At 65.5% G+C, this 56,317-nt stretch carries 55 protein-coding genes, 1 tRNA gene and 1 pseudogene (2 of these 57 running past the window's edge); 27 read left to right on the top strand and 30 right to left on the bottom strand.

Annotated features, from left to right (window positions below; genetic code table 11):
• The 5 genes in view from BMX67_RS01145 to BMX67_RS01125 are tightly spaced (at most 56 nt apart) and all read left to right on the top strand, a layout consistent with a single transcriptional unit that may run on beyond the window.
• Positions 1–157, top strand: partial view of a MarR family winged helix-turn-helix transcriptional regulator gene (locus tag BMX67_RS01145; protein WP_245739039.1) — the final stretch only. The gene continues 356 nt to the left of window position 1, outside the view; only the last 157 of its 513 coding nucleotides appear in the window; its start codon lies beyond the left edge, outside the window; the stop codon is at positions 155–157.
• Between the two features lie 7 nt (positions 158–164).
• Positions 165–872, top strand: coding sequence for a response regulator (locus BMX67_RS01140; protein ID WP_090731833.1), 708 nt, complete (start codon positions 165–167; stop codon positions 870–872).
• A 39-nt stretch (positions 873–911) separates the two neighbouring features.
• On the top strand, positions 912–1,733 hold the full coding sequence (locus BMX67_RS01135; protein WP_090731831.1) for a uracil-DNA glycosylase: 822 nt from the start codon (positions 912–914) through the stop codon (positions 1,731–1,733).
• A gap of 56 nt (positions 1,734–1,789) precedes the next feature.
• A complete protein-coding gene (locus BMX67_RS01130; RefSeq protein ID WP_090731830.1) occupies positions 1,790–3,124 on the top strand; it encodes an efflux RND transporter periplasmic adaptor subunit in 1,335 nt (444 codons plus the stop codon).
• Positions 3,117–6,512, top strand: a complete 3,396-nt coding sequence (locus BMX67_RS01125) for an efflux RND transporter permease subunit (RefSeq protein ID WP_090731829.1) — start codon at positions 3,117–3,119, stop codon at positions 6,510–6,512. Before BMX67_RS01130 ends, BMX67_RS01125 begins: the two co-directional genes overlap by 8 nt.
• On the opposite strand, the gene BMX67_RS01120 is transcribed toward BMX67_RS01125, so the two are convergent.
• Positions 6,454–7,227, bottom strand: coding sequence for a protein-disulfide reductase DsbD domain-containing protein (locus BMX67_RS01120; protein WP_245739037.1), 774 nt, complete (start codon positions 7,225–7,227; stop codon positions 6,454–6,456). The genes BMX67_RS01125 and BMX67_RS01120 overlap by 59 nt on opposite strands.
• 101 nt (positions 7,228–7,328) lie before the next feature.
• Here BMX67_RS01120 and BMX67_RS01115 point away from each other — a divergent pair, with 101 nt between their 5' ends.
• Positions 7,329–7,919, top strand: coding sequence for a YqgE/AlgH family protein (locus BMX67_RS01115; protein ID WP_090731827.1), 591 nt, complete (start codon positions 7,329–7,331; stop codon positions 7,917–7,919).
• A gap of 18 nt (positions 7,920–7,937) precedes the next feature.
• Here BMX67_RS01115 and map read toward each other — a convergent pair whose 3' ends face one another.
• On the bottom strand, positions 7,938–8,735 hold the full coding sequence (gene map / locus BMX67_RS01110; protein ID WP_090731825.1) for a type I methionyl aminopeptidase: 798 nt from the start codon (positions 8,733–8,735) through the stop codon (positions 7,938–7,940).
• A gap of 102 nt (positions 8,736–8,837) precedes the next feature.
• Between map and BMX67_RS01105 the strand changes: the two genes are divergently transcribed.
• Together BMX67_RS01105 and BMX67_RS01100 are read left to right on the top strand one after the other, a co-directional pair.
• Positions 8,838–9,578: a competence/damage-inducible protein A gene (locus tag BMX67_RS01105; RefSeq protein WP_090731823.1), complete on the top strand. Its 741-nt coding sequence runs from the start codon at positions 8,838–8,840 to the stop codon at positions 9,576–9,578.
• The gene (locus BMX67_RS01100; RefSeq protein ID WP_090731821.1) at positions 9,578–10,297 is read left to right on the top strand and encodes a GNAT family N-acetyltransferase; all 720 of its coding nucleotides are present in this window, start codon (positions 9,578–9,580) and stop codon (positions 10,295–10,297) included. Before BMX67_RS01105 ends, BMX67_RS01100 begins: the two co-directional genes overlap by 1 nt.
• On the opposite strand, the gene BMX67_RS01095 is transcribed toward BMX67_RS01100, so the two are convergent.
• The 13 genes from BMX67_RS01095 to BMX67_RS01035 form a co-directional block, all read right to left on the bottom strand.
• Complete coding sequence (locus BMX67_RS01095) at positions 10,294–10,743, bottom strand: cupin domain-containing protein (RefSeq protein WP_090731819.1); 450 nt, start codon at positions 10,741–10,743, stop codon at positions 10,294–10,296. The two genes, BMX67_RS01100 and BMX67_RS01095, sit on opposite strands and share 4 nt — an antisense overlap.
• 20 nt (positions 10,744–10,763) lie before the next feature.
• On the bottom strand, positions 10,764–11,591 hold the full coding sequence (gene kynA, locus BMX67_RS01090) for a tryptophan 2,3-dioxygenase (protein WP_090731818.1): 828 nt from the start codon (positions 11,589–11,591) through the stop codon (positions 10,764–10,766).
• A gap of 1 nt (position 11,592) precedes the next feature.
• The gene (locus tag BMX67_RS01085; RefSeq protein WP_090731816.1) at positions 11,593–13,221 is read right to left on the bottom strand and encodes an AMP-binding protein; all 1,629 of its coding nucleotides are present in this window, start codon (positions 13,219–13,221) and stop codon (positions 11,593–11,595) included.
• Between the two features lie 16 nt (positions 13,222–13,237).
• Entirely contained in the window at positions 13,238–13,633 is a 396-nt protein-coding gene (locus BMX67_RS01080; protein WP_090731815.1) for a RidA family protein, read from the bottom strand.
• Entirely contained in the window at positions 13,626–14,015 is a 390-nt protein-coding gene (locus BMX67_RS01075; RefSeq protein ID WP_090731813.1) for an acyl-CoA thioesterase, read from the bottom strand. Before BMX67_RS01075 ends, BMX67_RS01080 begins: the two co-directional genes overlap by 8 nt.
• Complete coding sequence (locus tag BMX67_RS01070; protein WP_090731812.1) at positions 14,012–15,142, bottom strand: acyl-CoA dehydrogenase family protein; 1,131 nt, start codon at positions 15,140–15,142, stop codon at positions 14,012–14,014. The genes BMX67_RS01075 and BMX67_RS01070 overlap by 4 nt, the downstream gene beginning before the upstream one ends.
• A gap of 34 nt (positions 15,143–15,176) precedes the next feature.
• Positions 15,177–15,974: an enoyl-CoA hydratase family protein gene (locus BMX67_RS01065; RefSeq protein WP_425438948.1), complete on the bottom strand. Its 798-nt coding sequence runs from the start codon at positions 15,972–15,974 to the stop codon at positions 15,177–15,179.
• Positions 15,975–15,985: 11 nt separating this feature from the next.
• On the bottom strand, positions 15,986–16,420 hold the full coding sequence (locus BMX67_RS01060; RefSeq protein WP_090731809.1) for a MarR family winged helix-turn-helix transcriptional regulator: 435 nt from the start codon (positions 16,418–16,420) through the stop codon (positions 15,986–15,988).
• Positions 16,417–17,142: an SDR family NAD(P)-dependent oxidoreductase gene (locus BMX67_RS01055; RefSeq protein WP_090731808.1), complete on the bottom strand. Its 726-nt coding sequence runs from the start codon at positions 17,140–17,142 to the stop codon at positions 16,417–16,419. Before BMX67_RS01055 ends, BMX67_RS01060 begins: the two co-directional genes overlap by 4 nt.
• Complete coding sequence (locus tag BMX67_RS01050) at positions 17,139–19,424, bottom strand: bifunctional salicylyl-CoA 5-hydroxylase/oxidoreductase (RefSeq protein ID WP_090731806.1); 2,286 nt, start codon at positions 19,422–19,424, stop codon at positions 17,139–17,141. Before BMX67_RS01050 ends, BMX67_RS01055 begins: the two co-directional genes overlap by 4 nt.
• 44 nt (positions 19,425–19,468) lie before the next feature.
• Entirely contained in the window at positions 19,469–20,158 is a 690-nt protein-coding gene (locus BMX67_RS01045; protein ID WP_245739035.1) for a CbiX/SirB N-terminal domain-containing protein, read from the bottom strand.
• Positions 20,158–20,724 (bottom strand): DUF4202 domain-containing protein, encoded by a 567-nt coding sequence (locus tag BMX67_RS01040; protein ID WP_090731803.1) that lies wholly within the window; start codon positions 20,722–20,724, stop codon positions 20,158–20,160. Before BMX67_RS01040 ends, BMX67_RS01045 begins: the two co-directional genes overlap by 1 nt.
• A gap of 129 nt (positions 20,725–20,853) precedes the next feature.
• Positions 20,854–21,918: an NAD(P)/FAD-dependent oxidoreductase gene (locus tag BMX67_RS01035; protein ID WP_090731802.1), complete on the bottom strand. Its 1,065-nt coding sequence runs from the start codon at positions 21,916–21,918 to the stop codon at positions 20,854–20,856.
• Here BMX67_RS01035 and mnmC2 point away from each other — a divergent pair.
• Positions 21,917–22,588 (top strand): tRNA (5-methylaminomethyl-2-thiouridine)(34)-methyltransferase MnmC2, encoded by a 672-nt coding sequence (mnmC2, locus tag BMX67_RS01030; protein WP_090731800.1) that lies wholly within the window; start codon positions 21,917–21,919, stop codon positions 22,586–22,588. The genes BMX67_RS01035 and mnmC2 overlap by 2 nt on opposite strands.
• Here the strand turns inward: mnmC2 and BMX67_RS01025 are convergent.
• Positions 22,585–23,310 carry a rhomboid family intramembrane serine protease gene (locus BMX67_RS01025; RefSeq protein ID WP_090731798.1) on the bottom strand — a complete coding sequence of 242 codons (726 nt, stop codon included), beginning with the start codon at positions 23,308–23,310 and terminating at the stop codon, positions 22,585–22,587. The genes mnmC2 and BMX67_RS01025 overlap by 4 nt on opposite strands.
• 132 nt (positions 23,311–23,442) lie before the next feature.
• Here BMX67_RS01025 and BMX67_RS01020 point away from each other — a divergent pair, with 132 nt between their 5' ends.
• From BMX67_RS01020 to BMX67_RS00980, 9 genes are all read left to right on the top strand, one after another.
• Positions 23,443–24,348 (top strand): DMT family transporter, encoded by a 906-nt coding sequence (locus tag BMX67_RS01020; protein ID WP_090731796.1) that lies wholly within the window; start codon positions 23,443–23,445, stop codon positions 24,346–24,348.
• A gap of 218 nt (positions 24,349–24,566) precedes the next feature.
• Entirely contained in the window at positions 24,567–25,160 is a 594-nt protein-coding gene (locus BMX67_RS01015; protein WP_090731795.1) for an NADPH-dependent FMN reductase, read from the top strand.
• On the top strand, positions 25,160–26,362 hold the full coding sequence (locus BMX67_RS01010) for an MFS transporter (protein WP_090731793.1): 1,203 nt from the start codon (positions 25,160–25,162) through the stop codon (positions 26,360–26,362). The genes BMX67_RS01015 and BMX67_RS01010 overlap by 1 nt, the downstream gene beginning before the upstream one ends.
• A gap of 26 nt (positions 26,363–26,388) precedes the next feature.
• Positions 26,389–27,330, top strand: coding sequence for an ABC transporter ATP-binding protein (locus BMX67_RS01005; RefSeq protein WP_090731791.1), 942 nt, complete (start codon positions 26,389–26,391; stop codon positions 27,328–27,330).
• A 5-nt stretch (positions 27,331–27,335) separates the two neighbouring features.
• Positions 27,336–28,097, top strand: coding sequence for an ABC transporter permease (locus tag BMX67_RS01000; protein WP_411958274.1), 762 nt, complete (start codon positions 27,336–27,338; stop codon positions 28,095–28,097).
• A 59-nt stretch (positions 28,098–28,156) separates the two neighbouring features.
• Positions 28,157–29,674, top strand: a complete 1,518-nt coding sequence (gene gpmI / locus BMX67_RS00995; RefSeq protein WP_090731786.1) for a 2,3-bisphosphoglycerate-independent phosphoglycerate mutase — start codon at positions 28,157–28,159, stop codon at positions 29,672–29,674.
• 2 nt (positions 29,675–29,676) lie between these two features.
• Positions 29,677–30,858 carry a murein hydrolase activator EnvC family protein gene (locus BMX67_RS00990; protein ID WP_175479783.1) on the top strand — a complete coding sequence of 394 codons (1,182 nt, stop codon included), beginning with the start codon at positions 29,677–29,679 and terminating at the stop codon, positions 30,856–30,858.
• 16 nt (positions 30,859–30,874) lie between these two features.
• Positions 30,875–32,296 carry a S41 family peptidase gene (locus BMX67_RS00985; RefSeq protein WP_090731779.1) on the top strand — a complete coding sequence of 474 codons (1,422 nt, stop codon included), beginning with the start codon at positions 30,875–30,877 and terminating at the stop codon, positions 32,294–32,296.
• Positions 32,293–32,778 (top strand): RNA pyrophosphohydrolase, encoded by a 486-nt coding sequence (locus BMX67_RS00980; RefSeq protein ID WP_090731777.1) that lies wholly within the window; start codon positions 32,293–32,295, stop codon positions 32,776–32,778. The genes BMX67_RS00985 and BMX67_RS00980 overlap by 4 nt, the downstream gene beginning before the upstream one ends.
• 36 nt (positions 32,779–32,814) lie before the next feature.
• Here the strand turns inward: BMX67_RS00980 and BMX67_RS00975 are convergent, their stop codons facing one another.
• The 6 genes from BMX67_RS00975 to BMX67_RS00950 all read right to left on the bottom strand — a co-directional run bounded on the left by BMX67_RS00975 (position 32,815) and on the right by BMX67_RS00950 (position 38,057).
• Positions 32,815–33,051, bottom strand: a complete 237-nt coding sequence (locus tag BMX67_RS00975) for a hypothetical protein (protein ID WP_090731775.1) — start codon at positions 33,049–33,051, stop codon at positions 32,815–32,817.
• 130 nt (positions 33,052–33,181) lie between these two features.
• On the bottom strand, positions 33,182–34,438 hold the full coding sequence (locus tag BMX67_RS00970; RefSeq protein WP_090731773.1) for a lytic murein transglycosylase: 1,257 nt from the start codon (positions 34,436–34,438) through the stop codon (positions 33,182–33,184).
• Positions 34,439–34,537: 99 nt separating this feature from the next.
• Positions 34,538–34,867, bottom strand: a complete 330-nt coding sequence (locus tag BMX67_RS00965) for a hypothetical protein (protein WP_090731771.1) — start codon at positions 34,865–34,867, stop codon at positions 34,538–34,540.
• Between the two features lie 67 nt (positions 34,868–34,934).
• Positions 34,935–36,680, bottom strand: a complete 1,746-nt coding sequence (recJ, locus tag BMX67_RS00960; RefSeq protein ID WP_090731769.1) for a single-stranded-DNA-specific exonuclease RecJ — start codon at positions 36,678–36,680, stop codon at positions 34,935–34,937.
• Positions 36,681–36,758: 78 nt separating this feature from the next.
• Positions 36,759–37,724 (bottom strand): class II fructose-bisphosphatase, encoded by a 966-nt coding sequence (gene glpX / locus BMX67_RS00955; RefSeq protein WP_090731767.1) that lies wholly within the window; start codon positions 37,722–37,724, stop codon positions 36,759–36,761.
• A gap of 81 nt (positions 37,725–37,805) precedes the next feature.
• Entirely contained in the window at positions 37,806–38,057 is a 252-nt protein-coding gene (locus tag BMX67_RS00950) for a BolA family protein (protein ID WP_090731766.1), read from the bottom strand.
• An 81-nt stretch (positions 38,058–38,138) separates the two neighbouring features.
• Here BMX67_RS00950 and BMX67_RS00945 point away from each other — a divergent pair, with 81 nt between their 5' ends.
• Positions 38,139–38,765 (top strand): J domain-containing protein, encoded by a 627-nt coding sequence (locus BMX67_RS00945; protein WP_090731764.1) that lies wholly within the window; start codon positions 38,139–38,141, stop codon positions 38,763–38,765.
• Positions 38,766–38,776: 11 nt separating this feature from the next.
• Here the strand turns inward: BMX67_RS00945 and lnt are convergent, their stop codons facing one another.
• Together lnt and BMX67_RS00935 are read right to left on the bottom strand one after the other, a co-directional pair.
• Entirely contained in the window at positions 38,777–40,342 is a 1,566-nt protein-coding gene (gene lnt / locus BMX67_RS00940) for an apolipoprotein N-acyltransferase (RefSeq protein WP_090731763.1), read from the bottom strand.
• 561 nt (positions 40,343–40,903) lie between these two features.
• Positions 40,904–42,523 (bottom strand): annotated as a pseudogene (locus BMX67_RS00935) (DEAD/DEAH box helicase); the annotation flags it as partial.
• A gap of 258 nt (positions 42,524–42,781) precedes the next feature.
• On the opposite strand from BMX67_RS00935, the gene BMX67_RS00930 reads away from it, so the two are divergent.
• The 8 genes from BMX67_RS00930 to BMX67_RS00900 all read left to right on the top strand — a co-directional run bounded on the left by BMX67_RS00930 (position 42,782) and on the right by BMX67_RS00900 (position 51,848).
• Entirely contained in the window at positions 42,782–44,911 is a 2,130-nt protein-coding gene (locus BMX67_RS00930) for a cation:proton antiporter (RefSeq protein WP_090731760.1), read from the top strand.
• A gap of 74 nt (positions 44,912–44,985) precedes the next feature.
• On the top strand, positions 44,986–46,728 hold the full coding sequence (gene argS / locus BMX67_RS00925; RefSeq protein WP_090731759.1) for an arginine--tRNA ligase: 1,743 nt from the start codon (positions 44,986–44,988) through the stop codon (positions 46,726–46,728).
• Positions 46,729–46,800: 72 nt separating this feature from the next.
• The gene (locus BMX67_RS19840) at positions 46,801–47,940 is read left to right on the top strand and encodes an SPOR domain-containing protein (RefSeq protein ID WP_245739033.1); all 1,140 of its coding nucleotides are present in this window, start codon (positions 46,801–46,803) and stop codon (positions 47,938–47,940) included.
• Complete coding sequence (gene nagZ / locus BMX67_RS00920; protein ID WP_245739031.1) at positions 47,937–48,932, top strand: beta-N-acetylhexosaminidase; 996 nt, start codon at positions 47,937–47,939, stop codon at positions 48,930–48,932. The genes BMX67_RS19840 and nagZ overlap by 4 nt, the downstream gene beginning before the upstream one ends.
• Positions 48,933–48,986: 54 nt before the next feature.
• Positions 48,987–49,829, top strand: a complete 843-nt coding sequence (locus BMX67_RS00915) for a segregation and condensation protein A (protein ID WP_425438947.1) — start codon at positions 48,987–48,989, stop codon at positions 49,827–49,829.
• Between the two features lie 71 nt (positions 49,830–49,900).
• Positions 49,901–50,497, top strand: a complete 597-nt coding sequence (gene scpB, locus BMX67_RS00910) for an SMC-Scp complex subunit ScpB (protein WP_090732183.1) — start codon at positions 49,901–49,903, stop codon at positions 50,495–50,497.
• Between the two features lie 9 nt (positions 50,498–50,506).
• On the top strand, positions 50,507–50,695 hold the full coding sequence (locus BMX67_RS00905; protein WP_090731756.1) for a hypothetical protein: 189 nt from the start codon (positions 50,507–50,509) through the stop codon (positions 50,693–50,695).
• A gap of 40 nt (positions 50,696–50,735) precedes the next feature.
• Complete coding sequence (locus tag BMX67_RS00900; protein ID WP_090731755.1) at positions 50,736–51,848, top strand: THUMP domain-containing class I SAM-dependent RNA methyltransferase; 1,113 nt, start codon at positions 50,736–50,738, stop codon at positions 51,846–51,848.
• 6 nt (positions 51,849–51,854) lie between these two features.
• On the opposite strand, the gene BMX67_RS00895 is transcribed toward BMX67_RS00900, so the two are convergent.
• From BMX67_RS00895 to BMX67_RS00870, 6 genes are all read right to left on the bottom strand, one after another.
• A complete protein-coding gene (locus tag BMX67_RS00895; protein ID WP_090731753.1) occupies positions 51,855–52,922 on the bottom strand; it encodes a 2'-deoxycytidine 5'-triphosphate deaminase in 1,068 nt (355 codons plus the stop codon).
• Between the two features lie 89 nt (positions 52,923–53,011).
• Positions 53,012–53,089, bottom strand: a tRNA-Pro gene (locus BMX67_RS00890).
• Between the two features lie 74 nt (positions 53,090–53,163).
• Positions 53,164–53,709, bottom strand: coding sequence for a MerR family transcriptional regulator (locus BMX67_RS00885; RefSeq protein ID WP_090731752.1), 546 nt, complete (start codon positions 53,707–53,709; stop codon positions 53,164–53,166).
• Between the two features lie 14 nt (positions 53,710–53,723).
• The gene (gene ihfA / locus BMX67_RS00880; RefSeq protein WP_090731750.1) at positions 53,724–54,026 is read right to left on the bottom strand and encodes an integration host factor subunit alpha; all 303 of its coding nucleotides are present in this window, start codon (positions 54,024–54,026) and stop codon (positions 53,724–53,726) included.
• 109 nt (positions 54,027–54,135) lie between these two features.
• Positions 54,136–55,221, bottom strand: coding sequence for a TRAP transporter substrate-binding protein DctP (gene dctP / locus BMX67_RS00875; protein WP_090731749.1), 1,086 nt, complete (start codon positions 55,219–55,221; stop codon positions 54,136–54,138).
• Between the two features lie 38 nt (positions 55,222–55,259).
• A protein-coding gene (locus BMX67_RS00870) for a TRAP transporter large permease (protein ID WP_175479769.1) crosses the window boundary here: on the bottom strand, positions 55,260–56,317 show its 3' portion. 268 nt of this gene lie beyond the right edge of the window; 1,058 of the gene's 1,326 nt are visible here — the last part of the coding sequence; the start codon falls outside the window, past its right edge; it ends in the stop codon at positions 55,260–55,262.

Genomic DNA, 56,317 nt, shown 5'->3' with positions numbered 1-56,317 from the left:
GGAACGTCGCCTGTCCGAGGCACAGCGCGCCCGCATGCGCACGGCCTATCGCAATGCGGGCCCGCAGGCGGTGGCGGGTTTCCGGCAGGTGCTGGAGGCGATGATGGACGCCGAGACCCGTGCGCAGTATCAGGCGATGAAGGATCTTTCGGACTAGCCCCCAGATGACCAGTCAAGACGCGCATATCCTGATCGTCGATGATGACGAACGCATCCGGTCCCTTCTGGGCCGATTCCTGCGCAAGAACGGCTTCATGGTGACGACGGCCCGCGATGCCGCCCATGCGCGGCGTCTGCTGGCGGGGCTGGATTTCGACCTGATCGTGCTGGATGTGATGATGCCGGGCGAGGATGGGATCAGCCTGACCCGCAGCCTGCGTCAGTCCCTGACGACGCCGATTCTGCTGCTGACCGCCAAGGGCGAGATCGAGGATCGCATTTCCGGTCTGGAAAGCGGTGCCGATGATTACTTGCCCAAACCCTTTGAGCCTCGCGAATTGCTGCTGCGCATCGGCGCGATCCTGCGCCGTGTGCCCACGATCGAGGTGGCGCAGCCGAAATTCCTGACGCTTGGCCTGCTGCGCTATGACACCGAAAAGGGCGAGCTTTGGCAGGGCGACACGCCCCTGCGACTGACCGGCACCGAACAGGCGCTGTTGCGCCGCATGGCCGCAAGCCCCGGTCAGCCGGTCAGCCGGACCGAGTTGATCGAGGATCTGGGACGCGGTGGCAATGGCGAGGAATCGGACAATTCCGAACGTGCCATCGACGTGCAGATCACCCGCCTGCGCCGCAAGATCGAACCGGACCCGAAAGAGCCGCGCTTTCTGCAGACCGTGCGCGGCGCGGGCTATATGCTTGTGACCGACTGATGGTTGCGGGTGACGGGCAGCGGGCATAGCCTTGGCGGCATGGACGGCGAACTGACATATCTGGGCCAGACGGTCGATGCGGCCACCGCCCTGGCGCTGCTGGAATGGCAGGCCGAACTGGGCGCGGACGAGGCGATTCTGGATGCCGGGATCGACCGCTATGAACTGGCGCAGCGGCCCAGACCCGCGATTCCCGCTGCTGCGGCGACGCCCGCAGCGCCGCCCGTTCAAACCGATCAGGCCGACCAATCCGCGCTGATCGCGCAGGCGCAGGCTTTGGCTGACGGGGCTGATACGCTGGCCGCGTTGGCGGCGGCGCAGGAAGGCTTCGACGGGTTGGAACTGAAGAAGGGTGCGCGGAATTTCTGCTTCGCCGACGGCAATCCCAAGGCGCGCGTGATGATCCTGGGCGAGGCGCCGGGCGACGAAGAGGATCGTCAGGGCCGCCCCTTCGTGGGCCGGGCGGGGCAACTGCTGGACAAGATGTTCGCCGCGATCGGGCTGTCACGCGATGCCGTCGATGCCGAGGCCGCGATCTATGTGGTGAACACGCTGCCGTGGCATCCGCCCGGCGATCGCGATCCGCTGGCCCATGAAATCGCGCTGTCGATGCCGTTTCTGCGTCGGCATGTCGAACTGGCCGCGCCCGATATCATCGTGCTGATGGGCAATATCGCCTGCGAGGCCGCCCTGGGCCGTCGGGGCGTGCTGCGCCTGCGCGGCCAGTGGGGCACAGCCTTTGACCGCCCGGTGCTGCCGATGACGCATCCCGCCTATCTGCTGCGCAACCCGCCCGCCAAACGCGCCGCGTGGGAGGATCTGTTGTCGCTGTCTGCGCGCCTGGACGGTGTTTCCGTTTAGATTTTGTTTCCGCAAGCCCGTATAGTGTCAGGCGCAGCAGGCAGGACGACCCACCCATGCGCTTTCTTTTTCGGGGCCTTAGCGGGCTTTTCATCACCGCACTGACCTTCGGCCTGCTGTTTCTGGCGGGCTTTCAGGTCTGGCAGGTCACCGCGGGGGCGGATGACCCGCAGGGCCGTGGGGCCGGTCGCGATGAACAGGTCTATACCGTTCGCCTGCAATTGCTGGAAAAGCAACGGATCGACCCCTTGTTGCAGGCCTATGGCGTGGTCGAATCGCGCCGCCGGCTGGAACTGCGCGCCAGTGCGGCGGGGCAGATCGTGGCGCTTGGTCCCAACATGTATGAAGGCGGCAGCGTCGGCGCGGGTGAATTGCTGGTGCGCGTCGATCCGGCCACTGCGCAGGCGGTGCTGGACAGCCGCATCGCCGCCCGCGACGATGCCGGCACGACCCTGACCGACGCGCGCCGGATGGTGCAGGTCGCGACCGAGGATCTGGTTTCGGCCGAACGTCAGGCCGATCTGCGCCGCGCCGCGGTTGCCCGCCAGAACGAACTTGCCGCCCGCGGGCTGGGGACCAGCAGTGATCGCGAGACGGCCGAGCTTGCCGCCTCGACCGCGGAACAGGCGGTGACGGCGGCCCGCTCGACCCTGGCCAGCAGCGAGGCAAGCGTGAACGCCGCCCAGAACGCGCTGCGCCGCGCCGAGATCGACCTGACGACCGCGCGCCGCGATCTGGCCGATACCGAAATCCGCGCCTCGTTCGATGGGCGCGTGACCGGCGTCACCGCCGTCGAAGGCGGGCTGGTCAGCCTGAATGAACAGCTGGGCGAATTGATCGACCCGGACCGGCTGGAGGTCAGCGTGCCGCTGTCGTTGCAACAGTTTTCGCGGCTTGTCGCGGATGGCCGTTCGCCCGCCGGAACGCCGGTGACGGTGATCCTTGACGGCTCGGCCGGACGGCTGTCGGCGCGGGCCGAAATTGACCGCGACGCGGCTTCGGTCGCCGAAGGGTCGGCAGGGCGCGTGGTCTATGCGCGGATCGTCGATGAGCGCGTCGCGATGCGCCCCGGCGATTTCGTCACCGTCGAGATCGACGAGCCCGCCCTGACGGATGTGGCGCTGATCCCCGCCGCTGCCGTCGGTGCCGATGGCGCGGTTCTGGTCGCGGGCGATCAGGGCCGCTTGCGCGCCCAGCCCGTGCGCGTGCTGCGCAGGCAGGGCGATGACGTGATCATCGCCGTGTCCGATATGCTGGATGGGGCGCGGATCGTATCGGAACGCGGCCCGCAACTGGGCGCGGGCATCCGTGTCCGCGATGCCGATGCACCGCCGGACGATCCGGTGCAGGATCAGCGTGCTCAATCCCGGCCCGGTGCCGAAAATGGCTGACAGGCAACAATCCTCGGGGGGGATTCTGGCGCTGTTCGTGCGCCACGCCACGCTGGCCAATCTGGTGTTGGTGGTGATGGTGGTGGCCGGTCTATACGCCGCCCCGCGCCTGCGGGCGCAGTTCTTCCCCGATACCGTGATCAACGAAATCGACGTCACCGTCAGATGGGATGGCGCCGGGGCCGAGGATGTGGATCAGGCCATCGTCGCGGTCCTGGAACCCGCGCTGATGTCGGTCGAGGGGGTCGATACGATCACCTCGCGCGCCGTGCAGGGCCGTGCGGCCATCGAGATCGAGTTCGAACCCGATGCCGACATGTCGCAGGCCAGTTCCGATGTCGAAACCGCGATATCCACGGCGGGCGATCTGCCTGACGGCGCCGAGGATCCCGAAATCACGCGCAGCGCCTGGCGCGACCGGGTCGCCGATGTCGTGATCACGGGACCGGCGGGTCTGGATCAGCTGGGCCGCATCGCAGATGAACTGGTCAACCTGCTATATGCCGAGGGCATCACCCGGTTGGGCGTGACCGGAATTTCCGCGCCCGAAACGGTGATCGAGGTGCAGATGCTGGACCTTGTGCGCCATGACCTGACCATGCAGGACATCGCCGGCGCCGCGGGGGCGGCTGCCGCGACCACGCCTGCGGGCGATGTATCCTCGGGTGCGGCGCGGGTCCGCACGGGCGGCGAGACGCGCGACCCTGCCGGTGTGGCGGCACTGCCGCTGAAGACGCTGTCGGACGGGACGGTGCTGACCATCGGCGATGTGGCCGAGGTCCGCAGTTCGGGTCTGGCCGAGAATGTGGCGTATTTCGTCGGCGAACATCCTGCGGTCATGGTCGGCGTTCAGCGCAGTGCACAGGGCGATGCCATCGGCATTCAGCGACAGCTGGAACAGGTCGTCGCAGGCATGGCCCCGCGCCTGCCCGAGGGGGTCCAGATGACCCTGGTTCGCGCCCGGGCCGAACTGATCGCGGGGCGATTGCAGCTGTTGCTGGACAATGCGTTGACCGGGCTGGCCTTGGTTCTTGGCCTGCTGTTCCTGTTTCTGAATGCACGCACCGCGCTGTGGGTCGCATTGGGGATCCCCGCCTCGCTGCTGACGGCGATTGCGTTGATGTATGCAGTGGGCATGAGCCTGAACATGATCTCGCTTTTCGCGCTGATCCTGACCTTGGGGATCATCGTCGACGATGCGATCGTGGTCGGTGAACATGCCGATTACCGCGCCCGGAAACTGGGCGAGCCCGCGGCGCTGGCGGCGGAACGCGCGGCGCGGCGCATGGCGGCGCCGGTGGTGTCATCGACCCTGACCACGGTCATCGCCTTTGCCGGGCTGCTGGCGATTGGCGGGCGCTTTGGCACATTGATCGTCGACATTCCGCAGACGGTGATCCTGGTCCTGATCGCGTCGCTGATCGAATGTTTTCTGGTTCTGCCCAGCCATATGGCGCATGCGCTGACCCGTTCGGCCCGGCGGAACTGGTATGATCGGCCCTCGAAGGTGGTCAATCGCGGGCTGGACTGGTTGGTCCGGCATGGGCTGCGGCCGCTGATGCGCGGGGTGATCGCGCTGCGCTATCCGGTTCTGGCGGCAACGATTGCCTGTTTTGGCTGGTCGGCGGCCACGTTGATGTCAGGCACCGTGCCGTGGCGGTTCTTCGATGCCCCCGAACGCGGCAGCGTGGCCGGAAATTTCGCCATGCTTCCGGGGGCCACGCGCGAGGACACGTTCCGCGTGATGACGCAGATGCAGGATGCGGTCGACCGCGTCGCCGCCGACTATCAGGCCGAATATGGCGTGAACCCGGTCACCCACGCGATGGCCATGGTGGGCAGCAATTCGGGCCGCCCCCTGCCGGGCGCCGATACCAAGGATCCCGACCTTCTGGGGGCAATCCAGCTGGAACTGATCGACAGCGATTTTCGTCCCTATTCCAGTTTCGAACTGGTCGCGGCACTGCAACAGGCCATGCCGCAGGATCCGCAGCTGGAAACCGTCAGCTTTCGCGGCTTTCGGTCCGGGCCCGGCGGCGACGCGATTTCGGTCCGCATGACCGGGGCCGATGCGCAGCGCCTGAAAGCCGCGTCCGAGGCGTTGATCGCAAGGCTGTCCGTGTTTCCCGAAGTCTCGGCGCTTGAAGACAGCATGCCCTATGACAAGGAGGAACTGGGACTGGAACTGACCGCGCAGGGGCGTGCGCTGGGGTTCACGACGCAGGGGCTTGCACAGGAACTGCGGCAGCGGCTTGGCGGGATCGAGGCGGCCACCTATGCCGTCGGCACGCGGACCGGCGCGATTCAGGTCGAATTGCCCGAGGAATGGCGCAGCGGCGATTTTCTGGACCGCATGATGATGCGCGCGGCTTCGGGCCAATGGGTGCCGCTGGCCGATATCGTAACGGTCGAGACGCGAGCCGGTTTTTCGACCGTGCGCCGCGAAAACGGCGAGCGGATGATCCTGGTCACCGGCGACATCTCGGACGACGATCCGGCGCGGGCGGCGCAGATCACCGCGCAGTTGCAGGATCAGATCGTGCCCGCGATCGCGTCGGAATATGGCATCAATTACAAGGTGACCGGCCTTGCCGAACAGGAAAGCGACTTTCTGGGCGAGGCGCTAAGCGGTTTCGTTCTTGCGCTGGTCGGCATCTATGCCGTGTTGGCCTGGATCTTTGCCAGCTGGACCCGCCCGCTTGTGGTGATGGCGGTCATTCCCTTCGGTCTGATCGGCGCGGTCTGGGGGCATTATCTGTGGAACCTGCCGATGTCGATGTTCTCGATCGTGGGGCTGATCGGCATGTCGGGGATCATCATCAACGATTCCATCGTCCTGATTTCCACGATCGACGAATATGCGCGCGACAGGGGGCTGCGCCCGGCGACCGTCGATGCCGTCTGCGACCGGTTCCGCCCGGTTCTGTTGACCACGTTGACCACGGTTCTGGGGCTGGCGCCGCTGCTGTATGAACGGTCGTCACAGGCGCTGTTCCTGAAGCCGACGGTGGTGACGCTGGCCTATGGTCTGGGCTTCGGGATGCTGGTCGTTTTGCTGGTGGTGCCCGCCGCGCTGTCGGTCGGCACCGATATCGCGCAGGCCCGGCGCGGGTTCCGCCGGGCCTGGCGCAGCGCGGTGTTGCGCCCGGCGATCGGGGCGGGTGTCGCGGTGTCGGTTCTTGCCTTCGCGGCGACGCTGCTGCCGGTGACCCTGTTGCCCGTGCTGGGAACAGGCTTGCCCGCATGGTGGCCGGTGGCCGGGTCTATCGGGCAGGCGCTGATCTGGTATGTGCTGGGCCTGTTGATCGCGGTTCTGGTTGCGCTGCTGGTCAGCTGGCGGACTGGCAGCCCGTCAGCTCTTCGGCACCGGAGTCACCGATCAGCGTGATCCGCACCTGATCGGTCTTCAGATCGAAGGGTTTGCCCGAGGGTGGCACGAAATCCGATACCGCCGCGCCATCGCTGATTTCCGCAAGCGATACCCAGACTTCTGGCTGGCCGACCAGTTCCATCGCGGCGACACGGGCCGCGCGGCCGGACAGATCGACCCGCAGCCGGACCCCGTCCTCGATGGGTTCGGCGCGGCAGCTGACCGGGCCGTCGCCTCGCCGCGGCTGGCTGTCCAGCGCCGCGGTGATGCGCGGGTCGGGTTCCTTCGCCGCCGCCATTGCCGTCAGGTCCAGATGCGCGGGCACGCAGATCCGTTCGCAGAGGCCCAGATCGACGGTGGCCTGCAGGGCGATGGGCTGGCCTGCCTTGGCGGGCGTCACGGTGAAGGGCAGGATCAGCCGGTCGTGATAACCAAGCGTGACCTCATCGCCCGAAGTGATCGCCTCGGGCGCGGGCCAGTGAAATGTCACGTCGCCCAGGTTTTCCGACCCTTGCCAGTCGAAATGCGGCGGCAGGCCGCTGTCGCCGGGATTGCGCCAATAGGTTTTCCAGCCGGGCTGCATGTCCAGTTCCAGCGCGGCAATGCGGTTGCCCTGTTCATCGGTCCATCCGGGCAGCAGCCGGGCCGAGTTCAGCCCCGGCGGCAGGTCCTGGGCCAGGGTCGGCAAAGCGGACAGGCACATCAGCGCCACGGGAAGAATTTTGTTCGACATGCCCGTGTTTTAACCATGAAAGCGCTGCGGCAGAAGTCACAAACGCGCGGGGGGCTTGCATCCTTGGTCCGCAGCCCCGATCTTGAGGTAAAGGAGGCCCGATGAGCAGCAGCCCCAGTGATACCCCCGATCCCCAAAACCTGACGGGCAAGGTGCTGATCGCCATGCCGGGGATGACCGATCCGCGCTTTCAGCGGTCGGTGGTGCTGATCTGCGCACATTCGGATGAAGGGGCGATGGGGCTGGTTCTGAACCGTCCCATGCCCGAGATCGATTTCGGCGAGTTGCTGGAACAGCTGGGCATCGAAACCGACGCCGCCCGTCCCATCGAGGTGCGCTTTGGCGGCCCGGTCGAGCCTGGGCGCGGCTTTGTCCTGCATACCGTGCCCGAACATGGCGACGATCCTGAAGGACGGCTGCGCATCGGGCAGGCGCTGGCCCTGACGACGACGCGCGATATTCTGGAAGATCTGGCCCATGGCAACGGTCCGGACAGCGCGGTTCTGGCGCTTGGCTATGCCGGATGGGGGCCGGGACAGCTGGAAGACGAGATGTTGCAGAATGGCTGGCTGACCGGCAACAGCGCGGATGAGCTGATCTTCGGGTCCGATCACGATGCCAAATGGCAGGCCGCGCTGCGTGCGCAGGGGATCGATCCGTCGATGCTGTCGGGGGCGGCGGGGCGCGCCTGAGGACGCGCCCGGCGCGTTTTACCAGTTTGGGAAGAACCGGTCGGAGGGGGTGAAGATCTCGCACCCGTCGGCGGTGACGCCGATCGAATGTTCGAACTGTGCCGACAGCGACTTGTCGCGGGTCACGGCGGTCCAGTCATCGGCCAGAACCTTGGTTTCCGGGCGGCCCAGATTGATCATGGGTTCGATGGTGAAGAACATGCCTTCTTCCAGAACCGGGCCTTTCCCCTCGCGTCCGAAATGCAGGACGTTGGGCGGGGCGTGGAACACGCGTCCGATGCCGTGGCCGCAGAAATCGCGCACGACCGACATCTTGCGCCCCTCGGCATAACGCTGAATCGCGGCGCCGATATCGCCGAAGGTTGCGCCGGGGCGCACGGCCTCGATCCCCTTCATCAGCGCGTCATGGGTGACCTGCACCAGCCGCTGTGCCTTGATCGACGGCTTGCCCGCCACATACATCCGGCTTGTATCGCCATACCAGCCATCGACGATCACGGTGACGTCGATATTCAGGATGTCGCCGTTCTGCAGCAGCTTGTCGCCGGGAATGCCGTGGCAGACGACATGATTGACGCTGATGCAGCTGGCATGCTGATAGCCGCGATAGCCGATCGTGGCCGAGGTGACGCCAAGCTCTTCGATCCGGCGGGTGATGAATGCATCCAGCGCGCCGGTGCTGACGCCGGGTTCGACCAGCGGTCCGACCTCGTCCAGGATCTGCGCGGCGACGGCACCTGCCTTGCGCATGCCCGCGAAATCCTCGGCCAGGTGAATGCGGATGCCTTCCTTGGTGATGTGGCTGTCGTTGTCCATCGCAGATCCTTTCAGTTGGTGCATAGATAGCCATGACGCGCCACTTGTTCCAGTGCCGCTGCACGGCATAGAACAGGGCGACGAACCGCAAAGGGGCCGGAAATGCAGTCAACCAATCCCACAGCCGCCATTCTGGTCATCGGAGACGAGATCCTGTCGGGCCGCACCCGCGAGGGAAACGCCCATCATCTGGCCAAGGTGCTGTCCGCCACGGGATTCGATCTGCGCGAAATTCGCGTGGTTGCCGATGATCACGCGCAGATCGTGGGCGCGGTTCAGGCCTTCGACAAGGCGCTGGGGGGCGCATATGATCTGCTGTTCACCTCGGGCGGGATCGGGCCGACCCATGACGACATCACCGCCGATGCGGTGGCTGCGGCCCATGGCACCACCCTTGAAATCAACGAAACCGCGCGTGCGGCGCTGCAGGCGCGCTGTGACCGGATGGGCACCGAACTAACCCCGAACCGCCTGCGCATGGCGCGCGCGCCCGTCGGGTCCACGCTGATCGACAACGCGGTATCGGCCGCGCCGGGTTTTTCTATCGGCAACACCCATGTCATGGCCGGCGTCCCCGAGGTGTTTCGCGGCATGGTCGACTGGCTGATCCCGCGCCTTCCGGGTGGCCGCCCCGTGCAGTCGCTGACTATCGAGGTCCGGCGCGGTGAAAGCGATGTGGCCGAGGATCTGCAGGCGATCGCGGGCGAGTTTCCCGATCTGTCGCTGGGATCCTATCCGTTCAATGACGATCAGGGCTGGGGCACCAATCTGGTGGTGCGCGGACTGGATGCCGACCGCGTGGCGACAGCGATGGACGCAGTGAAACAGCGGCTGAAGCTGTGATGGATCGCGATCTGGCCAACGCGTTCGAGGCGACCTGGCCCGCCGCCGAATATGCCCGCGCGGGCGGGTTTCTGGTGGGGCGCGGGCTGGGGGCCGGGGGGCGTGTCAGCTCGGCCCGGGTCGATGGCGACTGGGTGGGTGATGATATCGACCGCGCGGCGCAGATCCATGCGGGTTGGGGGCAGGTGCCCATGTTCCGCGCGCTGGATCAGGATCAGGACCTGATCGCGGCGCTTGAACAGCGCGGCTATCGGCGGGAGACCCCGACCGCAATTCTGGACATCGCCGCCGCCGATCTGACCGATTGCGCGATCCCGCCCGTGACCACCTTCTGTGTCTGGCCGCCCATGGCGATTCAGCGCGACATCTGGGCGGCGGGCAATATCACGCGGGCGCGTCAGGCCGTGATGGATCGCGTGCCCGCCCCGAAAACCGCGATTCTGGGCCGGGTCGAGGATCGCGCCGCCGCCGCCGCCTTTGTTGCCATTCAGGGTCCGGTGGCGATGCTGCACGGGATCGAGGTTCTGGACCGCTGGCGCAGGCGGGGGCTGGCCCGCTGGGTCGTTCGGCAGGCGGCCTTCTGGGCGCAGGAACAGGGCGCGTCGCGTCTGGGGTTGGCCGTAAGCCGCGCCAATACCGGGGCCCGCGCGCTGTATGATGCGATGGGATTTCGCGAAGCGGCGGGCTATGGCTATTACGCGCGGCGCGACAAGGACTAGTCCGCGTCGGGTGGGGGCAGGAACTCGACCTCGTGCAGGGCCGAGATGCGGGCAAGCTCGGCCGGGTCGGTGACGCCGTCAAGCGCCCCGAACAGCGCGAAGATCTTGCGCGACGGGGCGACCCCGAACACGCAGCTTGCCGTCCGCCCCGATCGGTTGAAGATGCCATGCGCGATGCCGCGCGGCATACGGACGGTGTCGCCGGGCCCCGCAATATGGACCTGATCGCCGAATTCCACCTGCAATTCGCCGTCCAGCATGACGATCCATTCGTCCTGTGTGGGGTGGATATGGGGCGGCACGAAGCTGTCCGCCGGAACCGTCGCATGCCAGATCATGACATTTTCGCTGTGCAGCTTGGGCGTGTAGGTCTGACCCACCACATTCCACGAGGTGCCGCCAAGTGCCTGTTCCGCGCCGGTGATGCCCGGTGTTTCATCGGTCATGATATGGTCCTTTCCCTGGGTCATAATTCGGTGCGCAATTCCCACAGATCGGGAAACAGCACCACGTCCAGCATCCGGCGCAGGTAGTTCACCCCCGATGTCCCGCCCGAGCCACGCTTGAAGCCGATGATGCGTTCCACCGTGGTCACATGGTTGAACCGCCAGCGGCGGAAATAGTCTTCGAAATCGACCAGCTTCTCGGCCAATTCGTACAGTTCCCAATAGCGGGCCGGATCGCGATAGATCGCGGCCCATGCCATGCGGGCGGCATCGTTCGGTTGATGCGGCTGGTCCAGCCGTTCGCGGGCGGGAATGTCGAACCCTGCCAGCCGCAATCGTTCCAGCACCGTATCGTAAAGGGAGGGGCGGGCGATTTCCTCGGTCAGGATGCGGGCCAGTTCGGGACGGTGTTCATGCGGGCGGATCATCGCCATGTTGCGGTTGCCGGCGACGAATTCGATCAGCCGGTACTGATGCGATTGAAAGCCGCTGCTTTCGCCCAGACTTTCGCGGAAATCGGTATATTCGCTGGGGGTCATGGTGCGCAGCACGTCCCATGCGCTGTTCAGCTGTTCCATGATCCGCGCCACGCGGGTCAGCATCTTGAAGGCCGGTTGCAGCTCGCCCGCCCCGATCCGGTCGCGCGCCGCGTTCATTTCATGCAGCGCCAGTTTCAGCCACAATTCGCTGGTCTGGTGCTGGATGATGAACAGCATCTCGTCATGGGCGGTCGAGAGCGGATGCTGCGCCGTCAGGATGCGGTCCAGCCCCAGATAGTCGCCATAGGACATCCGCCCGTCGAATGACATCTGTGCGCCTTCGGACGAGGGATCATAGCCGTCGCTCATCTTAATCCTTTTGATCTTTCAGTCTGAATCGTTGAATCTTGCCGGTCTGCGTCTTGGGCAGCGAGGTGCAGAACACGATGCTGCGCGGGTATTTGAAAGGCGCGATCGTGTCCTTCACATGCCGTTGCAGCCGGTCGATCGTGGCCTGATCGGCGCTGACACCCTCGGCAAGCACGACATGTGCCTGCACGATCTGTCCGCGTTCGGGATCGGGGGCGCCGATCACCGCGCATTCGGCCACATCGGCATGGGCCAGCAGCGCGGCCTCGACATCGGGGCCGGCGATATTATAGCCCGCCGACAGGATGATATCGTCCGACCGGGCGGCAAAGTGAAAGCGTCCGTCCTCGTCCTGCCAGAAGGTATCGCCGGTCAGGTTCCAGCCATTCTGGACATAATCGCCCTGCCGCGGGTCATCCAGATAGCGACAGCCGATCGGTCCGATCACCGCAAGGCGGCCCATCTCGCCGCGGGGCAGTTCCTGCCCGTCGGGTCCGACGATCCTGGCGCGATAACCGCCCACGGGCCGCCCGGTGCAGCCCGGATGGCTGTCGTCAAAGCGGTTGGTGATGAAGATATGCAGCATCTCGGTCGCGCCGATCCCGTCCAGCATCGGCTTGCCGGTCTTGTCGTGCCATTCCTGCCAGACCGGCGCAGGCAGGGTTTCGCCCGCGCTGACGGCGGCGCGCAGGCTGGAAAGGTCGGCCCCCTCATCCATCGCGCGCAGCATCACCCGATAGGCGGTGGGCGCGGTGAAACAGATCGTGGCGCGGTGGCGCTGAATGATCTCGATCATGTTGGGCGGCGAGGCGTTTTCCAGCAGCACCGCCGACGCCCCGAAGCGCAGCGGAAACACCGCCAGCCCGCCCAGCCCGAAGGTGAAGGCCAGGGGCGGGCTGCCGACAAAGACATCGTCGGGCGTGACGCCCAGCACCTCTTTGGCATAGCCGTCCGCGATGACCAGGATGTCGCGGTGGAAATGCATCGTCGCCTTCGGCTCGCCCGTGCTGCCGCTGGTGAAACCCAACAGCGCCACATCGTCGCGCCCGGTCCGGACCGCGTCGAATTTCACCGGCTTCGTCAGCGCGGCGCGATCCAGTTCGGCGTCGTGATTGGCGGTACCGTCAAAACCGACCACCGTTTCCAGAAACGGCGAATCCTTGGCGGCCGCGACCAGTTCGTCCATCAGCCGCGTGTCGCACAGCGCATGGGTGATCCGGGCCTTGTCGATGATCTGACCCAGTTCCTTGGCGCGCAGCATCGGCATCGAGTTCACGACGACCGCCCCCGCCTTGGTCGCGGCCAGCCAGCAGGCCACCATCGCCGGGTTGTTCGCCGACCGGATCAGCACCCGGTTGCCGGGCCGGATGCCGTAATCCTCGACCAGCGCATGGGCCAGCCGGTTGGTCCAGTCGGCCAGTTCCTTGTAGGTGCGCGCCCGGCCATTTCCGACCAGTGCATTGCGGTCGCCAAAGCCGCGATCGACCATGTGATCGGTCAGCTCGGCCCCGATATTGATCCAGTCGGGATAATCAAAACCCGACAGGTCGATCTCGGGCCAGGCCGCGGGCGGTGGAAGATTGTCGCGGGTAAAGCTGTCGGTATGTCCGCTTGGTCCCAGTTTCACCATCTTCCACTCCTGTTGATCAGTCCGGAACGACCGCTGTTGCCTCGATCTCGACCTTGGCGCGGTCCTCGACCAGCCCGGCGACCTGAACCAGCGCCATGGCCGGGAAATGACGGCCGATCACCTCGCGATAGGCGGAGCCGACCTCGCGCAGCGCGGACAGGTATTCCTGCTTGTCGGTGACATACCAGGTCAGCCGCACCAGATGTTCGGGCCCCGCGCCGCCCTCGGCCAGAACCGCGACGATATTTTCCAGAACCTGCCGGACCTGACCGGCGAAATCGTCGGTCCGGAACTGTTGATCGGCGTCCCAGCCGACCAGCCCGCCGGTAAAGATCATCCGGCCACGCGCGGCGATGCCATTGGCATAGCCGACAGCGCGTTTCCAGTTCGCGGGATGCAGGTGTTCATGCATGATGGGCCTCGAAACGGGGGCGAATATGGGCGGGCCAGGGGGCCGGGCGGAAATCGCGATCCATCCAGACGACGGTGGCGCGGGCCTCGATCCGGTCATCGGCGGTCACCAGGAACCGCGCACTCGTGCGGCCCAGATGCTCGACCCGCAAATGCCAGTCCAGCCGATCCCCAAGACGCGAGGGTTTGCGGAAATCCACTTCCAGCCGTGCGGTTGGCATGCCGTACCCCTCTGCGATCATCTGCGCGAAAGGATAGCCGACCTCTTCGGCCATGAAGTTCTCGACCACGGAATTCACCATCTCGGCGTAGCGGGGGTAGAACACGATCCCCGCCGGATCGCAGTGGCAGAACTCGATCGCGATGCTGCGCTGATAGCTCATGCGCCCTCCAGGATGTTGCGGGCGATGATCAGCTTCTGCACATCGCTGGCGCCTTCATAGATGCGCAGGGCGCGGATCTCGCGATACAGGCTTTCGACCATGGTGCCGCGCCGGACGCCGTCGCCGCCCCATAACTGCACCGCCTGATCGATCACCTGCTGCGCGGCCTCGGTCGCATACAGCTTGGCCATCGCCGCCTCGCGGGTGATGCGCGGCGCGCCCATGTCCTTGGTCCAGGCCGCGCGATAGACCAGCAGCGCGGCGGCATCGATCTTCAGCGCCATATCGGCGATATGCCCCTGAACCATCTGCAGTTCGGCCATCGGTGCGCCGAACAATTGCCGCTCGCGCACGCGGATCACGGCCTCGTCCAGCGCCCGCCGCGCAAAGCCAAGCGCGGCGGCCCCGACGGTCGGGCGGAAATGATCCAGAACTGTCATGGCGATACGAAACCCGGACCCCGCCTCGCCAATCAGCGCGTCCGCGGGCAGCCGCACCCCCTCCAGCCGCAGATGCGCCAGGGGATGCGGCGCCATGACCTCGATCCGCTCGACCACACGCAGCCCGGGCGTTTCGGCAGGCAGCAGAAAGGCCGACAGCCCCCTTGCCCCTTGGGCTTCACCCGTGCGGGCAAAGATCACATAGACATCCGCGATCCCGCCATTCGAAATATAGGTCTTCTCGCCATCCAGAACCCAGCCATCGCCCTCGCGCCGCGCGGTGGTGGCCGTTCGGGCCACATCCGATCCCGATCCCGGCTCGGTCAGCGCAAAGCCCGAAATCGCCGCGCCGGTCCGCGTGCGTTCCAGCCAGCCGCGCTGCGCAGCTGTGCCGAACAGGGACACGGCCCCCATTCCCAACCCTTGCATTGCAAAGGCGAAATCCGCCAGCCCGTCATGCCGGGCCAGCGTTTCGCGGATCAGGCACAGGCTGCGAATGTCCAGCACCTCACCGCCCGAGTGCCGCAGCCAGCCACCCGCGCCCAGATCACGCACCAATCCCCGGCAGGCCGCGTCCACGTCGCCGTGATCGACCGGCAGCGCCGCCCCGGCCCATTCGTCCAGCGCCGCCGCCAGCTCGCGGTGACGATCCTCGAAAAACGGCCAGTCCAGAAAGCTTCGGTCCATCTTCTTCTTTGTCCAAATACCCAAATGGCGCAGGTCAGTCGCCTTGAAACACCGGTTGTTCCTTCTTGACGAAGGCGCGGTAGGCACGTTCGAAATCGCGGGTCTTCATGCAGATCGCCTGGGCCTGCGCCTCGGCTTCGATCGCCTGATCCAGACCCATGTTCCACTCTTGGTTCAGCTGCGTCTTGGTGATGCCATGCGCCCAGACCGGCCCGGCCGCGATGGCGCGTGCCAGTTCCATGGCCGCGGCCTCGACATCCTCGTGCAGACTGTTCCAGAAGCCCCAGCGCTCGCCCTCTTCGGCGCGCAGGACGCGGCCGGTATACAGCAATTCGGCGGCGCGGCCCTGACCGATGATGCGGGGCAACATGGCGCAGGCGCCCATGTCGCAGCCGGCCAGACCGACGCGGGTGAACAGGAATGCCGCCTTGGCCGAGGGTGCCGCCAGCCGCAGATCGCTGGCCATGGCCATGATCGCGCCCGCGCCGACACAGATCCCTTCGACTGCGGCGATCACCGGCTTGCCGCAATGGATCATCGCCTTGACCAGCTCACCCGTCATGCGGGTAAAGGCCAGCAGTTCCGGCATTTCCATCGCGACCAGCGGGCCGATGATGTCATGGACATCGCCGCCGGAACAGAAATTGCCGCCATTGCTGGCCAGAACGACCACATCCACATCCTCGGCATGCGTCAGATCGCGAAAGGTGCGGCCCAGTTCGGCATAGCTGTCGAAGGTCAGCGGGTTCTTGCGTTCGGGGCGGTTCAGGCGGATCACGGCGATGCGGTCGGTGACCTGCCAGTGGAAATGCTGCGGCGTCAGATTCGCCATGCGGATCGGTGTCATTCGTGTCTCCCGGCGCGGGCAAGAATGTCGCGCATCATGTCCAGATCGGCTTCGCCCAGGTTGGCGAAGATGGCATCGACCTCGGCCTCGTGGCCGGTTGCCATGGCCTCGAAGGCGGTCAGCCCCTCGGGTGTCAGGCGCACGCGAATGCGGCGGCGGTCGCCATCCTCGGCCTCGCGGCGGGCCAGCCCGTCCTTTTCCAGACGGTCCACCACCGCCGTCGCATTCCCGTTCGACACCAGCAGCATCCGCGACAGTTCCGACATCGTGACCCCGTCGCGCCGCCGCCACAGCGCGGCCATCACGTCGAAACGCGGCAGGGTGGTGTCATGTTCGCGGCGCAGATAGTCGCGCAGCCGGTTTTCGGCGGCGCGGGTCACGCCCAGCATCCGCACCCAGGTCTTCAGCCGGCGCTTGGACAGATCGTTCATGCGCTTTCGCCCCCGTCCAGCATGATGGCCTGCCCGTTCACGCTGGCCGCCGCGGGCGAGGCCAGCCACATGGCCGTGCCCGTCACCTCGGCGGGCGCGACCAAGCGGCCCTGCGGGTTTCGCGCGGTCAGGGATGCAAGCGCCTCGGCCTCGCTGCGGCCGGTCTTTTCGACGATATTGGCGATGCTGCGGCGCGTCATGTCGGTATCCAGAAAGCCGGGGCAGATCGCGTTCACGGTGATGCCTTTTTTCGCCACCTCATGCGCAAGCGACCGCACCAGACCCATCACGCCATGCTTGCTGGCAGCATAGGGTGCGGCATAGGCGGCCCCGCGCAGCCCCGCGATCGAGGCGATGGCGATCAGCCGCCCGCCCGCCTGCATCTGTGCCAGGCCATGCTGAAAGGTCAGGAAGGTGCCGGTCAGATTGGTGGCGATCATGCGCTGCCAGTGGTCCGGATCGACCTTGGCAAAGGGCGCGGCCTCGGCCATCCCGGCATTGGCGATCACGATCTGACAGGGCCCGGCCTGTTCGAACATCTCGCGCACCTGATCGGGATTGCCGACATCGCCCGGAACGGCGCGGATGCCGTCCGTCGCCACCTGCGCCAGCTTGTCCATGCTGCGCCCCGTGATGACGACCTCGTGCCCGGCGCTGGCAAAGGCGCGGGCCATGTCAGCGCCCGTGCCGCTGCCACCGCCGGTGATCAGAACGCGGCTCATGCGCGGATCTCTTCGGCCTGACGCTCGGCCAGGCGGCGGGCCTGATCGCGCCCGGCCAGATAGGGCAGGGGCCATTCCGTCGCCTCATCGCTAAGCGCGACGGCGGCATGCAGCGTCCAGTAGGGATCGGCCAGATGCGGGCGTGCCAGACAGACCAGATCGGCCCGCCCCGCCATCAGGATCGAATTCACGTGATCGGGCTCATAGATATTGCCGACGGCCATGGTCGCGATCCCGGCCTCGTTGCGGATGCGGTCGGAAAACGGCGTCTGGAACATGCGGCCATAGACGGGGCGCGCGTCGGGGGTCGTCTGTCCGGCGGAGACGTCGATGATATCGGCCCCGGCTTCGCGGAACATGCGGGCAATCTGCACGGCCTCTTCGGGGGTGACGCCGTGATCGCCGATCCAGTCATTGGCGCTGATCCTGACCGAGATCGGTTTTCCCTGCGGCCAGACGGCACGCATGGCGGCAAACACCTCCAACGGCCAGCGCATGCGATTGTCCAGTGAACCGCCATAATCGTCCCCGCGCCGGTTCGACACCGGCGAGATGAAGCTGCTGATCAGATAGCCATGGGCGGCGTGCAGTTCGATCATGTCGAACCCGGCGCGTTCGGCCATCCGGGTCGCGGCGACGAATTCGTCGCGGACCTGATCCATCTGCGCCCGCGTCATTTCCTGCGGCACGGCGTTTCCCGCCGACCACGGCAGATCCGAGGCCGACATGATCGGCCAGTTCCCATCCGGCAGCGGCTGGTCCATGCCCTGCCACCCGATGCGGGTGCTGCCCTTGCGGCCCGAATGGCCGATCTGACAGCAGATGCGGGCATCGGTTTCCTGATGCACGAAATCGGTGATCTCGCGCCAGGCGGCTTCGTGTTCGGGGGCATAGAGGCCGGGGCAACCGGGGGTGATGCGGCCTTCGGGCGACACGCAGGTCATCTCGGTATAGACAAGCCCCGCGCCGCCCTTGGCGCGTTCGCCGTAATGGACCAGATGCCAGTTCGTCGGCTTGCCCTCGACCGCCTTGTATTGGGCCATGGGCGATACGACGATGCGGTTCTTCAGTGTCATGTCGCGCAACCGATAGGGCGCGAACATCGGCGCGCGCCCGGCCTGACCGCCTACCTGCTGCTGAAACCAGTCCTCGGCCCGGCGCACCCAGTCGGGATCGCGCAGGCGCAGGTTTTCATGGCTGATCCGCTGGCTGCGCGTCAGCAGCGAATAGGTGAACTGGATCGGGTGCAGGTCGAAATAACGCTCGACTTCTTCGAACCATTCAAGGCTGTTGCGCGCCGCCGATTGCAGGCGCAGCACCTCGAGCCGGCGTTCTTCCTGATAGCGGGCGAAAGCGCGCTGCATCGTGGGTTCGGAATGCAGGTATTCGGCCAGCGCGATTGCACTGTCAAAGGCCAGCCGCGTGCCCGAGCCGATGGAAAAGTGCCCCGTCGCCGCCGCATCGCCCATCAGCACGACATTGTCCTTGTACCAGCGGTCGCAGATCACGCGGGGAAAATTCATCCACACCGCCGAGCCGCGCAGATGTGCCGCGTTCGACATCAGGTCATGCCCGCCCAGATGATCGGCAAAGACGGATCGGCAGGTCTCGACGATCTGGTCCTTGCTCATCCCTTCAAAGCCAAAGCTGTCCCAGGTCTGCTGGCTGCATTCGACGATGAAGGTCGCGGTGTCGTCGTCGAACTGGTAGACATGCGCCCACAGCCAGCCGTGTTCAGTGCGTTCGAAGATGAAGGTGAAGGCGTCGTTGAATTTCTGGTGGGTGCCCAGCCAGATGAACTTGCACAGGCGCATGTCGATATCGGGCTTGAACACATCCTGATATTCGCTGCGGACCTTGCTGTTCAGCCCGTCCGAGGCAACGACCAGATCGTAATCCGCGGCAGAGCTTTCGGCGCTGCCGAATTCGGTTTCAAACCGCATGTCCACGCCCAGTTCGCGGGCGCGATCTTGCAGTAGGGTCAGCATCTTCTTGCGTCCGATCCCGGCAAAGCCATGCCCGCCCGACACGTCGCGATGGCCGTCGCGGATCACGGCGATATCGTCCCAGTAGATGAAATTGTCGCGGATCGCCTGCGTCGATTGCGGATCGTTGCGCTGCATCCGTTCCAGCGCGTCATCCGACAGCACGACGCCCCAGCCGAAGGTGTCATTGGCCCGGTTGCGTTCCAGCACCGTGACCTGATGCGCGGGGTCGCGCAGCTTCATCGAGATCGCGAAATACAGACCCGCGGGCCCGCCGCCGAGGCAGAGAATCTTCATGCCGTGCCACCTCCTGTTCAGGGAAAGCTGGCACGGCGGGGTTATTATTTCAAGCTTGAAATTTCTTGTCGCAGCGCATCGGCGATCAAGGCGGGTACGTCGGGGGCCAGTCCGATCGGGTCCAGACGCGGGCCGGTGAAGCCCGCCTGATCCAGCGCCTGCGGCAGATCGTCGGTCACATGCTCGGCCCGCAGCGCGAAGAATGGCAGGCTGACCGCGCGGCTCAGGTCGCGGGCGGCATCGGCGATGAAGGGTTCCTGTTCGACAAAGCCGGTTACCACGCGGGCGAATTGCGGCGCGATCAGATCGGCCAGCGCCGAGGTGATGTTGAAGCTGGCCTGCGACCGGCCCGAGCCATGCGCCGACAACAGCAATGTCGTGTCGCGGGCGGCCCAGCCCTGTTCGGCGGCGGCCTGATGGGCAAGCCGGATGATCAGCGGCGGCAATCCCGGATCCGTGCCGAAGGGACGCATGATGCGGGCCTTCGGGGCCCCGGCCTCGGCCAGTTTGCGGGGCAGCTGCGTGCCGGTGAACCAGCCTTCGGCCATGAACATCGGGTAGATCAGGCTGTGATCGTCGCAGGCGGCGGCCAGCGCGCCCGGCATGGCCAGCGTCGCGCCAAGAACCTGGCAGCCCGGGTCATGGGCCGCGACCTTGGCGGCCAGATCGCGGATTGCCTGTTCCTGCGGTTCGGGATCGCCGGGCTGGCCGTGCGATACGATGACGGCGCGCATCAGTTCTCGCGGAAATACTGGGCGAAGGCTTCGGGCATCTGGAATTCCGCCAGGGCCTTGGCGCGCCCGTCGGCCGACATCTTGCGGGCGGTCTTTTCGATGATGCGGGGCATCTTCTCGTCCGGCTGTTCGGCCATGAAATCGCCCAGATACCAGCGGATGAAGGTGAAGCAGATCACATCTTCAAGGGCCTGCACCTCGGGGTCGCGCTTCAGGCCCTGCTTGGTCAGCATCTTGCGGGCGCGGTCGATGTCTTCGCCGTCATAGCCCGCCTCTTCCATGATGCCCGCGATGCGGTCGGCATGGCGCCGGCCCTGTTCGCTGCGCCATTGCAGATAGCCGGCGCGGTCCATCGGATAGCTGTCGCGCGGCAGGGTCCAGCGTTCGATATGCTGGCCGCGGCAGGCGATGCGCAGCACCTCGCTGGCATCGGGGAACAGGCGCTGCTGTTCGGCGGTCATGCGCTGACCATAGAGCAGGTTGGCGGGGTGGCCGTCCTCTTGATTCGGGTCCTTGGCATTCGCGGCGTCGATGGCGGTGAAGGCGTGGTCGAGTCGGGTTGTCATTGCGGTCTCCGGGTTTTGGTCAGTGTTGCCGCAAGGCGCAAGCGCTGCAACCGTTGATCCGGTGGCAAGGCCGGGGGGCTGTCTGCCCCCCGGACCCCCCGAGGATATTTGCCGCACAGAAGATGGTGCCTAGGTCAGACGAAAGCCGTCGGGGATGGTGTCGCGTTCCTGCAGGATCAGGTCGGCCATGACGGTGGCGATCTTAGGGGCCATGCCGAAGCCGATCTTGAAACCGCCATTTGCAACGAAGTGACCGGGGCGGCCCGGCCATGCCCCCAGAAGGGGCGCGCGGGATTTCGCGCGGGGGCGCAGCCCGGCCCAACGGTCGATGATCGCGGCGTCTTGCAGGGCGGGGCAGATCGCGCGGGCGCGGGCGAGGATCTGATCGAGTTGCGCATCGGGTTCGTCGTGGTCGTAGTCGTTTTCCGAGGTCGAGCCGATGGCCGTCGTGCCGTCGGCATGGGGCACGATATGCAGTCCGTCGGCGAAGACCTGCGCGCTGTTGCCTGCATCATGGGCCAGCAGCGCGGATTGCCCCTTGATGCCCTTGCCGGTATTTCGGTTCAGGTCGCGGCCAAGCAGTTCAAGCCCCGCGCTGCCGGTCGTCCAAAGGGCGGGGCCGCGAATGTCGTCCGGGGCGACGGTTTGGCCTTCGTCGATCCGACCGCCCTTGGCGCGGATCGCGGCGGCCAGGGCCGCAAGGGCCGCACGCGGGTTCAGCCGCGCGGTCAGCCCGTCGCGAAGCCAGAGGCCGGTCGGGCTGTCGGGGATCAGCGCGTCGGGCGGCGCGTCGGTGATCTGCATCGCCATGTCCTGCGGCCAGCGCAGATCCGCTTGCGCGATCCGATCGCGCAGTTGTGGCAGGCTGGCGCGATCGAGGATGGGTTGCAGGCGACCGCTGCGGGCGTAGCCCGCGGGCAGGCCGGACACCTGTTGCACCTGAGCCCAGAAGGCAGGTGCAGCCAGCAGGCTTTCCAGTTGAAACGCCTTTTTCGGGTTCCAGTTTTCAGGCGCGTGGGGGGCCAATGCGCCGACATGGCCGCCCGAGGACCCGGCACCGATGCGGGCGGCCTCGATCACATGGACGCGGGCGCCGCGGCGGGTCAGTTCCCACGCGCAGGTCAGACCGAAAATCCCGGCACCGATGATGGTGATGCTTGTCAAAGCGGGGCCCTTTCGCCTAGCTGCACGCATGGGCGATCTAGCGAAAAATGCATCCGGGGACCAGCCGCAGCTGGAATGGCGCGAGGGTGGCGTGCCGGTGGCGACGCGCTTTGACGATCCGTATTTCAGCCTGCAGGGCGGCCTTGCGGAAACGCGGCATGTGTTTCTGGCGGGCAACGGCCTGCCGGACCGGCTGCGCCCCGGGTTTCACGTGGCCGAGCTGGGCTTTGGCACCGGGCTGAATGCGCTGGCGCTGGCTTCGGTTGCGACCTGCCCGGTGGTGATGACCAGTTTCGAGGCCTATCCGATGGACCGGGCGCAGCTGGAACAGGCGCATGCCGCCTTTCCGCAGCTTGCGGATCTGTCGGCGCGGTTGCGGGCCGGCTGGCCGGGGATGCGGATTCAGCTGGGCCAGGTGGATTTGCGCCTTGTCATCGGCGATGTGGCGCAGACGCTGCCGGATTGGACCGGTGCGGCGGATGCGTGGTTTCTGGACGGGTTTTCACCGGCCAAGAACCCACAGATGTGGGCCGGTGAGGTGATGATGCAGGTCGGTCGCCATACCGCGGCGGGTGGCAGTTTCGCGACCTATACCGCAGCGGGTCATGTGCGCCGCGCGCTGAGCGAGGCCGGGTTTCAGGTCGCGCGGCAGCCGGGCTTCGGGCGCAAGCGGCATATGAGCGTGGGTCGTATGCCCTAGCGGCGCACGCGGGGGATGCGGCTGGGGGCGTAGGTCGCTTCGGCATGGGGTGGATGGCCATGGGTGCGCTGCCAGAAACCCGGTCCGCCCCGGCGCAGGAACAGTGGCACGGCAAGGATGACCCCGGCGATGAAACCGCCTGCATGGGCCCAATAGGCGACGCCGCCCTGACCGCCGACACTGGTGAAGCCGCCGAAAAGCTGCATGCCGAACCACAGGCCCAGCATGGTCCAGGCGGGCACCGTAAAGATGCGGAAGATGATCACGATGATGATCAGGATGTCGATCCGCGCCTTGGGAAACAGCAGCAGATAGCCCCCCATCACCCCCGCGATCGCACCCGAGGCCCCGACCATGGGAACAGATGACAGCGGGTCCGACAGGATCTGTCCCCCGGCTGCGGCCAGACCACAGGCCAGATAGAACACCAGAAAGCCCAGATGCCCCATCTGGTCTTCCAGATTGTCGCCGAAGATCCACAAGAACAGCATGTTGCCGCCGATATGCATCAGCCCCGCATGCAGGAACATGTGGCTCAGCAGGCCCCACAGCATGTCGCCATAGCTGATCGCCAGCGGATACAGCGCCAGTTGCACCCACAGCATCTGGCCCGACTGGCTGCCGGGCAGGGTCGCAAGATACATCACGATATTCGCGGCGATCAGCGCATAGGTCACGAACGGCGTGCGATGCGACGGGTTGTGATCGCGGATCGGAAACATGGGTATCCCTGGTTGGCGCAACGGACGCAGGATGGGCGGGGCGGCGGCAAGATGCAAGCCGGGCGACTTGCACGATATGCAGGATCGGCGTAGCCCTGAGCCGCGAGGGAACCGGCATGGGGGCAGGCGGGCATGACAACGGCGACGATACCGGCATCCGACGCCCCGCGCCCGCTGTTGGCCGGGGCGTGGATGATGGGCGCGGTCGCGGCCTTCACCTCGATGGCGGTGGCCGGGCGGGCCGTGTCGCTGGAGCTGGACACGTTCGAGATCATGGGCTTTCGTTCGCTGGTGGGGATCGCGATCGTGGCGGCGGTCCTGACCCTGCGGGGGATGTGGTCGCGGATCGATCTGCGAAACCGGCGGCTGCATCTGACCCGCAACATCGCCCATTTCACCGCGCAGAACCTGTGGTTTTACGCCATCGCGGCGGTGCCTTTGGCGCAGGTCTTCGCGTTGGAGTTCACCTCGCCGCTATGGGTGCTGGTGCTGTCGCCCATGCTGTTGGGCGAACGGCTGACGGCGGCGCGGGCGATCGCAGCGCTGCTGGGCTTCGCGGGGATCATGCTTGTCGCCCAGCCCGGAGCCGCGCCGCTGACATGGGGTCTGGGCAGCGCGGCGGCGGCGGCGGTCGGTTTCGCGCTGACCTATATCTTTACCAAGAAACTGACGGCGGTGACGCAGACCGCCTGCATCCTGTGGTGGATGACGGTCACGCAGGCGATGCTGGGCCTGTTCTTTGCCGCGATTGATGGCGATATCGCCCTGCCATCGGCGCAGGCAATGCCATGGATCGCCCTGATCGGGGCGGCCGGGCTGACCGCGCATTTCTGCATTGCCAGCGCCCTCAGGGTCGCGCCCGCGACGGTGGTGATGCCCTTCGATTTCCTGCGCCTGCCGGTGATCGCCGTGGTCGGGCTGATCCTGTATGATGAGCCCGTGGGCCCGATGGTCATCGCGGGCGCCGCGATGATCCTGTGCGGAAACAGCCTGAACCTGCGCGCTGCCGCACAGAAGCCGGGCAGGGTCGGGGGTTGATCTGGCCGGGCTGCGGGTCCACTTGACCATCGGGCAGCCTTGTTTCGCGGAACTCTGGCTGTGCAGCAGGCTTTTGACAGGGGTGCCGGTATGGCCGTGACCGTCCGGTCGCCTGTGCCCGGCGCGAGATGCGTGACAATGGCCGCCCCTGCTGATCCGGCGGTGAAATCGAAATCCTGGCCTGACTGGATACGGGCCCGTGCTGTGGGAAATGACAGATGTCGCAAGGCAACCGGATCGTGGTCATGATGGGTTCCATCCGCGAGGGGCGGATCAACGACCGGGTGGCCGCCTGGGTCATGGGCCAGTTGCAGCAGCATGGTTTCGCCCCCGAGCTGCTGGACCCGGCCGATCCCGATCTGCTGCCGGTCCAGATACAGGACAAGGCGGCGATCGCGCGTCTGCGGGATCGGATGGCGGGCGCGGACGGCTTTGTCATTGTCACGCCCGAATACAATCATGCCGAGCCGGGTCCGCTGAAGACGCTGATCGATTCCGTCACCGACGAATGGTGGGCGCGGCCCATCGGGCTGATCAGCTATGGCGGGATATCGGGCGGGTTGCGCGCGATCGAGGCGCTGCGCGTGATCCTGTCGGAACTGCATACGGTGACCATCCGCGACACGGTCAGCTTTGCCTCGCCCTGGCGACGCTTTGACGAGGCGGGCAATATCACCGATCCGGAACATGCCGCCGCGGCGGAAACCGCGATGGCGGATTTTTCGCATCGGCTGCGCTGGTGGGCCGATGCGCTGGCCGATGCGCGCGCGGCGCGGCCCTATGACCGGCCCAAGGACAAGGAACAGGATTGATGGACAGGCTATTGCGCGACCCCCGCGCGTGGGGGCTTATGGCGGCGGCGATGCTGACCATCATGTCGAACGCGACGATCACGCCGTCGCTGCCGGGGATCGAGGCGCGGTTTCAGGACAATCCGATGGCGGCCACGCTGACCCGGCTGCTGATCACGGCGCCTTCGCTGCTGGTGGCGGTGACGGCGCCCTTCGCGGGGGGGCTGACCGACCGGCTGGGGCGGCGCAGGCCGCTGCTGGTGGGGCTGATCATCTATGCGCTGGCGGGCACGGCGGGGCTGTATCTGAATTCGCTGGAGGCGATTCTGGCAAGCCGCCTGATGCTGGGCCTTGGTGTCGCGGCGATCATGACCGCGCAGGCGGCGCTGGTCGGCGATTACTTCGAAGGGCCGGAACGCGGGCGACTGATGGGGTATCAGATGGCGGCGACCAATATCGGCGGGCTGGTCTTTGTCACCACCGCCGGGGCATTGGCGGCGCAGGATGCCCGGCTGCCCTTCGCGATCTACGGTCTGGCGGCGCTGTTGCTGCCGGTGCTGGCCTCGGTGCTGCCTGAACCGCCGCGTGCACGCAGCGATGCGGCGGGCGGCGGCCATGTCCTTGACGACGCGGAACCGGGTTGGCAGGGCGTGGTCGCAGTCATGGCGATCGCGGCGGGGCTGACCTTCGTGGTCTTTTACGCGGTGCCGACACAGGTTCCCTATCACTTGCAACACGAAGGCCTGGGCGACCCGCGGGCCGCCGGATATGTCATGGGGGCGATGATGGCCTCGGCGGCGGTGATGTCGGTGGTTTCGGGCTGGATCCGGCCGTGGCTGGGGCGGATCGGCACGCCGGTTTCGGGCTACCTGTCGCTGGCGGCGGGCTTTGCCGGGCTGTCGATCGGGCATTCGCTGGAACTGGCGATGCTGTCCACGGCGCTGATCGGTGCGGGGCTGGGCCTGTGCATGCCGACCTTCATCACCACCGCGCTGAACGTCACGCCCGCCCGTCACCGTGGCCTGATCACCGGGCTTGTGACATCCGCGATTTTTCTGGGTCAGTTCATTTCACCTCTGGCATCGCAGCCACTGGTTTCCCATCTGGGCTATTCTGGCGCGTTTCGTATCGGGGCTTTCGCCTTTGTGGGCTTGGCCGTCGCGCTGACCGTCACGCTGCAACGACAGCGGGCCGTATCGGCCCAGGCCGCAAGGGCCGGCTAGCGCCAAACAAGAAAAGGATAGGGGGCATGTCCACCATTATCGAAATCGACAATCTGTCGAAAGCATATGACAGCGGCACGAAAGCGCTAAGCGGTGTGTCGATGAATATCGAAGAGGGCGAGATCATCGCCCTTCTGGGTCCGAATGGCGCGGGCAAGACCACGCTGATCTCGATCATCTGCGGGCTGGTCGTGCCGACCGGCGGCACCGTTCGCGTGGGCGGGCATGACATCCGCACCGATTGGCGTGCCGCGCGCCGGATGATCGGCCTGGTGCCGCAGGAAATCGCGCTGGAGCCGTTCGAAAAGGTCATCAACAGCGTCCGCTTTACCCGCGGTCTGTATGGCGAAAAGCCTGACGATGGCTATATCGAACAGGTCCTGCGCAGCCTTGCGCTGTGGGAAAAGCGCGACGCCGCGACCCGCGAATTGTCCGGCGGCATGAAGCGCCGCGTGCTGATTGCCAAGGCGCTGGCCCATCGGCCCAAGGTCCTGTTCCTGGACGAGCCGACCGCAGGCGTCGATGTCGCCCTGCGCCGCGAGATGTGGCAGGTCGTCGAACAGCTGCGCCGCGATGGCGTGACCATCATCCTGACCACGCATTATCTGGAAGAGGCCGAGGAAATGGCCGACCGGATCGGCGTCATCAACAAGGGGCAATTGCTGCTGGTGAAGCCCAAGGACGAATTGATGGGCGAATTCGGCGGCAAGACGTTGACCATCGAACTGGATTCGACGCTGACCGAAATTCCCGCCGGGCTGGCCGATCGCGGTCTTGTTCTGGCCACGGATGGGCGCAGCCTGCGCTATGATTATGACACGCGGGCGGAACGGACCGGGATCGCGCGTCTGCTGGGCGATCTGTCGGCCAACGGGATCACTGTGCGCGACGTCTCGACCCGGCAATCCAGCCTGGAAGAGGTGTTCATGTCGCTTGTCGATGACCGGAAATCGGAGGACGCGGCATGAGCGCGATCAACTGGCCCGGTGTCTGGGCAATCTTTCACCATGAAATGATGCGGTTCTTCCGCACGATCATGCAGTCGCTGCTGTCGCCGGTCATTTCGACGACGCTGTATTTCGTCGTGTTCGGGTCGGCCATCGGCGGGCGCATCCAGTCGGTCGAAGGGGTGCCCTATGGCGCCTTCATCGTGCCCGGCCTGATGATGCTGACGATCCTTCAACAGTCGGTCAGCAATGCCAGTTTCGGCATCTATTTCCCGAAATTCAGCGGTACGATCTATGAATATCTGGTCTCGCCCGTGGGCTGGATCGAGGTGACGATGGGCTTCGTCGGTGCCGCGGCGACCAAGGCGATGCTGATCGCGCTGGTCATCCTGGCGACCAGTTTCTTCTTCGTGGGCGTCCATATCCTGCATCCGTTCTGGATGCTGGCCTTCCTGTTCCTGACGGCGCTGGGGTTCAGCCTGCTGGGCTTCATCATCGGGTTGTGGGCGAAAAGCTTTGAACAGTTGCAGCTGATTCCGTTGATGGTCATCACGCCCTTGGTGTTTCTGGGCGGGGCGTTCTATTCGGCATCCATGCTGCCCCCCTTCTGGGAAGCCGTGGCCAAGCTGAACCCGGTGCTGTACCTGATCTCGGGCTTTCGCTGGTCGTTCTTCGGTCTGGCGGATGTGCCGGTCGGCGTGTCGCTGGTTGCCGTGGCGATCATGGTGGGCGCCTGTTTCGCGATCATCCGTTGGATCTTTGCGACCGGTTGGCGCCTGCGCGAGTGAGGACGGTTGTCGCAGGGGCCGCGCAGGCGTAACAAGGCGCAAACGAACGCGAGGCCTCTATGACGAAACCCGTGATCCTGTGCATCCTCGATGGTTGGGGCGTGTCCGATCGCCCTGACCAAAGCGCCCCCGATCAGGCCGATACCCCGAATTTCGACCGGCTGATGCGCGATTGTCCCCATGCGACGCTGACCACCTTTGGCCCGGATGTCGGTCTGCCCAAGGGGCAGATGGGAAATTCCGAGGTCGGCCATACCAATATCGGTGCGGGCCGGGTTGTGGCGATGGATCTGGGTCAGATCGATCTGGCCATCGAAGACGGAAGCTTTTTCCAGAATGACGCGCTGCTGGCGTTCATCCAGCGGATGAAGGACAGCGCGGGCACCGCGCATCTGATGGGCGTGGTGTCCGATGGCGGCGTGCATGGCCATGTCGCGCATGTGCTGGCCGCGGCCCGCGCCGTGGCAGAGGCGGGTGTGCCGGTGGTGCTGCATGCCATCACCGATGGCCGTGACGTGGCCCCGCAATCGGCCAGGGGCTTCGTGGCCGAACTTCAGGACAAGCTGCCCGATGGATGCCGTGTGGGCACCGTGATCGGGCGCTATTTCGCGATGGATCGCGACAAGCGCTGGGACCGGGTCGAACGTGCCTATCGCGCCATCGTCGCCGGCAAGGGCGAGGGCGCGGCCAGTGCCGCCGACGCCATCGCCACCGCCTATGATCGCGACGAGACCGATGAATTCATCCAGCCCTTCGTCATCGACGGCTTCAACGGTGCGCTGGATGGCGACGGGTTCTTCTGTCTGAATTTCCGGGCCGACCGCGCGCGCGAAATCCTGTCCGCGCTGGCCGATCCTGATTTCGATGATTTCGATGTCGAGGATCGCCCGGACTGGGCCGCGCTTCTGGGCATGGTCGATTACAGCGAACGTCACAACGACTTCATGACCAGCGCCTATCCCAAGAAGCAGGTGGTCAACACGCTGGGGGCCTGGGTCGCGCAGAAGGGCCTGCGCCAGTTCCGTCTGGCCGAGACCGAGAAATATCCCCATGTCACCTTCTTCCTGAATGGCGGCAAGGAAAGCCCCGAACCCGGCGAAGATCGCCACATGCCGCAAAGCCCCAAGGTCGCGACCTATGATCTGGCACCCGAAATGGCGGCGGGCGAGGTCAGCGACGCATTGGTCGAGGCGATCGGCGCGGGCTATGACCTGATCGTCGTGAACTATGCCAATCCCGACATGGTCGGCCATACCGGCAGCCTGCCCGCCGCGAAACGCGCCTGCGAGGCGGTGGATCAGGGGTTGGGCCGCATGCTGGACGCGCTGGAACAGGCGGGGGGCGCGGCGGTGGTGATCGCCGATCACGGCAATTGCGAAACCATGATCGATCCCGATACCGGCGGCGCGCATACTGCGCATACGACCAACCCGGTTCCGGTCATCGTGGTCAACGGCCCCAAGGGCGCAACGCTGCGGTCCGGCCGTCTGGCCGATGTCGCGCCGACGGTGCTGAACCTGATGGGACTGGACAAGCCGCAGGAAATGACCGGCGAAAGCCTGATCGTCACCGAATGAGCCTGTTTCGTTCCCTTATCGCCGCCTGTGGCCTGTTGATGGCGGCTCCGGCCCCTGGGCCGGGCGTCGCCGCCGCGACCCCTGCCAATCAGGCCGTGGCCGAGGCGCAGGACGCCGCCGCGCAATTGCGCGCAGCGGTCGGCAAGCTGGCCGATGCCGTGACCGCCGACGATCAGGTCACCGCCCTGACCGAGGTGATCCGCGGCTATGAACAGGGCCTTGCATCATTGCGTGACGGGCTGCGTCAGGCCAGCACGCGCGAGGCCGAACTGCGCAGCCGGTTTCAGGCCGAAAGGGGGCGCCTGTCGCGTGTTCTGGGTGCGATGACCGCGCTGCAACAGGCCCCCGAAACCGCGATGCTTCTGCATCCGGGCGGGGCGCTGGCGACGGCGCAATCGGGCATGATCTTGTCGGATGTCACCCCCGGCCTGCGCGCCGAGGCCGAGCGGCTGCAAAAGGATCTGGATGAAATCGCGACCGTGCGCGAATTGCAGGCGGGCGCGGCGGATATGCTGGGCAACGGCCTTGCCTCGGTCCAGGAAGCACGGCGGCTGCTGACCAGCGCGGTGACCGATCGTTCGACCATGCCCGTGCGCTATGGCGAGGCGCCCGAGGAATTGCAGGACCTGCGCGACGCCGCCCAGAGCCTTGAGGAATTCGCCGCCGGGATCGAGCGGATGGAAACCGATATCGGCGCCCCGATGGATGATTTCGAAGGGGCGCAGGGCAGTCTGCGCCTGCCGGTGGTGGGCACGATCATGCGTCCCTATGATCAGCCCGATGCCGCCGGGGTGCGCCGGCCCGGCTGGGTCATCGCGACCGCGCCCGCCGCGCTGGTGACGACGCCCTGGCCCGCGACGATCCGCTATCGCGGTCCTTTGCTTGATTACGGCAATGTGATGATTGTCGAACCCGCCCGCGGCTATCTTCTGATATTTGCGGGCATGTCGCAGGTCTTTGGCGAGGTCGGCGATGTGCTGGGCGCGGGGGAACCCGTTGGTTTGATGGGCGGTTCCGAAGCCCCGGCACAGGAATTCGGGGCGCAGTTCGTGGCAGACGCCGCACGCGGCGGGGATGCGGGACAGACGGAAACGCTGTATCTAGAGCTGCGCAAGGACAAGGAAACACTGGACCCGGCGGATTGGTTCGTGCTGAATCCGGTGGTGGATCCGCAGGAAGACTGAGGCAGGAAAGGCCGCAATGAAACATTATCTGATCGCAGGTTTGGGTGGGGTGCTGGCAGGTGCGCTGGTGACGACCCAGATCGCGGGACCGCTGGTCGCGCAGGAAGCGGGCAAGAATGCCTCGGTCTATGAACAGCTTGAACTGTTCGGCAACGTTTTTGAACGGGTCCGTGCCGACTATGTCGAGGCACCCGGCGACAAGGATCTGATCGAGGCCGCGATCAACGGCATGCTGACATCGCTGGATCCGCATTCCAGCTTTCTGTCGGCCGATGATTACGAAGACATGCAGACCCAGACCCGTGGCAGCTTTGGCGGGCTGGGGATCGAGGTCAGCCAGGAAGACGGGCTGGTCAAGGTCGTCTCGCCCATCGATGACACGCCCGCCGCCAAGGCCGGGGTCAAGACCGGCGATTTCATCACCCATGTCGATGGCGAGTCGATGATGGGCCTGACGCTGGACGAGGCCGTGGACATGATGCGCGGCCCGGTCGGCAGCGAAATCACCGTCACCATCCTGCGCGAAGGGGAACAGGAACCGTTCGACCTGACCATGACCCGCGACACGATCAAGCTGACCGTGGTCAAAAGCCGGGTCGAGGGTCATGCCGTGGTTCTGCGCGTCTCGACCTTCAATGACGAAACCTATGACACGCTGAAATCCGAACTGGACAAGGCTGTCGCTGAAGCCGGCGGGATCGACAAGGTCACCGGTTTCGTCATCGACCTGCGCAACAATCCCGGCGGTCTGCTGAACCAGGCGATCAGCGTCAGCGACGCCTTTCTGGATGCCGGCGAAATCGTCAGCACCCGTGGTCGCAAACCCGAAGACAGCGAGCGTTGGAACGCCGAAGAGGGCGATCTGGCGCAGGGCAAGCCGATGGTCGTGCTGACCAATGGCGGCTCGGCCAGCGCGTCAGAGATCGTGGCCGGTGCGCTGCAGGATCACCGCCGCGCCATCGTCGTGGGGGAAAAGACCTTCGGCAAGGGCTCGGTCCAGACGGTCATGCCGGTCACCTCCGACAGCGCCATCCGCCTGACGACGGCGCGGTATTACACGCCTTCGGGACGGTCGATCCAGTCGCTGGGAATTCAGCCCGATATCATCGTCGCCCAGCCGCGCACCCCCGTGAACGAGGACGAGGGCGACGAACCGCGCAGCAATTCCAGCTTCAGCCGGTCCGAGGCCGATCTGCGCGGCGCGCTGAGCAACGATTCGATCAGCGAGGATGAGCGCAAGCAGATCGAGGAAGAGGCCGCCGAAACCGAGGCCACGGCCAAGCTGCGCGATGAGGATTACCAGCTGGCCTATGCCGTCGATGTGCTGAAGGGTCTGGCCGCCGTGAATTTCCGCGCCGAACAGGTGCCAGCCGCCCAGACGCCTGCCGTCACTGGCGAGGGCGCCCCGTCCGAGGATCAGGGCGCGGCCAAGCAATGAGCGGAGTGACAGGCCCTGGCGGGCTGCCCTATCGCGATTGCGCCGGGGTCGTGCTGATGAATGGCGATGGGCTGGTCTTTGCGGGCCAGCGCATCGACACCCCCGGCGCGTGGCAGATGCCGCAGGGCGGGATCGACAAGGGCGAAACCCCGCGTCAGGCTGCGCTGCGCGAACTGGAAGAAGAGATCGGCGTTCGCGCCGATCTTGTCGGCGTTGTGGCCGAAACGCCCGATTGGGTGCGTTACGACCTGCCGCCCGAATTGCTGGGCAAGGTCTGGAAGGGCAAATATGGCGGCCAGCGGCAGAAATGGTATCTGCTGCGCTTTGCGGGGACCGACGCCGATATCCGGATCGACACCGCGCATCCCGAATTTGATCGCTGGTGCTGGATGCAGGCGGATAACCTGATCGACCATATCGTGCCCTTCAAGCGCGATGTCTATCGTCAGGTTCTGGGTGCGTTTTCAGACCATCTGGCCTAGGCGCGTCAGGCCCCCGGTGTCGGGGGCCTTTTGCATTCACGACTGCTGCTGGCGAACGCCTTCGTTCTTGCAGATCGTATCGGCGTCCTCGACGCTGACCGTGCTGGGGCGCGAGATCGAGCGATCCCAGTCCAGCAGATTCTTGGTATAAAGCTGACAGACGACCGGACCCTGTGGCGTGTCCACGGTCACGGGCGCGCTTTCATAGCTTTCGGGCGAGCAGGCGGCCAACAGGCCAGCCGCGGCCAATGACAGAATGGCAATCTTTTTCACGGATCATCCTCCGGCAAATGGTAATGCCTTAGTCTGACAACATTTTCCCGTGAGGGGCCAATTGTTTTTTCAGACAGTTTGTTCCATCCGCGCGAAAATTCGATCTTCGCGCGGATGACGTGGCGTCGGATCAGCGGCGCAGCTGGTCCAGCAGGATCGAGGTCGGGTAACCGTCCGGCGTCACCCCGATCGAGCGTTGATAGGCGACCACGGCTTCCATCGTGCCGGAACCAAACAGGCCGTCGATTTCGTCATCGTAGAAGCCCTTCGCGCGCAGGCGCTGCTGGATTTCCTTGCGCTCCGACGTGGACAGGGGCCGGTCGTTGCGCGGCCAGCCGCCCTGAATGCCCGACCGCCCGGCGATCCGTTCGCCCAGGAAGGAAACACCAAGCGCGTAGTTGTCTGAATTGTTGTAGCGCAGCAGCGACCGGAAGTTGTCCAGGATCAGGAAGGCCGGACCGTTCGCGCCCGCCGGCATGATGATCGAGCCGTTGCCCGAAGGCAGGCTGCCGCCGCCGATTCGCGTCACCCCCTGCGAGGCCCAGTTGCCGCTGGACTTGCGGGTGCTTTTGCCGATCTGGCCCATGTTGAAGCCCGAGGGCAGCTTGACCTCGGCGCCCCAGGCCTGCCCGCGCTGCCATCCGTTGCGTGCCAGATAGGCCGCGGTCGAGGCCAGGGCGTCGGTCGGATCGTCGGACCAGATGTCGCGGCGGCCATCGCCGGTGAAATCGACCGCATATTCCAGATACGAGGTCGGCATGAACTGGGTGTGTCCCATCGCCCCGGCCCAGCTGCCCAGCATATGTTCGGCATCGGTATCGCCTGCCTGCAGGATCTTCAGCGCCGCGATCAGCTGGTTCTGGAACATCTCGCCGCGGCGACCGTCATAGGCCAGCGTCGTCAGCGAGGGGATGATCTGCATCTTGCCGCGATTGGCGCCGAAATTCGATTCCATGCCCCAGACGGCCAGAACGATCTCGCGCGGGACGCCATAGCGGGCCTCGATCGCGGACATCGTGCTGCTGAACTGCGCGGCCTTTTCGCGCCCGGTGCTGATCCGCGCATCCGACACGGCACTGTCCAGATACAGCCAGACCGGACGCGAGAATTCCGCCTGCTTGCGGTCCAGGCGGATCACGTCGGGATTATAGCGTGCGATCCGCATCGCCCGGTCATAGGTAGAGGCCGAAACCCCTGAGGACAGCGCGCGCGGGCGAAAGGATTGCACGAACTGCTGCAGGCCGGCCTCGTCGCTGGCCGAGGCGGCGGGGATCGCCGCCGGGGTCACCGTGGACCCGGTGCTGACCGGCATCCGGCTATAGCTTGAGGCGCAGGATGCAAGTGCGCCGACAAGGGCGGCACATAGGGTGATTCGAGAAACGCTCATAGGATCGCCTGTCCGTGACTGCTGCGGTTATTATTGTGAACGCAGTCTAACCAAGCCCCGGTGATTTGGATAGGGGCGGGACCGGGACGATCGGCGGTTTCAGGCTTCGCCCGCGGGGCCGCCGAAATCCTTGAAGAAGGGCTGAAGCTGGGCGATGATCACCGCATCTTCGTCGGCGGCGCGCTTCATCAGCGCGCGTTCGTCATCGTCGATGTCATGCCCCTCATCCAGCCGCTCTTGCAGCGTGCCATAGCCCGTCACGTCCAGCGGTGCCATGTCGGCCTGTTTCAGGATGGCGACGGTTTCGCGCACGGCCTCGGCCTCGTCCCGTGCGGCGGCATAGCACATCAGCGCGGCGCCGGTGCAACCATCGGGCAGCCCGTCACCGGCCTTGCGGCCGACCTCGACCAGCAGCGTATAGACGTTCATGACAGGCTCCTGTGGCAATTTTGGTCAATGCGAACAGCAGTTCGCGGATGGGTGCAAGCCTGGATGCCTAGCCGGCCTGAACCGGTGCGGCATCGTCCAGCCGCAGGCGCAGCCGTTCGCGCCCGCCCCAGGTCGACAGTTCCAGCTTGCCCGCCAGATGAAAGCGCCGACCCTTGGCGCCGATCAGACCCGGTCCCAGCGGGCCATTCATCGCCCCCCACGCAACGGCCTCCAGGGCGGGGCCACCGGCGCTGCGGAAGGACAGGCGCAGATGGTTTTCGCCCATCGTGCCCGCGCTTTCGATGATCTGATCGGCAAAGGCGAAACGCGGGGCCGGGGCCGCCTGACCATAGGGACCGGCATTCTCAAGCTGACGGAACATCTGGGTCGTGGCCCCCGCGCCCTCCAGCAGGCCCGACAGCCGCAGATCGCGGGTGCCGCTGCGATTTGCCAGATCCCGTGCGATCAGTTCGGCCAGACGCGCCATGGCGGATGCGATCTTGTCGGCCTCGACGGTCAGGCCTGCCGCCATCTCGTGCCCGCCGCCCTTCAGCAGCAGCCCTTCGCGGGCCAGGCGCTGAATCGCACGGCCCAGATCGACGCCGGGCACCGAACGCGCACTGCCCTTGCCGATGCCGCCATCAATCCCGATCACGACCGAGGGCAGGTCGGTGGCTTCCTTGATGCGTGCAGCCACGATGCCGACCACGCCGGGGTGCCAGCCATCGCCCGCGGCCCATGACAGGGCGCTATCGCCGCGCGCCTCGACCTGCGCCAGGGCCTCTTCGCGCACCGCAGCCTCGATCGCGCGGCGGTCGCGGTTCAGGTCATCCAGCTGGGCCGCCAGCCGAACGGCTTCGGTCGCGTCACGGGTCGACAGGCACAGCGCACCCAGATCCGCGCGGCCGACACGGCCCCCTGCATTGATCCGAGGGCCCAGAAGAAAGCCAAGGTGAAACGCATTCGGCGGCCCGTCCAGTCGGGCAACATCCGACAGCGCGACCAGACCGGGTCGCTGCCTGCGGGCCATCACATCCAGCCCCGTGCGCACAAAGGCGCGGTTCACACCGATCAGCGGCGCGACATCGGCCACGGTCGCCAATGCGACCAGATCCAGCATCGGCATCAGCGCAGGCTCGGGCCTGCCCAGACGGCGCAGAACGCGCCCGGCCTGCACCAGTGTCAGGAACACCACCCCCGCAGCGCACAGATGCCCAAGCGCGCCATCCTCGTCCGCACGATTCGGGTTCACCACGGCAAGGGCAGGCGGCAGTGTCTCGCCGCCCAGATGGTGATCCAGCACGATCACATCGGCGGCGCTGGCCGCTGCCAGCGCATCGTGGCTCAGGGTGCCGCAATCGACGCAGATGATCAGATCGTGCCGCGCGGCCAGATCGGTCATCGCAGGCACGTTGGGCCCATATCCCTCATCGATCCGATCGGGGATATACAGCGTCGCATCGCGACCCTGCTGGCGCAACCAGTCCAGCAACAGCGCCGCAGAGGTGCCCCCATCCACATCATAATCGGCAAAGACCGCGATCCGCTGATCCTGGGTGGCGGCGGCCACGATCCGCTCGGCGGCGGCCTCCATGTCGCGCAGCGTCAGGGGATCGGGCAACAGATCGCGCAGCTTGGGCGACAGGAAGCCCTCGGCATCCTCGGCTTCGACGCCGCGTTCGGCCAGAACCCGCGCCACGGGCAGGGGCAGCGCGGCTTTCTGCGCCAATCCCTCGGCCAGCCGGTCCAGCGTCGGCTCCGGCCCGACCCAGCGTCGCCCGGTCAGCGACTGTTCAACGCCCAGAAATGCCACGCGATCTCTTCTTCTTTGTCGAAATACCCTGGGGGAGTCCCGGAACGGGACGGGGGCAAAGCCCCCGATGCTCCGCGGTTACTTCACCGGGTTACGATAGATCATGCGACGGACCGATCCGGTTTTTGACCGCATCAGGATCGTCTCGGTCTGCAGATAGCCCGGCTCGCGCTTGACGCCCGCCACGATCGAGCCGTTGGTCACGCCGGTCGCGGCAAAGATGACATCCGCGGTGACCAGTTCGTCACGCGCATAGATCCGGTCCAGATCGGTGATCCCGGCCTTCCTCGCGCGGCCCTTTTCGTCGTCGTTGCGGAACAGCAGGCGACCCCACATCTGGCCACCCATGCATTTCAGCGCGGCTGCCGCCAGAACGCCCTCGGGGGCGCCGCCGGACCCCATATACATGTCGATGCCGGTCATCTCGGCCTCGGCACAGTGGATCACGCCGGCAACATCGCCATCGGTGATCAGGCGGATCGCGGCGCCGGTTTCGCGAACCTCGGCGATCATGTCCTCGTGGCGCGGACGCTCCAGGATGCAGACGGTGATGTCGCTTTCCTTGCAGCCGCGCGCGGCAGCCAGCGCGCGCACGCGTTCGGCCGGGCTCATGTCCAGGCTGACGACATCCACCGGATAGCCCGGCCCGATGGCCAGCTTGTCCATATAGACGTCGGGTGCGTGCAGCAGTGTGCCGCGCGGGGCCATGGCGATCACGGTCAGCGCGTTCGGCATGTCCTTGGCGGTCAGCGTGGTGCCTTCCAGCGGATCCAGCGCGATATCCACCTCGGGGCCTTCGCCGGTGCCGACCTCTTCGCCAATGAACAGCATCGGCGCTTCGTCGCGCTCGCCCTCGCCGATGACGACGACGCCCTTGATGTCCAGCATGTTCAGCTGATCGCGCATGGCGTTGACGGCGGCCTGATCGGCGGCCTTCTCGTCGCCGCGCCCGATCAGGCGGGCCGAGGCATGGGCCGCAGCCTCGCTGACACGGGCCAGACCCAGAGACAGCATGCGGTCGTTGAAATCCTTCGGCGCGGTCATCCGCCTTCCTCCATTCGTACGAAACCCGCCGGACTACTACGCGGCGCCTGTGGGGCGGGCAAGCCTGTCGGCGCTAACAACTCAGTTTTCCGACAGTTCCAGCGCAAGCGCGTGGATGCGCGGCACGATATCGCCCAGGGTCTGATGAACCAGCCGATGCCGCTGCACCCGGCCAAGCCCGGCGAAGGCGGGGCTGGTCATGCGAACGCGAAAATGGGTCTCGCCCCCTTCGCGCCAGCCGGCATGCCCGCGATGGCCTTCGCTTTCGTCGATCACCTCAAGCGCCGAGGGCTGCAATTCGGCCAGTTTCCGGCGCATCTCATCCGCGATCATTCGCATATCCTTTCGTCAAGACCTTCCATGTCGCGTGAAAAAGCCTAAACTGCCGCCTCCGAGTCGCAAAGGTGCCCCAAAATGAGCAGGAACGACCCGTTCGGATTCGACATTTCCGCCGCCAAGGACAAGAAGCGGCGTTCAAAAGGCCGTCGCGGTATGTCCGGCGCCTTCGAGACCTCGACACGCATGTGCGAGAAAGAAGGATGCAACGAGCCGGGGCAATACCGCGCGCCCAAGAATCCGCGCAATCTGGATGATTATTTCTGGTTCTGCAAAGAACATGTTCGCGAATACAACGCGAACTGGAACTATTTCCAAGGCCAGTCCGAAGAAGAATTTCAGCAATTCATCGACAATGCGACGGTCTGGGAACGGCCCACCAAGCCCTTCGGCAAATCGACCGAGGACCAGAAATGGGCGCGTCACGGTGTCAGTGATCCGCATGAAATCCTGGGTGCGAACGGCACCTCGCCCGAGGCGCGGGCCAAGGTCGCGCGCAAGCTGCCCCCGACCGAACGCAAGGCCCTGGAAATCCTTGAGGCCAAGGATGGCTGGACCCGGACCGAGATCCGCAAACAGTACAAGTCGCTGGTCAAGGATCTGCATCCCGACATGAACGGCGGCGACCGTTCCGACGAAGAACGCCTGTCCGAGGTCGTCTGGGCCTGGGATCAGATCAAGGACAGCCGCTTTTTCCGCGACTGATACGGCGGCTATCAGGTCAGACGGTCGTGCCGCCGATGACGGCGCGACCAGATCCCGGCAAGAAACAGCACCATCAGCGCCGCCCCGACCACAGGCGCGGGCCCGATCCGCAGCCACGGTGTTTCCGGCAGCGCGCCTGGCAGGGCGGCATCGATCTTGCCCTGAACCCCCAAGGGCAGCGAAGCCCGGATCTGGCCATGCGCGTCGATCACCGCGCTGACCCCGGTATTGGCCGCGCGGATCAGCGGTAGTCCGGTTTCGATCGCACGCAGTCTTGCCTGTGCAAGATGTTGATAAGGTCCGGAAATCTTGCCGAACCAGGCATCATTCGTTGCCTGCAGCAGCCATTCGGGGCGGCGTTCCAGGCCACGCAGATGCTGTGGAAAGACGGCCTCGTAACAGATCAGGGGCTGAAAGGCGGGAATGCCGGGCTGGTCAAGGATCATCGGCCCCGGACCGGCGGAATATCCGTGACCCTGCTGCGCGGCAAAGGCGCCGATCCCGATTTGCGACAGGGCGTCGCCCCAGGGCACATATTCGCCAAAAGGCACCAGGTGGAACTTGTCATAGACCTGGCCGACCGCGCCGCCCGGTTGGATCATGGCGAGGCTGTTGTAATATCGGCTGCCTTCGCGGCGCTGGATGCCAAGCGCCAGCGGCGCATCCGCCGCCTGCGACATTGCGGGCAAGACCTCGCCCGCATCGTTCAGCAGAAAATTCACCGCCGTTTCCGGCCAGATCACCAGATCCCGCGCGCCCGGTTCCGAAGACAACTGCATCAGCCGGCGAAAGAATTCCTCGGACCAGGCGATGTCCCATTTCAGGTGCTGGGCGGCATTGGGCTGCACGATGCGCAGCCGCGTCGCCGTATCCGGGGGCAAGGGCGCGGCCAGACGGGCCAGGCCCGTCGCCCATGACCCCGCCAGCAGCAGGATCGACAGAACCGCGCCGGGTAGGAAACGCAGGACCGGCTGCGCCACGGGTCGCCAGATCAGCACCGGCAGCAGCGCCATGATCAGGGTCAGCGCGCTCAGGCCGATGGCGCCGGAATAGGCCGCCAGTTGCGCCACGGGCGTGTCGGTCCAGACATGGCCGGTCAAGGCCCAGGGAAGGCCGGTAAAGATCCAGCCGCGCAGCCAGTCAGACAGGATCAGCCCCGCGGTCAGGGCCAGTGACCGCGCCCGCCAGTCGAGCACCAGCCGCGCCGCGATCCAGCTGGGGACGGCCCAGAACATCGCCCCGCCAAGCGCCATCAGGATCAGCGCAAAGGGCGCCATCCAGCCGTAGATTTCAGGCTCGACCAGAAACGGCTCAACGATCCACAGCATCGCCAGCGCAAACCAGCCCATGCCGCCCGCCAGACCATGCCAGAAAGCCGTGCCCGCAAACGGGGCGCGGGCCATGCGCCAGATCAGGACGGAAAGCGCGATCGGAGTCAGGGCCCAGATGCCGAAAGGCGCAAGCCCCAGCGCCGCAATGGCGCCAAGGGCAAGGTCAGACAGAAGATGCCGCAACGCGGGCCTGTGCGACCGCAACAGACGCGGCGGAAAGGTCAGGCTGCGGCGTCGGGCGGACATGCCGGGCCCTTATGCGTCCGAGTTCGACGGCTCTTCGGCGCTGGGGGCGGCGTCCTGCGCCGCCGCGTCCGGCGTATCGGTCTTCTTACGGCGCGTGCGCTTGGGCTTTGGAGCGTCGTCGCCGGCTTCGGCGGCGGGCTCTTCGGCCTTCTTGCGGCGGGTCCGCTTAGGCTTGGGCGCTTCTTCCGTCGTCGTCGCTTCAGCCTCTGCCGGGGCGGGGGCGTCTTCGGCCTTGGGCTTGCGGGCACGCGGTTTGCGGGCCTTGGGCTTTTCCTCGGTCGTGCCGTCGGCCTCGGTCGTGGCGGTTTCCTCGACCTTCTTGCGGCGGGTGCGTTTGGGTTTGGCCGGCGCGGGTTCTGCCGCGGTTTCGGCTGCAGGTTCTGCCGGGGTTGCGGCGGCCTGTTCAGCCGGGGCCTCGGTCACGCTGTCCGCTGCGAGGGCGGCAGGTGCCTGGTCCGGGGCGTCGGCTGCCGGGGTTTCGACCGTCTCGGCGGTGCTGATTTCGGGCTTTGCCTCGTCGGATTTCGGCTTGCGACGCGAGCGGCTGCGCTTGGGCTTGGTCGGTTTCGGCTCTTCGGCCTGAACTTCGGGGGCGGCGTTTTCGGTCACATCGGCATCCGCAGAGTCCGCATCGCCATCCAGCGCGGTCGTGCGCAGCGGAACCAGCATGAATTGCGGGACATGGTCGCCCATGCCCATCACCGCTGGTCCGCGATCTTCGCGGCCCCGGCCCCGGCGACGATCATCGCGGCGGTCGTCACGGCGATCATCGCGACGGTTGTCATTGCGGCTGTCATTGCGGTCGTCGCGACGGTTCTCACCGCGATTGCCGTTGCGATCCTCGCGGTTGCGATCGGTGTTGCGGGGGCTTTCGCCTTCGTCCTGACGCGGGGTCTCGGCTTTGTTCACGGGCTTGTCGTCCTGCGCCTGATCGTCGTCGCGGCGACCACCACGCCGCCGGTTGCTGTTGCGGCCGCCCTTGCGGTCGTCACGGGGTCGCGGCGCCGACTGGGCCGCATCCGACAGGGAAAAGCCTTCCGGAACATCGCCGCGCGGCAGGGTCTGTTTCACCAGCCCCTCGATTGCGGCCAGCAGCTTTTCGTCATGCGGGGTCGAGATGCTGACAGCGGTGCCCTTGCGGCCCGCCCGACCGGTCCGGCCGACGCGGTGGACGTAATCCTCGGCATGGCTGGGCAGATCGAAGTTGAAAACGTGGCTGACGGCCGGAATGTCCAGACCACGCGCCGCCACGTCCGAGGCGATCAGCAGTTTCAGCTTGCCGTCGCGAAAGCTTTCCAGCGTGCGGGTGCGGTGGCTTTGGTCCAGATCGCCATGAATGGGCGCGGCGTCATAGCCATGCTTTTGCAGCGATTTCGCGACGATATCGACATCGGTCTTGCGATTGCAGAAGATGATGGCGTTTTTCAGTTCATCGCCTTCGGCATCAATCAGCGCGCGCAGCAATTCGCGTTTCTGCTTGGCGCTTTGATCGCGGCGGGTCGGGGTCAGTTCGACCAGTCGCTGGGTGATGGTTTCGCTGGTCGTGGCCTGACGTGCGACCTCGATCCGTTCGGGGGCGTGCAGGAAGGTATTGGTGATGCGCTCGATCTCGGGGGCCATCGTGGCGCTGAAGAACAGGGTCTGACGGGTAAAGGGCGTCAGCTGGAAGATGCGCTCGATATCGGGGATGAAGCCCATGTCCAGCATCCGGTCGGCCTCGTCCACGACCATCACCTTCACATCGGTCAGGATCAGCTTGCCGCGTTCGAAATGGTCCAGCAGGCGGCCCGGCGTCGCGATCAGGACGTCGACGCCACGGTCGATCAGCTTGTCCTGTTCGGCAAAGCTGACGCCGCCGATCAGCAGCGCCTTGGTCAGTTTCGTGTGCTTGGCATAGATGTCGAAATTTTCGGCAACCTGCGCGGCCAGTTCGCGGGTGGGGCACAGCACAAGGCTGCGCGGCATCCGCGCCCGTGCCCGGCCACGGCCCAGAAGGGTGATCATCGGCAGGGTAAAGCTGGCGGTCTTGCCGGTCCCGGTCTGCGCGATCCCCAGAACGTCGCGGCCTTCCAGGGCGGGCGGAATGGCACCGGCCTGAATCGGCGTCGGGTTTTCATAGCCGGCCTCGCCGATGGCCTTCAGAACTTTGGGGTCCAGCTTCAGATCAGAGAATTTCGTCATTCAGGGCTTTCCAGGCTTGCGCCACGTCTGTGCGCGTTCGCGTTCCGTGCCGCGCGCGCCCGTATGGTGCCTGCGGCATTTCATGGGACGCAATTCCGCACGCCCCTTCGGTCGGCCCGCCGGATGCAGGCCAGCATTCGCCTAGACCAAAGCGTGCAGGAGGTCAATGTTTCCCGTCCCGACCCCAACGAAATGGCATGTTTTGGAAACTTTATGGCTGTATGAAGGTTCTGAACGAACACAGCGCACAGGGACAAGATGGCAACCGAACTGACCGGCGGGCTTAGCCCGATGCAGGCTTTCGCCGTGGTGGGTATCGCCGGGGTCGGGGCGCAATGGCTGGCCTGGCGGTTCAGGTTGCCCGCCATCGTGTTGATGTTGCTGGCGGGTCTGTTGCTGGGCCCGGTGACGGGGATCTTCGTGCCGTCGCGCGATATCGGCGACATCATCCCGCCGATGATTTCCCTGGCCGTCGCGGTCATCCTGTTCGAGGGGGGGCTGACGCTGAGCCTGCGCAAGCTGGCCGATGCGCGCCCGGCGGTGCGTCGGCTGGTCTATATCGGTGCGCCGCTTGGATGGGTGATGTCCTCGCTTGCGCTGGCCTTCGGGGCGGGGCTTGGCTGGGAATCGGCCATCGTGTTCGGCGGCATCATGATCGTCACGGGACCGACCGTGATCGCGCCGCTTCTGCGTCAGGCCAAACTGACATCACGGCCCGCGCAGGTCTTGCAATGGGAAGGCATCGTTAACGACCCGATCGGCGCGCTGGTCGCGGTGATCGCGCTGGAAATCGTGCTTGTGCGCAATACCGGCGTCACCTGGGGCGAGGCCTTGGGGCAATTGATGCTGGGCATCGGCTTTGCCACCGTCATCGGTGCGGTGGTCGGCTATCTGGTGGTGCAGTCCTTCCGCCGTGGCTGGGTGCCTGAATACATGAAGGTGCCGCTGTTGTTCGTGGCCGTGCTGGGGGTCTTTGCAGGCTCGGACAGTTTGCTGCATGAAAGCGGTCTGCTGGCGGTGACGGTGATGGGGCTGGTGATCGCCAATGCCGATCTGCCCAGCTATCACGAACTGCACCGGTTCAAGGAACATGCGACGATCCTTCTGGTCTCGGGCGTGTTCATCCTGCTGGCCGCGGGCATCAGGTTCGAAACCCTGGCCCAACTGGACTGGTGGCGGGCGGGTCTGTTCATCGCGCTGGTCGTTCTGGTCGCGCGTCCGGTCACGGTGCTGGCATCGCTGATCGGAACCAATCTGCCGATGAAGGAGCGCCTGCTGATCGCCTTTACCGGACCACGCGGCGTGGTTCTGGTCGCGGTATCGGGCATCTTCGCCGAGCGTCTGGTCGGCGAAGGGATCGAGGATGGGGCGCTGATCGCGCCCTTGGCCTTCGTGCTGGTGCTGGTGACGGTGGTGCTGCACGGTTTCACGCTGGCGCCCTTCGCGCGGCGGCTGGGCCTGACTTCGGGGGAAAAGCCGGGGCTGCTGATCGTGGGCGGCTCGCTGTTTGCGACCGGGCTGGCCAAGGCGCTGGACAAGGCGGGCGTGAACGTGCTGATCACCGACACCAACCGCGACCATCTGCGTACCGCCCGCAGCGAGGCTGTGCACACCTTCTATGGCGACATTCTGGGCGAGGCGGCCGAACATAACGTCGAATTCATCGCCTATTCGGGGATTCTGGCGGCTTCGGACAATGATGCCTACAACACGCTGGTCGCGACCGATCTGGCCCCCGAATTCGGACGCGAGAATATCTGGCAACTGGCCCGCCACAAGGAAGATCGCGCCCGCCACGCCCTGCCCACGCAATTGGGGGGGCAGACCATCGACGGAAATCGCACATTGGCGCAATATCTGGACCTGCTGGCCGATGGCTGGATTTTCCGCACGACGCGCCTGACCGAGGAATATCGCCTTGCCGACTGGCAGGCCGCGCGGGAAGGCGCGGTGCCTCTGGCGCAGGTGCAGAATGAAAAGCTGTGGTTCATCGGCAGCCTGGAAGACGATCTGGTCGACCGCCCCGATACCCGCATCGTGTCGCTGCTGCCGCCCGACATTGCCCAGCAGATCGAACGCGAACATGAAGCGCAGGCAAAACCCGGCGAAAGCGCCCGTGAGGTCGCCCGCGAAGAGGCCGAGGCCGTCAAGCGCGGGCAGGGCAGTGGCAGCGTGCCCGGCGGCGACAGTGCGGCGGGCGCTGACAGGCTGCGCGATCAGGCGAAAGACGGGGATCTGAAAGACGGGGATCTGATCGAGACCGAGGGCGATCTGTCCGATGACGGCCGCCCCGCCCCTCAGCGCGACCCCGACGAGGGGTTGTCCGACGATGATGACGAGGCCGCCAACGAGGTGCGCAGCGCCGATGCCGGAAAGCCGCGCGACTAGGGCGTTTGTCCCTGTGCTGTTGACCTTCCCCATCCGCTGGCGTTAACCCGCGCTTGTACTTCAGGAAGCCGAAAATGAACCTCTTTACCGATCTTCGCGGCGTCGTCGTCGAGGCGCTGGACCAGATGGCACAGGCGGGTGAGCTGCCGGCCGGGCTGGATTATGGCAATGTCACGGTCGAACCGCCGCGCGACCCGGCCCATGGCGACATGGCGACGAATGCGGCCATGGTGCTGGCCAAGCCCGCGGGCATGAAGCCGCGCGACATCGCCGACAAGCTGGCCGCGCGCCTGACCGATCCGCGCATCGCCGCGGCCGAGGTTGCCGGCCCGGGCTTTCTGAACCTGCGCCTGTCGCCGGCCGTCTGGCACGGCGTGGTGAAATCGGCGCTGTCGCAGGGCGCGGATTTCGGTCGTTCGACCATCGGTGACGGCCAGAAGATCAACGTGGAATTCGTCAGCGCGAACCCCACGGGGCCGATGCATGTGGGCCATGTGCGCGGCGCGGTGTTTGGCGATGCGTTGGCCAATCTGCTGGATTTTTCGGGCCATGACGTCACGCGCGAATACTATATCAATGACGGCGGCGCGCAGGTGGACGTGCTGGCCCGTTCAGCCTTCGAGCGTTACCGCGAGGCCAACGGGCTGGAACCCGAGATCCGCGAGGGGCTGTATCCCGGCGACTACCTGATCCCGGTCGGCGAGGCGCTGAAGGACAAATACGGCGACAGCCTGCTGGACAAGCCCGAAGAAGATTGGCTGGAGGATGTGCGCGAGCTGGCAACGCAGGCCATGATGGAGGTGATCCGTCAGGATCTGGCCTCGCTTGGGGTCAAGATGGATGTCTATTCCAGCGAAAAGGCGCTGTACGGCACCGGCAAGATCGAGGCCGCGATCCAGCGCCTGGAAAGCATGGGCCTGATCTATCGCGGCGTGCTGGAACCGCCCAAGGGCAAGCTGCCCGAGGATTGGGAAGCCCGCGAACAGCTGTTGTTCAAATCGACCGCGCATGGCGACGACGTGGACCGCCCGATCCAGAAATCGGACGGCGCATGGACCTATTTCGCGCCCGACATCGCCTATCACTGGGACAAGATCGACCGTGGCTTCGATCAGTTGATCGATGTGTTCGGGGCCGATCACGGCGGCTATGTCAAACGCATGAACGCGGCGGTGAAGGCGCTGTCGAATGGTCGCGTGCCGCTGGACGTCAAGCTGATCCAGCTGGTCAAGCTGTTCAAGAATGGCGAGCCGTTCAAGATGTCGAAACGCGCGGGCACCTTTGTCACGCTGCGCGATGTCGTCGAAGAGGCGGGCGCCGACGTGACGCGGTTCATCATGCTGACCCGCAAGAACGATGCGGCGCTGGATTTCGATTTTGCCAAGGTTCTGGAACAGTCGAAGGACAACCCGGTCTGGTATGTCCAATACGCCAATGCCCGCGTGCATTCGGTGCTGCGCCGTGCGACCGAGGCGGGAATCGACGTCTCGGACAAGGCGCTGAATGCCGCCGATCTGTCCGCTCTTGCCCATGACGCCGAGCTTGACTTGGCGAAAAAAGTGGCCGAATGGCCACGCTTGGTCGAACATGCCGCCCGCGCGCACGAGCCGCATCGCATCGCATTTTTCCTTTATGAGATCGCATCGGACCTTCATTCCCTGTGGAACCGGGGCAATGACGACCACGCATTGCGCTTTGTGCAGGAAGGCGACGCAGCGACCACACAGGCAAAAATTGCGCTGGTACGGGCGGTTGGCGTTGTCATTTCATCCGGTCTCGCTATCCTTGGGGTCACTCCGGTCGAGGAAATGCGCTGATTCACAAGTGCCCCGCCGGAACTGAACGAGCAGTCAACGGTAAAGCCGGATCAACCGGCGCGCAGGTGGGCAATGGCAGTGATGGATTTCCGCGAAGGCGGGTATGTTTTCTCGCGGCACAAGGTGCGGCGCGAATTTTCCTATGACCAGGATTGGGACCAGGCCGATGGGCAGGGCGACGAACAGCGCTTCGCCGCCGACCCCGACGGTGTGGCCCCGCTGACCACCCGGCTTGCCCGGCTGACGCATTACCTTGGGGCCGTCGCCTCGGTCGGGTTGATGGTCGGACTGCTTGTCTGGGGGTTCCAGCTGGTGTCGCGCGACGTGTCGGGTGTGCCCGTGATCGCCGCGATCGAGGGCGAGGCCCGCACCACCCCCGATGATCCGGGCGGCGAACTGACCAGCTATACCGGCTATGCGGTGAATGATGTGGCGGCGGGTTCCGAACCCACGCCTGTCGACCGCGTGGCCATCGCCCCGTCCGCGACCGGGTTGGATGACAGCGATGTCGCCATGGGCGAACTGGGCGCCACCGCCCGCGAACCCGCGACCGAGGTCGAGGCTCCGCTCAACTTCGACGGCGAGGCCATCACGCCGCTGTCGGACAGCGAAGCCAAGGCGCAGGCCGAAGCCCTGGCCGCGGCCGAAGCCGAGCGTCTGCGCGTTCAGCAGGAAGTTCAGCAGGCCGCGATCGTCGATGCCCCGGCCACCGAAGGTCCGGTGAACGAGGTCGTGACCGATGAAAACGGTGCGCCCGCACAGGCCGCGGCGATCGCCGCCGCGCTGGCCGAGGCGCAGGCCATCCCGCAAGGTGCTGTGTCCAGTTCTGCCCGTCCGGCGCCGCGTCCGCGCACCACGCGTGTCGTGGCCGCCGCCACGGCCCCGAAACCGGTGCAGGCCGCCGCCGAACCCGCCCCGGCACCCGCGCCCAGCCCCGCTGCCTCTTCGGTCAGCGTGTCGTCCGGTGCGCCGCTGGTGCAGGTCGGCGCCTTCGACAGCGAAGCCATCGCCAACAGCGAATGGAGCCGTCTGTCCGGCAAGTTCGGGTCGCTGTTCTCGGGCAAGGGCCCGGTCGTCCAGCGGCACCAGTCGAATGGCCGCACCTTCTGGCGCCTGCGCGTCGCGGGTTTCGACGCCCGGTCCGATGCGCAAAGCTTCTGTTCGGCCCTGAAAGCGGGCGGCACCGACTGTATCGCGATCGCCGCACCGTGAGCCACGGCGCGACCATTCTCGGCGGGATCGCCGGGACCAGCCTGACCCCGACCGAGCGCGACTTCTTTCGCGCCGCCGATCCCTGGGGCTTCATCCTTTTCGGCCGCAATGTCGAAAGCCCCGACCAGTTGCGTCGTCTGACCGGCGAATTGCGCGATGCGGTGGGGCGCGATGCCGTCATCACCATCGATCAGGAAGGCGGCCGGGTTCAGCGGATGCGGGCCCCGCATTGGCGCGAATGGTGCCCGCCGCTGGATCAGGCCGATGCGGGCGTGCGCGCCATGTGGCTGCGCTATCGCCTGATCGGGGCCGAGCTGCGCGCCGCCGGCATCGATTCCGACTGTGCGCCGACCCTGGACGTGGCGCAGGACGACACGCATCCCTTCTTGCGCAACCGCTGTTTCGGGACCGATCCGGCGCGGGTGGCCGAACTTGGCCGCGCCTGTGCGGATGGTCTTCTGGCGGCAGGTGTCCTTCCGGTGATGAAGCATATGCCCGGTCATGGCCGTGCCATCGCCGACAGCCACAAGGATCTTCCGGTGGTCGCCGCCGCCGAGGCCGATCTTGCACGACTGGATTTCGCGCCGTTTCGGGCGCTGGCGGATCTGCCGATGGGAATGACCGCGCATATCCGCTTTACCGCGCTGGACGATGCGCCCGCCACGGCGTCACGGCGCATGATCGGGCTGATCCGTCAGCAGATCGGATTTGACGGGCTGCTGATGACCGATGACATCACCATGAACGCCCTGTCGGGATCCGAGGCCGATCGCGCCACGGCCTCGATCAGGGCAGGTTGCGATCTGGTGCTGCACTGCAATCGTGACATCGCCGGGATGGAACCCGTCGTCGCTGCCGCCGGCCGGATGGGGCACGAGGCGATGCGTCGCGCCGATGCCGCGCTGGCCATGCGGCAGGCACCACAGGACGATGATCTGAAGGCGCTGTGGGATGAGTACAGCCGCCTTGTGCCCACGGCGGCGGATGCTTGACAGGGGCGGGGCAAGGGTCGACCCTGACTGCCTGTCCCACCTGCCGGAGTTCCCGTGCCGAAACCCGTCGATGTTCCCTATCTGAAACCGGTCCCTGACGCGTCGCCCGACGATGCGCGGGGGGCTGGTACACATGACGCGAATGCCGTCGCGCAGCGTCGCGCCGAAGAGGCGCTGATCGTCGATGTCGATGGGTTTGAAGGGCCGCTGGACCTGTTGCTGACATTGGCGCGGACGCAGAAGGTGGACCTGATGAAGATCTCGGTCCTGCATCTGGCCGAACAGTATCTGGTTTTTGTCGAACAGGCCCGCAAGCTGCGCATCGAACTGGCGGCGGATTATCTGGTGATGGCGGCCTGGCTGGCCTTTCTGAAATCGCGTCTGCTGCTGCCGCCCGATCCCGAAGCCGAGGGGCCATCGGCCGAGGAAATGGCCGCCCATCTGGCCTTTCAGCTAGAGCGGCTGGACGCGATGCGGCAGGTCGCGGCGCGGCTGATGGGGCGCGACCGTCTGGGGCTGAACCGGTTTCAGCGCGGGGCCCCCGAAACCGTCAGCCGCAAGCGCCGTACCGAATGGCAGGCCGGGCTGATCGACCTGATGCGTGCCTATGCACGGCTGAAGACGCGCGATGAATTCCGGCCCTATGCCTTCGACCGTCGCGATATCTATTCGATGGAACAGGCGCTGGACCGGTTGCGGCAGCTGGTCGGCTTTGCGGGCGACTGGACCGATCTGTCGGATTTCCTGCCCGACGGCTGGGATGTGCATGGCTCGCGCCGTCGTTCGGCCACGGCGGCGACCTTTGCCGCGTCGCTGGAGCTTGCCAGACAGGGCACGCTGGAGATACGGCAGGACGATACTTTTTCCCCCATTACCATCCGACGCAAGCCGACGTGACAGACCAGTTTCCAGACAGCGACCCCGCGGCCCCGGATTTTCCGCCGCCGCCGATCGAACAGCAACAGCGCATGGTCGAGGCGATTCTGTTTGCCGCCGCCACCCCGGTTTCGGTCCGCGAACTGGCCGACCGCCTGCCGCATGGCTGCGACCCCGCCGAGGCGATCCGGGGCCTGCGCAGCCTGTATCAGGGGCGGGGGGTCACGCTGGAACGGATCGGCGATGGTTACGCCTTTCGCACGGCCGCCGATCTGGGCTTTCTGATGCAGACCGAAACCGTCGAACAGCGCAAGCTGTCCCGCGCGGCCATCGAAACGCTGGCCATCATCGCCTATCATCAGCCCGTCACCCGCACCGAAATCGAGGAAATCCGCGGCGTCGCTGTCAGTCGGGGCACGCTGGATCAGCTGATCGAACTGGAATGGGTGCGGATGGGGCGCCGGCGGATGACGCCGGGTCGGCCCGCAACCTTTGTCGTCACCGAGACGTTCCTGGATCACTTCGGTCTGGAATCGGCGCGCGACCTGCCGGGGTTGTCGGAACTGCGCGCGGCGGGCCTGCTGGAATCGCGCCCGCCCACCGAAACCGGGATCCCGATGGCCGAGCCTGATGACGAAGATGAGGGCGACCCCGGTATTCCCGCCGAAGATCTGTTCGAGGATGAATAGGAGCCAGGGATGAACAGGCTGATTTCGATGCTGATCCATCAGGCGCTGAACTGGGGGACGCGCAAGGGGGTGGATCATCTGGCCCGACGCGGGGGCAAGGATGGCAAGCCCATGACCCCCGATCAGGCCCGCAAGGCCCGCCAGACCGCCCATCGTGCCCGGCAGGGGCTGGGTATTCTGCGCCGCTTCATGCGTTAAACCCTCGCCAAGGGCGCGGGTTATGGCTAGGGCTGCGCGGATGAGCGATACTGATTTCGATATCTTCCTGGTGGCGACGCCGGGTCTGGAAGCACCGTTGGCCGCCGAGGCGCGCGATCTGGGCTGGCACGGGGCCGAGCTGCAACCCGGCGGCGTGACCATACGCGGCGGCTGGGACGATGTCTGGCGGGCGAATCTGATGCTGCGCGGCGCGACACGGGTTCTGGCCCGCGTGGGCAGTTTCCGTGCGTTGCATCTGGCACAGCTGGACAAGCGTGGGCGCAAGTTTCCCTGGGCACAGGTGCTGTGCCCCGATCTGCCCGTCAAGGTCGAGGCGACCTGCCGCGCCAGCCGCATCTATCATGCAGGCGCCGCAACGCAGCGGATCGAGCGTGCGATTGCCGAGGAACTGGGCGCACCTATCGCCGCAGATGCCGCGATCACCGTCAAACTGCGGATCGAGGATGATCTGGTCACCATCAGTCTGGATACGACCGGCCCCTCGCTGCACAAGCGCGGTCACAAGGAAGCCGTGGCCAAGGCCCCCATGCGCGAAACGATGGCCGCGATGTTCCTGCGCGAGATGGGTTATGACGGGTCGCAGACCGTGCTGGACCCGATGTGCGGATCGGGCACCTTCGTCATCGAGGCCGCCGAGATCGCGTCGGGGATGGCGCCCGGCCGCAGCCGCGATTTCGCATTCCAGGATCTGGCAAGCTTTGATGCGGCCCGCTGGGACGCGATGCGGGCTGCCGTTCAGCCGCGCAAGGTCGCCGCAGGCCGTTTCTTCGGGCGCGACCGCGATGCCGGGGCGATCCGGATGAGCCGTCAGAACGCCGACCGTGCGCAGGTTGCGGATTTGTGCGATTTCGACTGTCTTGCCATCGACAAGCTGCAGGCACCCGACTGCGCGCCGGGAATTGTCATCGTGAACCCGCCCTACGGCGCGCGGATCGGTAACAAGGGGCCGCTGTTTGGCCTGCACGCGCAGATGGGCGAGGTGTTTCGCAGCCGCTTTGCGGGTTGGCGGGTGGGGATCGTCACCAGCGAGGGCGGCCTTGCCAAGGCGACGGGACTGCCGTTCAAGCCGACTGGACCGATCGTCGCCCATGGCGGGCTGAAGGTGCGGTTGTGGCAGACGGGGCCGCTATAGCGCGGGTCAGGCGAACTGCTTGGCCAGTTTCAGACCCTGGCCCTGATAGTTCGACTTGATATCCGCGCCATAAAGGCGCTGAGGGCGCGCGGCCATGCGTTCATAGACCAGGCGCCCGACGACCTGCCCATGTTCCAGCACAAAGGGCGCTTCGTGGCAGCGCACCTCAAGGACGCCGCGCGCGCCCGTGCCGAAGGCGCCGATGCCAAAACCGGGGTCGAAGAAGCCTGCGTAATGAACGCGGAATTCGCCGACCATCGCCAGATAGGGTGCCATCTCGGCGGCGAAATCCGCGGGAATCGCCACCGATTCGCGGCTGACAAGGATGTAGAACGCGCCGGGGTCCAGAATCAGGCGGCCATCGGTGCTGTGAAGTTCGTCCCAGAAATCGGCGGCGGGGTAGGCGCCGATCCGGTCCAGATCGATCACGCCGCTATGCGGTCTTGCCCGATAGCCGACCAGATCGCCGGTGGTCGGGCGCAGATCGACCGAAAAGCCAAGGCCGTGATCGATCAGGGCATCGCCTTCCACCAGTGGTTCGCGGTCGTTCAGGCTGCGCAGTTCCTGATCGCTTAGCACGGCCTGCCCCCGGCGCAGGCGCAGCTGATTCAGGCGCATACCCGGCCGCACCAGAACGGAAAAGCTGCGCGGGCAGATCTCGGCGTAAAGGGGGCCGTCGTAACCCTCGGGAAGGCGGTCGAATTCGGTCCCGTCATCGGTTACAAGCCGGGTCAGCAGGTCCAGCCGCCCGGTCGAGGATTTGGCATTCGCCACCGCGGCAAGTCCCTGCGGCAGGCGCAGACGTTCCATCAGCGGTACCAGATAGACGCAGCCGCGTTCCAGCACCGCACCGTTGGACAGGTCCATCTGATGCATCTGGAAATCGGCCAGCCGATCCGTGATCCGCTTGCCGCGCCCGGCCAGAAAGCTGGCGCGCAGGCGATAGGCGGTGGTGCCCAGCCGCAAATCAAGGCTGGCGGGTTGGATCTGTTCGGGAATGATCGCGGGTTCGGCGCTGATGACGCCCGTGTCGATCAGGTTGCGGATTTCGCTGTCAGGCAGGACGCCGTTCATGCCTTCCCCCAAAGCCATGGTCGCGATGGACCTGAACGCCGGAAACGGAAACGCCCACCCCCGGCAAACGGAGATGGGCGTTTTCGGAATGGTCGGGCCGGCGAGATTCGAACTCGCGGCCTTCCGCCCCCCAGACGGACGCGCTAACCAGGCTGCGCCACGGCCCGACGAGCGCCATATAGAGTGAAGCGGGCGGGCTGCACAAGGGCCGAGTGACGGAAATCTTTACCAAATCGACATGTCAGGCGGGATAGAGCCGCAGCACCGCGTTTTGCAGCCGGATCGCCTGTTCCGCGGCCGGGTCGGGCAGCCGGTCCTGATCGCGCAGCCGCGTGGCCAACGCAGCCAGCCGGGCCAGCCAGATCGTGCCATTGTCGTCCGGTTCGGCAAACAGGGGCAGGGCGGCGCCTTCGGATTGCGGGCGACGGCGGCGGCGTGCTCGGGGGACGGTCATGGGCAGGTCCTCATCGGCGGTGGATGCGTGATCTGCGGCGGGCGCTGCGGCCTCGGCCAGCTTGGCCGCCCCGCGCTGCCGGACCGATTCGCCCCGATCGCGTGCCAACAGCTTCTTGGCGCCGCGAATCGTCAGCCCCTCTTCGCGCAACAGCTCGCACAGGCCAGCGGCCAGCCGGACATCGTCAGGACGGTAATAGCGGCGCCCGTCGGGGCGCTTCATCGGGCGCAGCAGGGAAAATTGCGTTTCCCAATAGCGCAGCACATGCGGCGCAACACCGATGATCTTGGCTACCTCACCGATCGACCGAAATGCGTCCGCGTTCTTTTGCATAAATCCTTGCGCCGTCAGTCTTTGTTGCCAGCGGCGACGCGTTCCTTCATCAGATGCGAAGGCCGGAAGGACAGGACGCGGCGGGGCGTGATCGGGACCTCTTCCCCGGTCTTGGGATTGCGGCCGATCCGTTCGTTCTTGTCACGCACGCTGAACGTGCCAAAGGAGGAAATCTTGACCTGTTCACCCTTCACCAGGGCGTCCGAGATATGGTCAAGAACCGATTCGACCAACTGAGCGGATTCGTGACGGGACAGTCCCACATCCCGAAATACCGCCTCTGCCAGATCCATCCGCGTCAGCGTCTTGTCGCCCATGCTGTTCCCTTTCTGATAGTGGAAGGATGGTTACCTTTCCGCGATCTGTCAACGAGAAGGGCGGGGAAAACGTTCCCCGCCCGTGACTTGCAGCTTTGTGGCGACCAGATTACTGGGCGCATTCCTGCAATTTGGCCAGATCCGGGCCATTCGGCGTGCGGCCCAGATTGAACGGGGCCGAGGCGTCACGCCAGCTGGAATAATCCTGCAGATAGCCGACCTGGCTGGCATAGACCTTGGCCGATAGCGGATTTTCGCAGGCGACCTCTTCGATGGTCTCGTTGGCCATGGTCTGGATCTGTTCCAGCGTGGCATCGTCCAGGCGGTTGATCTCGGTTCCGGCTTCCTTGAACTGCGCAACGGCTTCGGTTGCACGCTTTTCGGTGAAGGCCAGACTCCACAGCAGGGTCGCATCGGCGGCGATTTCCAGACGTTCGCGGGTTTCGTCGTCCAGCGCGTCCCATGCCGCCTTGTTGATCATCACGCCGAAGATCGACGAGGACTGGTGCCAGCCGGGTGTGGACCAGTATTTGGTCACCTGCTGGAAGCCGCCCGAAAAGTCGACATTCGGCGTCGAGAATTCGGCCCCGTCGATCACGCCGCGTTCCAGCGACTGATAGATTTCCCCGCCAGCCATGCTGACCTGATTGCCGCCCAGTTTTTCCAGCAGCTTGCCCTGTTCCAGACCCGACAGACGCAGACGCAGACCCTGCAGATCCTCGGTGCTGCGAATCGGCTTGTCCACGGTGCGGAAGCCCGATTCGTTATTGGTCACGCCATAGGGCAGATAGACCATGCCGAACTTGCCGTAGACTTCGTTATAAAGCTCGGCCCCGCCCCATTCCTGGATCCAGTTCACATAGTCGACGGCGTTGAACAGGCTGGCCGTCGTCGCCAGGGGCGAAAAGGCCGCGTCGCGCCCGGCCCAGTAACCCGGCCAGTCGCCGCCGGCCTGAATGGTGCCGGATTCGACCGCGCCGAACACTTCACCCGCCGGAACAAGGCTGCCGCCTTCGTAGAATTCGATGGTCAGCTTGTCGTCGTCGATCAGCTTGTTGGCCAGTTCGACCCAGTGCTTGTCGAATTCGATCAGCTCAAGGCTGGACGGCCAGGTCGTGGTCATGGTCCAGTTTTCGGCCATCGCGGGTGCGGCTGCCCCCAGTGCAATGACAGCGGTCGTCAGCAGATGTTTCATATGGTTTCCTCCGAGTTGAGTATTGATTGTCTCGCGGATCAGCCGCCGTAAAGCGTGGCTGGCAGCCAGGTGACCAGTCCCGGGAACAGGATGATCATGGCGCACATCACGATGATCAGGCCGATGAAGGGCAGGACGCCCTTGATGATATCGGTGGTCTGAACCTCGGGCGGGGCGATGGCCCGCATATAGAACAGCGCGTATCCGAAGGGTGGCGACAGGAAGCTGGTCTGCAGCACCACCGCCATCAGGATCACGAACCACAGCGGCTCGATCCCCATTTCGCTGACCAGCGGCAGGAAGATCGGGAAGGACAGCAGAACGATCCCGGTCCAGTCCAGGAACATGCCCAGAATGAACACCACCAGCAGCATCACCGCGACCAGCGTGTAGGGATCGTCGGCCAGACCGCGGATCAGGTCCTGACTGGCGCGCAGCCCGCCGGTGATGTTGAACACCCCGGTAAAGGCGGTCGCGCCGACGACGATGAACAGGATCATGGCCGAGGTGCGGCCGGTTTCCAGTAGCGCCGAATAGAAGGTCCGCCATTCAAAGCGGCCACGCAGGATCACGATCAGCAGGGCCAGAACGGCGCCGATGGCGCTGGCTTCGGTGGCGGTCGCGATACCGGCCAGAAGCGAGCCCAGAATGCCCAAGATCAGGACCAGCGGCGGCACCGCCTCGACGATCAGCATGCGCCACATGGCGCCGCGGCTGATCTGTTCCTCGTCGGTGACGGGCGGGGCCCATTCGGGTTTGAACCAGGCGATCGCCGCGACATAGATCGCATACATCAGCCCCAGAACTACGCCCGGAATCATCGCACCGGCGAAAAGCTGGCCGACCGACAGGCCGGGCGCATAGGATGCCATCAGGATCAGCATGATCGACGGCGGAATTAGGATGCCAAGGCAGCCCGACGAGGCGATCAGCCCGGTCGCCAGCCGCTTGTCATAGCCGTATTGCAGCATCGGGCGCAGCGCCATCATGCCCATCACGGTGATCGAGGCGCCGATGATGCCGGTCGTCGCCGCCAGCAGAATCGAGATGAACACCACGGCAAGGCCAAGTCCGCCGGTGACGCGCGACATCAGGT

It is taken from the genome of Paracoccus homiensis, from assembly GCF_900111675.1.
Classification (GTDB): domain Bacteria; phylum Pseudomonadota; class Alphaproteobacteria; order Rhodobacterales; family Rhodobacteraceae; genus Paracoccus; species Paracoccus homiensis.
Note: the sequence above shows the minus strand (reverse complement) of the source record. Positions and strands in the feature narration are given on the sequence as shown.

Excerpts from the sequence above, each read along its gene's own strand:
- BMX67_RS01140 (WP_090731833.1), top strand. The coding sequence starts at position 165 with ATGACCAGTCAAGACGCGCATATCCTGATCGTCGATGATGACGAACGC.
- BMX67_RS01135 (WP_090731831.1), top strand. The coding sequence starts at position 912 with ATGGACGGCGAACTGACATATCTGGGCCAGACGGTCGATGCGGCCACC.
- BMX67_RS01130 (WP_090731830.1), top strand. The coding sequence starts at position 1,790 with ATGCGCTTTCTTTTTCGGGGCCTTAGCGGGCTTTTCATCACCGCACTG.
- BMX67_RS01125 (WP_090731829.1), top strand. The coding sequence starts at position 3,117 with ATGGCTGACAGGCAACAATCCTCGGGGGGGATTCTGGCGCTGTTCGTG.
- BMX67_RS01120 (WP_245739037.1), bottom strand. The coding sequence starts at position 7,227 with ATGTCGAACAAAATTCTTCCCGTGGCGCTGATGTGCCTGTCCGCTTTG.
- BMX67_RS01115 (WP_090731827.1), top strand. The coding sequence starts at position 7,329 with ATGAGCAGCAGCCCCAGTGATACCCCCGATCCCCAAAACCTGACGGGC.
- map (WP_090731825.1), bottom strand. The coding sequence starts at position 8,735 with ATGGACAACGACAGCCACATCACCAAGGAAGGCATCCGCATTCACCTG.
- BMX67_RS01105 (WP_090731823.1), top strand. The coding sequence starts at position 8,838 with ATGCAGTCAACCAATCCCACAGCCGCCATTCTGGTCATCGGAGACGAG.
- BMX67_RS01100 (WP_090731821.1), top strand. The coding sequence starts at position 9,578 with ATGGATCGCGATCTGGCCAACGCGTTCGAGGCGACCTGGCCCGCCGCC.
- BMX67_RS01095 (WP_090731819.1), bottom strand. The coding sequence starts at position 10,743 with ATGACCGATGAAACACCGGGCATCACCGGCGCGGAACAGGCACTTGGC.
- kynA (WP_090731818.1), bottom strand. The coding sequence starts at position 11,591 with ATGAGCGACGGCTATGATCCCTCGTCCGAAGGCGCACAGATGTCATTC.
- BMX67_RS01085 (WP_090731816.1), bottom strand. The coding sequence starts at position 13,221 with ATGGTGAAACTGGGACCAAGCGGACATACCGACAGCTTTACCCGCGAC.
- BMX67_RS01080 (WP_090731815.1), bottom strand. The coding sequence starts at position 13,633 with ATGCATGAACACCTGCATCCCGCGAACTGGAAACGCGCTGTCGGCTAT.
- BMX67_RS01075 (WP_090731813.1), bottom strand. The coding sequence starts at position 14,015 with ATGAGCTATCAGCGCAGCATCGCGATCGAGTTCTGCCACTGCGATCCG.
- BMX67_RS01070 (WP_090731812.1), bottom strand. The coding sequence starts at position 15,142 with ATGGACCGAAGCTTTCTGGACTGGCCGTTTTTCGAGGATCGTCACCGC.
- BMX67_RS01065 (WP_425438948.1), bottom strand. The coding sequence starts at position 15,974 with ATGGCGAATCTGACGCCGCAGCATTTCCACTGGCAGGTCACCGACCGC.
- BMX67_RS01060 (WP_090731809.1), bottom strand. The coding sequence starts at position 16,420 with ATGAACGATCTGTCCAAGCGCCGGCTGAAGACCTGGGTGCGGATGCTG.
- BMX67_RS01055 (WP_090731808.1), bottom strand. The coding sequence starts at position 17,142 with ATGAGCCGCGTTCTGATCACCGGCGGTGGCAGCGGCACGGGCGCTGAC.
- BMX67_RS01050 (WP_090731806.1), bottom strand. The coding sequence starts at position 19,424 with ATGAAGATTCTCTGCCTCGGCGGCGGGCCCGCGGGTCTGTATTTCGCG.
- BMX67_RS01045 (WP_245739035.1), bottom strand. The coding sequence starts at position 20,158 with ATGCGCGCCGTCATCGTATCGCACGGCCAGCCCGGCGATCCCGAACCG.
- BMX67_RS01040 (WP_090731803.1), bottom strand. The coding sequence starts at position 20,724 with ATGACAACCCGACTCGACCACGCCTTCACCGCCATCGACGCCGCGAAT.
- mnmC2 (WP_090731800.1), top strand. The coding sequence starts at position 21,917 with ATGGGCGATCTAGCGAAAAATGCATCCGGGGACCAGCCGCAGCTGGAA.
- BMX67_RS01035 (WP_090731802.1), bottom strand. The coding sequence starts at position 21,918 with ATGCGTGCAGCTAGGCGAAAGGGCCCCGCTTTGACAAGCATCACCATC.
- BMX67_RS01025 (WP_090731798.1), bottom strand. The coding sequence starts at position 23,310 with ATGTTTCCGATCCGCGATCACAACCCGTCGCATCGCACGCCGTTCGTG.
- BMX67_RS01020 (WP_090731796.1), top strand. The coding sequence starts at position 23,443 with ATGACAACGGCGACGATACCGGCATCCGACGCCCCGCGCCCGCTGTTG.
- BMX67_RS01015 (WP_090731795.1), top strand. The coding sequence starts at position 24,567 with ATGTCGCAAGGCAACCGGATCGTGGTCATGATGGGTTCCATCCGCGAG.
- BMX67_RS01010 (WP_090731793.1), top strand. The coding sequence starts at position 25,160 with ATGGACAGGCTATTGCGCGACCCCCGCGCGTGGGGGCTTATGGCGGCG.
- BMX67_RS01005 (WP_090731791.1), top strand. The coding sequence starts at position 26,389 with ATGTCCACCATTATCGAAATCGACAATCTGTCGAAAGCATATGACAGC.
- gpmI (WP_090731786.1), top strand. The coding sequence starts at position 28,157 with ATGACGAAACCCGTGATCCTGTGCATCCTCGATGGTTGGGGCGTGTCC.
- BMX67_RS00985 (WP_090731779.1), top strand. The coding sequence starts at position 30,875 with ATGAAACATTATCTGATCGCAGGTTTGGGTGGGGTGCTGGCAGGTGCG.
- BMX67_RS00980 (WP_090731777.1), top strand. The coding sequence starts at position 32,293 with ATGAGCGGAGTGACAGGCCCTGGCGGGCTGCCCTATCGCGATTGCGCC.
- BMX67_RS00970 (WP_090731773.1), bottom strand. The coding sequence starts at position 34,438 with ATGAGCGTTTCTCGAATCACCCTATGTGCCGCCCTTGTCGGCGCACTT.
- BMX67_RS00965 (WP_090731771.1), bottom strand. The coding sequence starts at position 34,867 with ATGAACGTCTATACGCTGCTGGTCGAGGTCGGCCGCAAGGCCGGTGAC.
- glpX (WP_090731767.1), bottom strand. The coding sequence starts at position 37,724 with ATGACCGCGCCGAAGGATTTCAACGACCGCATGCTGTCTCTGGGTCTG.
- BMX67_RS00950 (WP_090731766.1), bottom strand. The coding sequence starts at position 38,057 with ATGATCGCGGATGAGATGCGCCGGAAACTGGCCGAATTGCAGCCCTCG.
- BMX67_RS00945 (WP_090731764.1), top strand. The coding sequence starts at position 38,139 with ATGAGCAGGAACGACCCGTTCGGATTCGACATTTCCGCCGCCAAGGAC.
- lnt (WP_090731763.1), bottom strand. The coding sequence starts at position 40,342 with ATGTCCGCCCGACGCCGCAGCCTGACCTTTCCGCCGCGTCTGTTGCGG.
- BMX67_RS00930 (WP_090731760.1), top strand. The coding sequence starts at position 42,782 with ATGGCAACCGAACTGACCGGCGGGCTTAGCCCGATGCAGGCTTTCGCC.
- argS (WP_090731759.1), top strand. The coding sequence starts at position 44,986 with ATGAACCTCTTTACCGATCTTCGCGGCGTCGTCGTCGAGGCGCTGGAC.
- BMX67_RS19840 (WP_245739033.1), top strand. The coding sequence starts at position 46,801 with ATGGCAGTGATGGATTTCCGCGAAGGCGGGTATGTTTTCTCGCGGCAC.
- scpB (WP_090732183.1), top strand. The coding sequence starts at position 49,901 with ATGGTCGAGGCGATTCTGTTTGCCGCCGCCACCCCGGTTTCGGTCCGC.
- BMX67_RS00905 (WP_090731756.1), top strand. The coding sequence starts at position 50,507 with ATGAACAGGCTGATTTCGATGCTGATCCATCAGGCGCTGAACTGGGGG.
- BMX67_RS00900 (WP_090731755.1), top strand. The coding sequence starts at position 50,736 with ATGAGCGATACTGATTTCGATATCTTCCTGGTGGCGACGCCGGGTCTG.
- BMX67_RS00895 (WP_090731753.1), bottom strand. The coding sequence starts at position 52,922 with ATGAACGGCGTCCTGCCTGACAGCGAAATCCGCAACCTGATCGACACG.
- BMX67_RS00885 (WP_090731752.1), bottom strand. The coding sequence starts at position 53,709 with ATGCAAAAGAACGCGGACGCATTTCGGTCGATCGGTGAGGTAGCCAAG.
- ihfA (WP_090731750.1), bottom strand. The coding sequence starts at position 54,026 with ATGGGCGACAAGACGCTGACGCGGATGGATCTGGCAGAGGCGGTATTT.
- dctP (WP_090731749.1), bottom strand. The coding sequence starts at position 55,221 with ATGAAACATCTGCTGACGACCGCTGTCATTGCACTGGGGGCAGCCGCA.